We start from the raw sequence: 57671 nt of genomic DNA, 5'->3' as shown, positions 1-57671 counted from the left end.
TGAGCTTCTTTATCAGTTGCAACACTTACAGTGAGTCGACTCTTTGAAAATATCTTTTGAGCAAGTTCTTGAAGTTTGGTTGCCACTATAGAAGAATCCGTATCCCAATTTTCATAGTGTTTTGATAGTGTTTGGTAACCTTTTGAGTACTCGTGGAAAGCCATCGCACCAGAGCAGGTGAGTGAAGCTTGATTGTAGAGAACTGCGAGTTGATCACCTTCGCCATTGACTGAGTTTTCAAGATCTGTTAATTGCATCGCCATGACGTTTTCAAGTACCTCTGGATCTTGATAATCACTCTTTAAAAGAATATCTGTCATAAGTGGTAAGACATCTTTACCTTTATCATTTAAGAATTGAGTTCCCACGATAAAATAAGCCTTTGCATCCTTGGCATCACTAGGATTTTGAAGATAATTGACGCCATAACCTAAACCTGCAGTTTGAATATTGAGTTCTGTGTCAATCTGATCGCGATCCATTTGATCTGTATCAGTCATATCAAGTGATCTCACCAATAATGGGAGATAAGTGAAATCTTCTTCTGTTAAACCTTTTAAATCAAAATAGAGTTTTACGCCAGTAATGCCATGACTCTTTACGACATCGTTGATCACTTCAACATCCGAAACAGTGTCGACACTGCCATCATATGTTGGTTCAGTTAAATCCAAATCAGCAACAGTGAGCTTAGGTAACGATGCTAAATCGGATTCATTAAGTGGCATAGATTGATAAGCGTCATATGCTTTGATTTTATTGTCGATCACAGCTTTTTCTTCTGCTGTCATCGCTTGAGTAGATTTTGCTAATTTTGCATCTAATTCTTCTGACATTTGACCTGTCAAATTGGCATCTGGAATGAAAATGAGCTGTGATTGATGTGTATTATTCATGAGGTATTTCTCAATCAGTGCTTCAAAATACCCACCAGATTTTATTTTTGTTTCTATTGAAGACAGTACATCTAAACGATTTAATCCATAGAATGGGTCATTGTGTGTAATAAAACCGGATTCAATGGCACTTAATGCGTTCTCACCTCTATTTGCTAAGTTCAAACTTGATTTAAATGCTAGAGCATACTGATTCATAACACCTGAAATTCGTTCAGATTCAATGTGCTTTTCAATACCATCTTTTACGATTGCTTGCATTTGTTCTTCAATGAGTGACGTGAAAGCTGGCATACTTTGATCAGATGCGCCTTCAAGTAAAAGATTGAACATAGGCTGTTCGTAGGTTGTATCAACATAACCATACATTTCGTAACCGAGTCCAGAATCAATAGCAGCATCATATAAAGGCGTACCATAACCATCAGATAAAAGGCTCATCAAGAGTTCGAGTCCAATTGTATCTTCGAGTGTTGTTTCAGAGAGAGCAAGACTATAACTTAAAATACTGTCCATCTCAGCCGTTTCTCCTGGAGACGCAGGATAGGTGAGGGTTTCTTGTTGTACGGATGCAAAAGGCGTTTGCGTACCTTTCATCTCAGGGCGTCCAACTTTTGGAAATTCATTATAATAGTTTTCGTTGACATATGCGAGTTTTTCTTTGATATCTAAATTACCATAAAATACTAAGATTGCATTGGTAGGCGTATAGTTTCTGTGATATGTATCCTTGAGATTTTCATGTGTCAAATCAACAATGTTAAGTGGATTTCCGCCTGAGTTGTAACGATAATTTGTGTCGGGATACAGATATTTTGGGATGTTGGTATAGATCCAATCATAGCGATCCGATAATGCGCCGCGCATTTCATTAAATACAACGCCATTATAAGCAAGAGCACCCTCTACAGATTCATATCTCCAACCTTCTTGCATCAATAAATTTTCATTCTCTACTACTAAAGGCGAAAATACAGCATCTAGATAAACACGCATTAAATTATCAAAATCCTGATCATTTTCACTTGCTATGGGATAACTCGTTACATCAGAGCCCGTCATTGCATTCATAAATGTACTAACAGAACGTTTGCTCATTTCAGTGAAGGGTGATTTGACTGGGTATTTTTTTGAGCCTTCAAGAACGGTGTGTTCAATGATGTGGTTAACACCTGTGTCATCCGTTGCTGGTGTTTTGAAGATAGCTGAGAACCATTTGTTTTGATCGTCTGCAGCAATGTAGACAACCTGACCGCCATTCTTTGCATGTTCAAATAAGTAGACATCTGATTCGTAGTCGTTGGAATACTGAATGTCTTTTAAAGTAAATCCTTCAACGTTTACTCCAACCTTTAGAGAAGCGAGCGCCTCATTCGTCGGTTTTTCTTGTACAGTGCTTTCTTTTTTGCCACATCCGACTGTACTTATGCTCGATAAGATTAGTAAAATAGCGAGCAAAATTCCTGTCAATTTTCTTTTGTTCATGTCCTTTTCGGCGCACGATAGCGCCGTCTCCTTTCAAATTTAATTTCACCAATAAAAAACTTTCAATTGAATGAATTCGCTTAGAATCACATGGTGTCAACTCCAAGCATTCATTTATTGAAAGTTATTATGAGTGTTGTTTCATTAGTGTATCATTTTGAAAGCTAGATTTCAACAGACTTTAAGGGTTCCGAAATATGTTTATTTTTCAGATTTTCCATATCTTAACGGAATTGCGATTGTTCTGTTAAAAAATGCAATAATCGGTCCCATAAAAAAGGCGGTCACAACTGTTCCTATGCCAACTGTTGCACCTAGAAAATAGCCAACTGAGGTACAAATTAAATCTGTCCCAATCCTGCAGTATTGAAATTTGGCCACTTTTTTATCAGTTAAGATCAGTGCAACTGCATCGTAAGTAGAAACGCCAAGATTTCCAGTGAAGTAGAGCGCTGAACCAAAACTGATCATAACGACTCCAACCATTAAAGCGACACTTTGAAGCAACCATGTAGGTTCTGGTAAAATAGTTGCAAATAGCCACGAAGAAAACTCGACTACATATCCAAGTAAGAATATATTTATCATAGTTCCAAGTCCAATTTTGCTTTTATCCACAAAAAATACGGCTACTAACATTATTAAATTTACGATCATGTAAAATGTTCCGAATCCCATAGAAAGATGCTCCCAAATTCCATGTGCTAGAACTTGAAACGGATCCATACCAAATAGAGAATAGTTAAAGATGCCAACACTGAATCCAGAAGTGAGAACACCTACAATTGTCATGACGATGCGTCTTTGTTTTTCATTCATTTGAGACTCCTTAAGCGTTTTGTTTTATTATATGGGTTTATTTGTGTTTTGTTAAGTCTTTCGCTTGATAAAATGTAGGTTTTGACTCAATTTTGGGTAATTGCTGTATATATGATGTACTCGTATTGAAATGGATACTAAAAATAGTTTTTATTGTCCCACAAGGAGGATTTCATGATAACAAAAATTGCATTTGTAGATGATGAAGAAGCAATTTTACGTGCACTCAAAAGACTTTTTTTCGGTACAGAGTATGATTGTTATCTATTTAACAAACCGCAGCTTTTTTTAGACTTTTTAGAACAGGATAGTGTCGATATCCTATTTAGTGACATACGCATGCCAGAAATGAATGGCATTGAACTCATGAAAAAAGTGAAGGCAAAACGCCCTGAGATCATACGAGTTGCTTTAAGCGGATATACAGATAGCCGTCAAATTTTATCTGCTCTAGATTCTGGTCTTGCGAGACTCTATATTTACAAGCCTTGGGAAAATGATGAGCTTCTTAAACTCATTCGAACTTTGGTGGATATGTCTCAGAAACTACATCAGACACACCTGATGCAGGCAATAAATGATTTAGGCTCGCTACCGACATTTTCAAATTATTATCAGCGAATTGTTCATTTAATCGAGCAAGAGGCAAGTGCAAATGAAATAGCAGATGCAATTGAAAAGGATCCTGCAATTACTGCTAAACTTTTAAGAATCGCCAATACTGCGTTTTATGGTTCTCATACTGGTTCGGTACAGCATGCAATCATGTTACTTGGATTGACAAATGTGAGACAGATTATACTAACCAATTCTATTTTTGAATCTGCTGAAAAAGTGCCTTTCGGAAAGGCGCTATGGAAACATGCTGAACTCACGAATAAGGGGGTAGCATACCTGTATCAAAAATGCTACAAGAAAAATTTACCAATCCAAGTAGGCGTAGTTGGACTCATGCACACCATTGGACTGATTTTTATAGCGACATCACATACCGAACAATATGTAAAATTAATAAAACAGGTGGAACACCAAAAACAATCGGGTGAACCTATTTTTCTAGAAGATTTAGAACAAAACTATTTTGGAGCGACGCATACAGAAATCGGATCTTTTCTTCTCAATTGGTGGGAATTACCATTTGAAATAATTGAATCAACGTATTATTATCGTCACCCTTCAAAAGTGGTTGAAGGCAATAGGGAACTCATTGGCATGGTGCATTATGTCAGCTATTTGGTTTATGAAAAATTAAATTTAACTGAATTTCAGCATGTGCTAGATACAGATTTTTTAGGTTCAATCCGTTTAACACAAGATTTAAGAGATGACGTAGAGCGTTTTATTCAAGAACTTATTGATGAAAAAGAGGCATAGTATGGGGAGCGATCAATCAAAACTAGAACGTCGCCTTGCACTTGAACAAATTGTATCTCGTATGGCAAGGAACTTTGTTAAACTCAGTCATGCTGAGGAAGGCATTCAAATTGCATTACAAGAAATTGGACAATTCAGTGGTGCGAGCCGAGCGTATATTTTCGAGTTTCAATCTAATTTAATATTGATGGACAATACATTTGAATGGTGTCACGAAGATGTCAGCGCTGAGAAAGAAAACTTGCAAAATATTGAAGTGGCGATGTTTCCGTGGTGGATAGAAAAACTCAAATCAGGAAATATTTTAAATATTCATGATGTGTCAGAACTTGGAAGTGAAGCACAGATGGAAAAAGAAATATTGGAAATGCAAAATATCAAATCAGTGTTAGTCATGCCCATTATGAGTCGGGGAGAACTTAGTGGTTTTGTTGGATTTGATAATGTTCATACGGTTGGAACGTGGCAAGAAGACGACCAATCCGTCCTTTCACTAGCAGCTGAATTATTTAGCAATGTGTTCGAACGCCTTTTATCAGAAAAAGAATTGAACGATGCCAAAGATGAGCTTGAGGCTTCATTAAATTCACTGCAAACCTTACAATCACAGATGATTCAGCAAGAACATTTAGTTGCTATAGGTCAGCTTGCCGCTGGCGTGGCGCATGAAATCAATAACCCTCTTGGTTTTGTATTAAGTAACCAGAAAATGTTGAGACAGTACACTGAAAAATTAGTGCATTATGCAAAGCTGTGTCTCATTACAGAACATACTGTTTCGCTTACGGATAAAGAGGTTGACGAGATTACCTATATTAATGATGATTTAGAGGATTTGTTTGACGACGTAGATATGGGACTTTCGCGTGTTAAAAAAATCGTTGAAAGTCTGAGATTTTTCTCAAGAGTGGATAGTTTACAAATGTATGAACCCTATAATGTAAGAGAGGGCATCATGAATACACTTGTCATCATTCATAATAGAATCACAGAATCAGTCAACTTACAACTAGATGTACCAGATGATTTGCCTATTATAAGGGTGTTTGGAAGTAAAATGAATCAAGTCTTATTAAACTTAATTACAAATGCATTGGATGCAATTGTCGATCGTCATCCGTTGTCGGGTGGTGAACTGAAAATTTCAGCTCATGTTGTTTCTAATGAAGAGTTGAAATCTTTTATGAAAATTCAATTCATTGATAATGGTATTGGCATGACCGATGAAGTGAAACAAAAAATTTTCAATCCATTTTTTACAACAAAACCCGTTGGAAAAGGTACAGGCCTTGGCATGATCTTGGTGTACGATATCGTTAAAAATTTGCATAAAGGCGAAATTTTTATCGAAAGTGAAGTGAATCATGGATCAACAGTCACGATTTTGATTCCAATGGAAGCAATGGTATAAAAGTGAAAGCATGACGTCAACAAGGGACGTCATGCTTTTTAAATGATGTGAATGAGGATGCTTAAAATCAACATAAGTGAAATCAATCGATGAATTTGTAGCCACAATCCTCTTTTCTTCTTAGTTATAAAGGCGCCATAAATACCCAGTAAAAACTGAAGAATCATAACACTTCCAGCAGCAATTCCTGTGAAAACTAAACCATAAGTTGTAGCTTGTATTGTAAAATGAATGAGCAAGGTAATAATGGTTCCTGCACCAAACCATCTATGATATTTTACAAAAAACTTTAAAGCAAAAGTAAAGATTTTTTTAATTGTAGGATTTTTAGAGATCGTCTGCATATAATGCTTACTGAGGTATTTTAAAATAAAATTAAGAATTGTAGCAGCAAAAAAAAGATTGATCAGCCAGCCTGTAAGCTCACCGAGCTCATTAATGATATTGTTCATATAACATCTCCTTGTTAAGTTTTTCATATTTCGGATGACTTTTACCTAATTTGTTAAGTTTTGTCATTTAAATACAGATTAGTATACCACTTAAACAGAATTTAAAAAAGGGAAAAATCCCCAAAAAAATTCAAACTAAATATGAAAATTAATAAATATGAGAATATAAAATAATGTAGAGAAAATGAGAATCATTTTTATTTAAAACTATTGCAATTTCAAGTGATTATCGGTATCAATTAAAGTAGTTGACACGTCAAAAAAAATCATTTAAAGTAAATTTATCAATTAAAAACGTAAAAACTGAGCAGGCGATAAATCTTAAAGATTTGTGGGGCTGGGCCTTTTGGCAGCAGATAATATCTGTGGGACAGTAATTTGTCCCACAGTTTTTTTTTGCAATAATTTATGGAGGATGTTGTTGAAGATGGAAATGAAAATGAATGAACAAGAACGTGGTTATTTAGCGAAGAAAGTGACTATTGTCGGCTTTGTTGTCAATGCGATTTTGACAGCTTTTAAAATTCTTGCGGGAGTTTTGGGAAACAGCGCAGCCATGATTGCAGATGGAGCGCATTCGTTGTCAGATTTTTTTACAGATATTGTAGTACTCGTTGGATTTAAATTTATTGAAAAACCTGAAGATGAAGATCATAACTATGGGCACGGAAAATACGAAACATTTTCTACGCTAATCATAAGCTTTGCCTTATTTTTAGTGGGATATAAAATTTTTATCAATGGCTTTCATAACATCTATCATGTAATATTTGATGGATTAATTCTCGAAAAGCCAAAGTGGATTGCTTTAATTGCAGCAATTGTATCTATAATTTCTAAAGAACTTTTATATCGATACACAAAATTAGTAGGAGAAAAAATTAATTCTCCTGCAGTTATTGCAAATGGATGGCACCATAGATCCGATGCGTTTTCATCTATTGGAACTTTAATTGGTATAGGTGGGGCCATTCTTTTAGGCGACAAATGGACGATATTAGACCCCATTGCCTCTGTAATTGTGAGTGTATTTATATTTAAAGTAGCCTTTGATATTTTTGTTCCATCGATGAATGAATTGATGGAAAGTTCGTTAAGTCAAGGGGATATAAAAATGATTCAAGAAATTATAGCATCTTCATCGCAAGTAAAACAGTATCATCACTTGAGAACACGTAGAGTGGGGATTCGGGTGGCAATTGAAGTGCATTTAATATTTGAATCACAAATGAGCATTTACGAGGCACACGAATATGCAACGGAGATTGAAAATAATCTCAAATCTCATTTTGGTTCAGCTAGTTTGATAACAACCCATTTAGAACCCTCAAAATAACAGATTTTTAATAAATGACCTCAAATGGTTAGATGAAATCATCTAGCGAATTTGAGGTTTTTTTCGCCCAAAATTAGAAAGTTCAGTTAGAGAAATAGACAGAAAATTCACAAAATTCATTGCGTTTATTGTCTTGTTGTCATATAATGAATCTGATTCTACGTGGTATTACCACGAATACAGGAGGGATTATGAGATCAAAGTCAGCAGAAGCAATCGTCGAAGAACTTTTAACGATAAACATTTTAAATGGTGTCTATCAAGCTGGAGAGCGTTTAAAGCCAGAGCGAGAATTGGCTTTAGAGTTTGGATATAGTAGACCTGTGATTCATAAGGCAATTATTCGTTTAGAAGGTCGCGGACTCGTGACAATCATTCCTAGACAAGGTGTTATGGTCAATGATTACAGAACGTTTGGGAAGTTGTCTTTACTTGAAAGCATCTATGATCTCAATCACGCGAGAATTCAAATAGAGTTAAATCGATCAATGATTCAATTTATTGAACATACATTATTTACTATGATTGATCTGGTACAGTGCAGACAACCTGAAAGTCGGAAAGAATGTCATGACCTTCAGTCCCAAAACTCATATGAAAGACCCGAGGATATTTTTCTTTGGATGCAGACGTATGCCTTACAATGTGGCAATCCTATCTATCCAATGATTGTAAATGAATTTAGAAGTGGGATTTTAAATGTCGCAGATGCTGTTTTAAATAACGAATCTACTAGTCATTTTAAAGAGCTCATTCAAAAGATAAATGCACTTGTGATTGCAGAAAATGTATTTGTCTATAAACAAGCGGAGCCGAAGGCAATGATTCACACATTGTTTCAGTATATAGAAAAATATTGGTTAGTTTAGAGGAGGGGAGTATGAATAAAAATCCAGCTTTAAAGACGTTTTTAAGTGCAGCGATTATTTTACTTTTGATGTTAATCCTGACTGGTGCACTCACTTATGTAATTCCAAATGGTACCTTTGATGCTCAGACTCGGACTTTCACAGAGATGGAAAGCAGGGGCATTTCTTTGACCACTTGGATTGGAGCGCCAATTTTGGTGTTGTTTAGTGATTCTGGTGCGCTGGTAATTGCCATCATCATTTTTTTGTTAATTATTGGCGGCGCAATACATGTGCTGAAAGAAACTGGGCTTATTGAAGGGATCATTATAAGTATTGTCAACAAATTTAAGGATAGTGAAATTGGACTTTTATGTATGTTGACATTTGTATTTATGTCTTTAGGTGCTTTTATAGGCGTATTTGAAGAAGTCGTTCCACTGGTTCCACTGATGATTCTTTTAGCCCGTAGAATGGGTTGGGATGATTTAACTGGATTAGGTGTCAGTGTGCTAGCAACTGGATTGGGATTTGCAGCAGCTGTTACCAATCCATTTACAATCGGTGTTGCACAAGGTTTAGCGGATATTCCACTTTTTTCAGGCGCATTTTTTCGTATTTTTGTATTTATCTCAGTTTATGTAACGCTCACGACATTTCTGTATATTCGTCTAAAAACGAACAGAAGAATTAAGTCGACAGAAAGTGTCACACAGGGAAAAGTTGTTCCAAAACGTGCCACAGTATTTTTTTTGATGAACATGATGGTCATGTTTACAGTCGTGATCCTTTCCCCCTTTGTAGAACCTATTAGAGACTTAACATTACCCATCATTGGGTTGATTTTTTTAGTTTCAGGAATTGGTGTGGGGCTATTAGCTGGTGAAAATGGAGGCTGGGTAGCGAAGACATTTGGTAAAGGCGCACTTGAAATGTCTCCTGCAATCGTATTGATTCTACTTGCTACAGGAATTAAACACGTGATGCTTGAAGGCCATATTTTAGATTCGATTTTATATGCTGTGTCGGTACAAATCACACAAACTTCACCGATCATTGCGGTATTTGCTGTTTTTTTAATCGTAATGGCGATGAATTTTTTCATTGGTTCTGGTAGTGCGAAAGCATTTATTTTGATGCCTTTATTAGTACCAATGATGGATTTACTTGGAATCGGCAGACAATTAGGTATTTTAGCGTTTCAGTTTGGAGATGGTTTTTCAAATGTACTTTATCCAACTAATGCAGTCTTACTCATTTCGCTGGGACTTGTTCAAGTGAGTTATGGTAAGTGGTTAAAGTTTATTTTGCCATTACAAGGGATACTGATGGTACTTTCAATTGTTTGGCTAAGTATCGGTTATTTCGTCGGATATGGCTTATAAGGGGGATTTAAATGGAATTTAATTTAAACAGTGGATTTCTATTTTTCATCGCATCACTTGTGATTGTATTTGTGTTAGCACAATCAATTTATTTTCTGATTCGAGCAGTTCGACAAGCAAAGCTCATGAATGTTCAAACTGAAATCATCAGGCGTACTATTCGTTCAAGCGCAGTATTTACAATTGCGCCAGCAATTTCAATCTTGCTTGGCGTGATTTCGCTTTCTAAATTTTTAGGACTTCCATTACCGTGGATCAGATTATCTGTCTTAGGCGCAATCACGTACGAACTAACTGCGGCAGCTTCTGCAGCAGCTTCAGTGGGTGTATCGGTAACGGAACAAATCACAAGGCCTGAAGTCTATACGACCATCGCTTGGGTGATGACCATCGGCATTATTCCAAGTGTCATCTTGATTCCACTCTTTTTAAAGAAAATTCAAAAGGGAATCGGGCAGATGAAAAATAAAGACAAAGTGTGGGGAGAAATCTTTATTACAGCTATTTTTCTCGGAATGATTTCTGCGTTTCTAGGCGTGGTATTTGCTAAAATCAGAACGGGTATAGAAGGTTGGATTCCCGTATTTGTACTTGTATTTTCTGCCTTAATTATGGCCAGCTGTGGCGTATTAATAAAAAAATATCGCCTCAAGTGGCTTGAAGATTACGCACTGCCATTTAGTATATTAGGTGCGATGGCTTTTTCGATTTTTATAACGGGTATCGTAACTGGATAATAGGGAGGACAATATGACTCAGGCTAAAATAAAAATAATAAAACAAATGAAAGCTTATGATGAAGAAGTACATGTATTTGGACGCATTTGGATGCTTGCGGCATTTGTGATGATGCTGATGGTTCCTATTTCAGCATGCGTATACTACGATGCATGGCCAGGATTTACCCCGGTCCTAAAAGGGCTACTTGGGGTTGCGCCTATATTTTGGACAGTTGCAGTTATTGAGATCATTACGTACACACCGATGCTGGGATCAGGTGGCTCCTATCTAGGTTTTGTAACGGGAAATCTAACCAATTTAAAAGTGCCTTGTGCGCTGTATGCTATGGAAAATGCAAAAGTAAAACAAGGAACACTAGAAGGGGAGGTCATCTCGACGATTGCAATAGCCACATCTTCCATTGTAACAACACTTATTATTGCGCTAGGTGTTTTGATGTTGGCTCCATTGACGCCTATACTAAACTCTGAATTTCTCAAACCTGCATTTGATCATATTTTACCGGCTTTATTTGGTGGTCTAGCAGTGGTATATGTGAATAAAAACTGGAAAATCGCACTTGCGCCACTATTATTTATGATCACATTATTTATACTTGTGCCATCTTTATCGAGTTCCGTTTCTGTTCTAGTGCCAGTGGGATCACTCATTGCCATTATCGTTGCGAGAATTCTCTATAAAAAAGGATGGTTAACACATGCATAGGAGGTCATTATGCTTATTCCAATAATAATCGGATGTTTAGTCGCGCTACTTGCGCTCATTTTTGTTTTATTGATTCGTACCATGCTGTTCAAACCTACTGAAATTAAAGTTATAAAACTCGATCAAACAGGTGTAGAAAACGAAGTTTATGAAAAGGCCATTGCTAAACGCATGAGTCAAATGATCCAAAGGAAGACCATTTCTTATCAAGATCGCACTAAAATGGATTTAGAAGAATTTGAATCCTTCAAGAATCTACTCGTGGAGCTCTACCCAAATTTACATCAGACATGTTCACGAGAGTTCTTTGGAGATGCGGGAATTTTATATCACTGGAAAGGAAAACGTTCGGATGAGCCAACTGTTCTGATGTCACATTATGATGTCGTGCCTGTCAATGAAGAACTTTGGACAAAACCCGCTTTCGCTGGAATCATTGAAGATGGATGTATTTGGGGAAGGGGAACTTTAGATACAAAGGGAACACTTTGTGGTATTGTTGAAGCCGTGGAAAAACTCATTAGTGATGGATTTGTACCGGAAAATGATGTCTATTTGTCATTCGGTGGAGACGAAGAAATCAGTGGAAATTCTACACCGTCTATCGTGGAAGCTCTTAAAAAAAGGGGAATCCATCCAAAATTGGTTTTAGATGAAGGCGGCGCAATTGTTGAAAATGTCTTTCCAGGCGTGAGTCGACCAAATGCACTGATTGGAGTAGGTGAAAAAGGCTATTTAGATGTTGTACTTGAAATGACGGGTAATGGTGGACATGCGTCTGCTCCTCCTGCACATACTCTAGTGGGACGATTATCTCAAGCGGTTGTAAGGCTTGAAAAACATCCCTTTAAGGCGGAAATATCTCCAGCTGTTAAAGAGATGTTCGAAACTATGGGAAGACATTCGACATTTCTATATCGACTGATATTTGCAAATCTTTGGCTGTTTGCTCCATTGTTAAAATGGTTATTCACAAGACAAGGTGGAGAGATGAATGCACTGATTCGAACCACTGTAGCACCGACCATGATGGAAGGCAGTCAAGCGTTTAACGTAATGCCACCAAAAGCTATGATGGGGCTCAATCTTAGGTTAATGAAGACCGATACGGTTAAAACGGCTATTGAATATATCCAAAAAACCATCAAGGATCCACAGATACAAGTACGTTCAGTTGAAATGAGAAATGCCTCTCCAATCACCAGTACAGATTCTCTGGCGTGGAAAAAAGTGGTGCATGCCATTGAAGAAACTTGGAGCGAAACAATTGTAGCGCCTTATTTGATGCTAGCGGCGAGCGATTCGAGACATTACTGTGAAATTAGTGATTATGTGCTACGATTTTCTGCGATGACATTGTCAAAAGAAGAAAGAGGCATGATTCATGGAAATGATGAAAGAATTCAGATCAAGTCATTGATGGAAACAGTTGCGTTTTATATTCACCTAATCAAGAAAATTTAATAGTGTCATGTAGTAAAATAGACCTGTTTTACAGATGTTTGTTGAGACTGACGGGATTACATGTTAAAATATAGTAATAATTATTTAAGTGATGTAGATTTGTTCATAGATCCGATTGCTAAAGATAAATATTGACTAATAATTAGGGTGGGTGTTCCGCGTATGAGGAAAATGTCTGTCAAAATGATTATGGTAGTTCTAAGCATCGTAATTGCAGTAACTGGCGTAATTGGATACATTAATTATAAAGATGCAGAAAAAATCACACTCAGTATATTAAAGGATAATCACTATTCAGAGCTTAACAATATTAGAGAGTATTATTTTGATAAGCTCATCTCAGATATGGAGCACATTGTCAATACGTGGTCTGAATCGCCACAAATTAAAAGTTATCGCAAACCGGAGGGGAGTCCCAAAATTGTTGCATCACAACCTGAAGATTTTACTGAGATTTCTAATCAGTGGAAGGGATTAACGGCATCAATCCGCGATATTTCATGGATCTATTATGCACTTGAAAGTGATGGCTCTATCTATATTACACCTGTAGATCCAACGATGCCAGAGGATTATGACGCGAGAGAAAAGAGCTGGTATCAAGGAACGGTTAGTCGTCAAGGGGAGATTTTCTGGACAGAGCCTTATCTAGATGCAGGCGCTTCAAATAAAGTCCTCCAAACGGTTTCAAAAGCAGTCTACGATGGAGGGGTTTTGCAAGGCGTTGTCGGACTGGATATTGAACTCCAAAAATTTACTCAAATTATTGAAAATTTAAGTTTTTCGAAAAATGCGACATTGTTTCTTATTAACGATAACAATGCGATTTTAGCGCATAATTCCAGTGATTCAGATTTTTATAAAACACATTTTTTAGATACTTTAAACGCAGTTAGTGGGACTGAAATTCAAAGACTTGATAGCCGTGCGTTTGCTGTATCTTGGATGCCCGTCGAATTGAATAACTGGAAACTCGTTGCAATTACTGAAACCAATGTCTATCAAGAGTTGGCAGTTACACGACTGAAAATGGTAGGAACGATAACTTTAGCAAGCCTTGTAGGTGTTTTGCTTGCCTATATACTCGTGACGAGACTTTTAAGACCTCTCAATAGTTTAAAACAACTTACGACCGTTGTTGGAAGTGGAGATTTTAGTGTCCGTAGTCATGTGACTTCAAGGGACGAAGTTTCAGAACTATCTAATGGATTTAACCAAATGCTCGAAAAAATTGAAGATTTGATGTTGGATCAAGAAGATAATTATTTTAATACAGTCAAAGCATTGGCGAATGCCATTGAAGCATCAGACGAATACACGAGAGGCCACTGTGATCGAGTAGGGCGACTATCGCTTAAAATTGCAGAGTATTTAGGTCTATCGACAGAACGCATTCGCCATTTAGAATACGCATGTGTGTTGCATGACGTCGGAAAAATTGGCATTCGAGAATCTGTTTTAAACAAACCGGGGCGTTTGACTGAGATGGAGTACGAAGAAATAAAACAGCATCCGCGGATTGGATACGAGATTATCAAAGACATTCCATTTTTAAAAGACGCTGCCAATATTCTTCTTCAGCACCATGAACGCATAGATGGCAAAGGATATCCAAATCGTCTAAAGGGTTCAGAACTCTTACTAGAAGCTAAAATACTTGCTGCAGCAGATACTTATGACGCAATGACGAGTTTTAGAGTGTATCGAACGATTCCGCTGACAGATCAACAAGTAAAAGCTGAACTTGAACAGGCAAAGGGAACACAACTCGATGCACAAGTCATAGAAGCTTTGCTTGCCATCTTATAAATACCATTAAAATGAAGCCTCCAAGATCACTGTTAGGTGTGATTTTGGAGGCTTTTAATATAGAGTCATACTATCTACTTTGTATTTAAAAGTGCTTGTACCGATGCAAAATCTGTATTTTTGATAAACAATCGAATATATATGTCACCAGAATTGAGATCTAAAAGATATCCGCTTTTGATGAGTTCAATAAATTGGTATTTGCGCACGTCCTCATAAGCAAGTGCAACTCTATGATGCAAGAGGATATGTGTTGGCGTGAAGTAGTGCTTATTATATGGGCTTCTTAAAGCAATGATGAATAATGGAATGAACAAGATGAAACTGATTCCGCATAAGCTCCAAATTAAAAGTGTGGAATCAAACCACGTTTGATAGATTTGGTAGCAGATAAAAATCCAAATTGCTTCATAAACGATGCTCAGTAGAGCAATCAATGGATTAATAGCTGTAATACCTCCAAAATATTGCGTTGCCTCATATAAAATCTCATCATTTTGATGTTTGATTAAGAGTGCTTTCTTTTTTAGAGTTTGCTTTTTTGATATTTTCTTTGTAAATAAAATAACCAGCCAGATGCCTAATAAAACGCCTCCTGCAATGGCAATAGACTTAACATTAAATGAAAAATGATAAAAGTACGCGAGTACAAGCACTGCAAGGTTGAGTAGTATCCAGAATGCGATTTTTTTATGTGTGCTTTGTGTAAAAAGCGTTTTTTCTTGATAGGTCATGATAAATGCTCCTTAATGATTGCGTTGACTTGCTTATATTGATGATGATTAACACCAATCGTTTTTTTGTACGTATAATAATGTCTATTATGATTAGAGACATCATTTCTATAAACATGTTCAAGTACCAACACATGGTGATTGTTATTTGGAGAGCGATAATCTCGAGTCCAAGAAACTTTGTCAATTGAGCTCCAAGTGATGAGATTGTTTTTAATGACGATGCCCTCTTCAATAATCATGTACTTTGGAATTCTATATTTTTCACTATGAATGATTAAGCCTATCGACGTTATGATAGATCCTATAAATCCAATTGCGTATACAGGATTATTTCCTTCATATGCAAATAACAAGATAAACACAATGACAATAGGCGCAAAGAATATCGTTAATAAGAGATATTCCCATGGAAAAGTCTTTTTATATGGCCATAAAATCATTAGTGGTTCTTTTGAAATTTTAAGATGATTCATGGAAATCCCTGCCATACCAACCATGCTCTGAGATTTTATGTTCGTAAAAATCATCAAAGGGAAATAAACCGTATAAAATAAGCCGAGAAAATCAGGTGTGTATTCTCCTGAAGAATCACTTGATTGACTCACAGTTAAGCTACTCCAACCTCCTGATAGACCAATTAATATGAGGATTGTCCCGATAAATAATATGAGTGATGCTATTTTAAAGCCGATTCTTAGAAATTTACGGCGCTTCATTGCATCGTAATCTGTAAAGCTATAGCCAATCTCAGCGGGATCTCCCATTTGGACGAGGGCTTTGTTGATAGACATGTCATAGCTGTGCCCTGCAGCGAGATATTCTTCTACGAGACTTTGAATGTGATCAAGCATCTCATCTTGAATCGCCATTCCGTCGGTTTCTGTTAATAATTGATCTTGAACCTTTTGTATAAATCGATGGACACCTTCGTGTGCCATCAGTTGATTCGGTGACGTTAGTTCCATGGTATTCACTGATATTCTCCATTCATTTGTTTGATAAGTTACCTTGATGATTCACTATGAGAAATTAATATGAGCAATTACTCTAAGATGGATTTCATAGCAAATGAAAAAGCTTGCCATTCATCTTGTTTTTCGACGAGGCTCTTTTTTCCTTTGTCTGTAATGCGATAATACTTACGTTTTCGACCTTCATTCAAATCCCAGTAGGATTCAATGTGTTCTTTTTTTTCTAAAGCATGTAAAATGGGGTAAAGCGTTCCTTCTTTTAATGAAAACGCACCATTCGACATGATCTCAAAATTTTTAATCATTTCATAACCATAAGTAGGTTGACGATCGAGCATGCGTAAAATAAGCATTTCAGTTGTTCCTTTAATGAGTTCTTTATTCATTTGGTCTCTCCAATCTGTCTGGAATAAGTTGGATTCCTATGCATCGAAAATCTATGTATTGGATTCCTAGGTATTATCATACTCATTTTCTGATGAATTGGCAAGCCTTTTTTTGTCATTGACAAAGAATTTTATATATAAAAAGACAAGCATATTTCTGGAGAATAATGGTATAATTTAAGTAATTCATGCATTATGGAGGGGAAGATGATCAAAAAATCGAAAAAAATCATCATCATTTTGATGTTGTTCATGGTTTTCAGTCAAGCTAATGCCTTTGCAAGGTCTGACTCAAAGCAGACCATTATTACGGTAAAAAATGTTGAAGAATTAATGAAGACCGTTCAATCGACGAAAGCTGGAAATGTCACTGTACTTATTGAAGATGGAACGTACGAGTTGACAACAGGACTTTGGTTAACGGGTAAAAATATTACGTATAAGAGCAAATCCGGTCATAGAGATCAGGTTGTTTTAACCGGAAAATTTAAAGCGAGTCACATCTTTTGGATCACAAATGATGATGTCACCATACAAGATATTTCTGTTGGAGAGGTTAAAAATCACGCGATACAGATTCATTCAGAGTGCGATGCAGATCGAGCTAAGATTATCAATGTCCGATTCTTTGACACCAAAGAGCAAATGTTAAAAGGATCTGGATCTAAAAATAATTATTTCAGTGATGATTGTATTGTTGAGAATTGTCTTTTCGAATTTTCATCGGGTGAAGCTTATCAATACTATACAGGTGGAATTGATGTTCACAAGGGAAAAAATTGGATTGTTAAAAACAATACCTTTAAGAATATCACCTATCCAAAGGGGAAACTGACAGAAGGCGCAATCCATTTTTGGAATTATTCGGTGGGAACCCAGATTATTGACAATCTTGTACTAGGTTGTGATAGAGGCATTATGCTAGGGATGGATCAAAGTCCTCACGATGCAGGTTTAATTGAAAATAATCAAATACGCGTAACGCGAGACGTGGGTATCTACCTGTGTCAAGCAACCAACACAAAAGTGATTGGAAATACTGTGGTGATTGATTCTAATTATAAAAATGCCATTGAGTACCGTTTCAAAACTGGCGGCACAACGATTGAAAAAAACATTGTCAATCGCGCGATAACGAGTCGAAATTCAGGCACTGCAACATTAAAGGATAATACTATAGATCCAGATCTCCAGTTAGAAGTTGAAGTAGAGGAGATTGAAACGGATTATAAATAGAAAAATAAGTTTGATTCGAAAGTGAGGAAAAAAGATGAACTGGTTATATGAAAAAGGACGCATTTATAGCGTTGGGGAAAATAATGAATTACTAGCAGAAGCAACCTATGCACATGTGAGTGAGTGTTTAGTGAATGTCGACCACACGTATGTTAACCCAAAACTCAGAGGACAGGGAGTTGCAGGCAATATGATGGTGGTTGTGTCTGAGTATTTTAGAGAGAATCACTTAAAAGCAATTGCCACCTGTTCTTATGCCAATATGTGGTTTGTAAAAAATGCGGAACTCTATTCGGATGTTGTATCAAGCGGATTAGACCAAGATGGAATGGCTTGTAAAATTGGTGTAAAGTAATGAGTACACAGTATAAAATGGCAATCTGTCAGGATTTAGATACGACGTTTAAAACGTATTATGCACTGCATTGGCTAGTTAGAGAAAAGGGACTTCTCGCTTTAGAAAACGTTGTTTGCACACTGGATTCAACACCTATTTTATTTCGCATTGGCTCTGAGATGATTTGTTCTGGAATAGATTCTGATGAAATAGAACATTTGCTAAAGTCGTTGGTTGCACATTCAAATTTAACTGAAGTGGAACGAAAAATTGCAGATACGATGATTGCTGGTTTAATAACACTTCAACTGGGCACTGAACCGCAACTTGCCATGAAAAAAATGGCAAAGGGATATCATTTGCTGGACTATGCCAAGTATTCAAGGGTAAAAGCACTACAGAGTGATACAGAACTCATTCTATTTAACCAAAAGTTTAACTGGAAAAAAAGTTCACCCTATACTGCTGTAGAAAAGTTAAGGGGAACATTAAATCTATTTAGGACCGTTGAAATTGAAATGATTCAAAGTTTTTTGTTTTTAAACGATTGTGCAAGAAGAGAGGGACTCAAAGAGGTTTATGAATGGATTAAATGGAGTGGTAATCCGCCAAAACCACTGGAAACCATCTTGTCGAGAGCTTTAACCCCCGGTTTTAATATGCAAAAGCTTGATCAGGTCGTAGAAGAAACACTTCAAGAGTATCGAACAGATGATGCGGCTTTGGATGACCTTGTAAAATGCGGAACGAAATGTCTATTTCAAGGAATTAGCAATACTCGTATGTCGTATCATTTTGCATGTCGTTATGATATTTTAGATTTCGATTATTTCACCTCCATGCAGACGATTACGCGTAAATCAAACATTCGATTGTTTGGACGGGAAGTTGAATCTCCTTCTAATGACAAGGATTCGACAAAAGTGGCGGTAAGTGTTTCGACGGAAAAACAGAATCAGGCTGCACCTAATTTTACGAATTGTGGTGATTTGAGAAAATCATATGAAGCATCGATGAATTATCTCGAAGCAGCAGCAGTTGGGGAATTATTCTTACAGTATGAAGGTAAGGATTTGATTCTCATGAAGAGCGTACCAGTTGAAATCGTCGCAAGTGCAATTCACATATTGGATGAACTCTTTTTAGAAGATGTATTTCAGCATTATCACGAAAATAAAGCCTATCAAGAACTTAAGCTCAAATATCATGAAGACCAAAATCTCATGCAGACACACTTAAAACATGCCGCCTATTTAGCGGATTTGATGATGGGTGGAGATGGACGAGAATTTGAATGACGATTCAAAAACTGCCTTGATGCACTTTAACTATGCACTCAAGGCAGTTTTTTATTGGGAGATCATAGATGATTGGGGGGATCTATGATTATCGTGGAAAGTAATTTTAGATGGAGCGATTTATTATGGTTTAGCTGGGGGAGTTTCGCCATTTGGCATCTCTGGTCGTTCACCACTTGGCATCTCAGGTCGTTCACCATTTTGTTGAAAGCCATTTTGGCCTTTTCCCATATTTCCTAAATCGGTTAGATTGATGTTTTCACCTGAAATAAGGGTGTCTTTTGATTTTGATTGTTCTTCTGTTGTACTTGGAATTGTCCCGTCGAGTTGACCTGCAACACTTTTAGCACGAAGATTCCCAAGTTGAATAAATGTTGAAACTGCAGTCTTGTATTGTTCATAAGTGCAAAATGCTGTAGGGTCATTCTTGACATAATTTGAGATTAATGAATCTATTTCAGCTACTTTTTGTTCAAAATATCCATTTTCGAAATACTCCGCGACAATTGTTGAAAGAACCTCATGATAATCCTCTAATAGCTGACTATCGCTCAACAATTGACTAATGAGAGGTCGATCTGTCATTTCAACCTGACTTACGGGTGTATCAATTGGGAAATTGATGACAGAAGTACTATCGGAGCTTTCGAATCCACCCCATGATAAATTGTAGTCCCATGGCAGAACAGAAAGCACACCTTTACTTTCATATAAGTAGTAATTTTGAGCCATATTGGAAGAATAGCTATCGAGATTGACGACAAAGGTATGTGCAGCCAAATATTTAATAATGGCTTCTGTATCAAAATATTGGGAGATATTTTCGCCATTTGATAATGCTTTCAATGCTTGAATGACCTTTTGATAATCTTCTTCAGTTGTCTTTCCAACGCCATTTTCAAATATTGAAGCGTAACTTGTGGATTGATCATCTGTGTATTTTAAAGAGCCTCCAGAGTCTTTTTGATTCATCATTTTGGAGCTGTTATTCTGCTGGGGTGTATTTCGATCGGGCCTGTCTAAATTTGGTTCTCCACCCATTTCCATTTTGACATTATAGAGTTCTCCGGAGGTATCATTATACACTCGCTCTAAATAACTATCATTATAGGCTTCAATTGCAAGGTACAAGCCCCATGTCTCACCATTAACAGAAATATTGGCATAATCAAATAATGGCGTATCGACACCTGCAAAATTTAAAATATCGTAGGAAATATATTCCTTCATATAGGTATGATCTCCAAAAATGTTGTTTAAAACAAACGTATCTAATCCAAAACAAGTTTGACCTTCGACATACTCGTCGAATTTTAAGCGAAAACTATATCGGTCACTTTCGGTCTCTGAAACCTGTTTTAAGCTAGAATTGCCTTTAGTTCGCAAACCAACATCTTTAAAGGTCGTCCCATTGATCACCACATCCACTTTGATATAACTTTCAGATTCTGCTTGATTGAGCATTTCTTGCCAAGTCACTTCGTCAGCGAGTATCTCAATGTCTATCATGTCTGTTCCAAAAACTTCTGTGATGTATTCACTCGTTGCCTCATTTTCTGTGGACTCTTTAACGGGGGATGTTTGAGCGGTACACCCAGTAATAATAACTAAGGATAAAATAAGCATACCAGTTATTTGAATAAATCGTTTCATAATATCACCTTTCTGTACTGTACTAAACTCATCATAAAGTGATAAACTTAAATAAACCTTAAAGAAAAAGTGATCACAATATAAAAAAAGGAGTTTTGTCATGTTAGACGTAAATAAAAATCAAGAGATTGAATTATTTTTAGAAAATCGCCAATTGATTGGAGAAGGGAAGATGGCGAAGGTCTACCAGTGGAATGGATTTGCATACAAATGTTTTCATGCGTCTTATCCTAAGACGTGGTTAGATTATGAGATGGACATTCAACGAGTGATTGTAAATACCTATAAAAATGCGCCATTCGCAGTGGTTAATTATGAAATGGCAGAGTGGACTCATATGATAAAAATGGATTGGATTCGAGGAAAAACGCTGACTGATAAAATGAGACGTGAGCGCTATAAGGATGGCGTTGCTGATCTAATTGAATTATTTGATTTCATACACGAAAAGGAATCGAGAGATTTACCTTTACTTAAACCTTATCTTGAACAAACCATCCGTTCACTTGCGATTGACAGTGAAGTCATCTCAAAACTTTTGGAAATTTTAAATATCTTACCAGAGGGGAATGCAATCTGTCACTTAGATTTGCATCCTGACAACTTACTTGTCAATGAAACAGGATATACCGTCATCGATTGGGTCAATGCAAAATCGGGACATCCACTATATGATTATGCAAGAACCTATGTGATTTTATATGAGCATGCATTTCGTCTCTCAGCCAAGTATTTAACGGAGATAAAAAAGAAATTGAAACGTCAAAAATTAACTGATGAAAATCAATTGTATCATGCAATTGCAGTAATGACGGCTCATCGATTGACAGAAACGGATAGTGAAAAAGTAAAAATTCTACTAAAACAGACTTTAGAGCAATTGTGAATATAATTAGAACGGCTATTTCAATCTTTTATGACTGAAATAGCCGTTTTTTTATTCGTGATAAATTTCTAAATCACCTGAAATCGATCGATTGTAATAGGAAGTCAGATGTTGTTTAGCGCCATCTACATCCTTTTGACAAATGAGTTCATATAAAGTCTGCACAAACTGAAGTGTAAGCTGGATGCCATACAACCGGATGTGACGCTCAAAAAGGGTTCGATTTGACGTTCTAAATGAATTGTAAATCAAAGGCAATATCGTATTTTGACTACAAATGCTCATATAGCGAAAAAATTCATATGCAATTTCGCTGGCATCTGTTATTTTTGAGGCTTTAGATAATGCATCAATGTACTCTTTCATTTTACTTAGTTTCTCTGGAGTTAAATGAGGCATCATATGTTCAATTGCAAAGCTATCAAACAAGATTTTAAGTTCAATAGACGATCGAACTTCAGCTTTTCTGGGCATCCCACCATTGTAATTCATCATAGAAACTAAAATTTCTACAGATCCCTTTTGATTATAATCCGCGACAAAAGTGCCGATTCTTGGTCGTATTTCTAAAAAGCCTTTAGCAACCATTGCAGCAATACCACTATGTACAATATTTCGATTGATGCCCATCACTTCTGCGAGTTCACGTTCCGTTAATAATTGTTCACCAATTTCCAGTTCGCCTGAAAGAATCTTTGATTCGATTTCTTGGATGAAGAGATCCTTCAAAGAAGGGGCTTGTAATTTTTTAAATTCCATACTCAAACTCCTTTTGGTACGTGGTTAACCACGCCAGAATAATAAGTCGAAAAAATTATTCCGACAAATCGGAATATTTCGAAAAATGATATTGTTTAAATAAATGTAAAATGTTAAGATTATTATATCGCATTGTTAAAATAGTGTCAATCGGTAAAATCATTAAAAAACAAGGGAAAATGCACTTTGAAAATTTTAATATTTTATAAATCTGTGCATTGCCAAACTCATGATAGTATCTTTAAAATTGATGTAAAAAAAAGTCCAACTGAATTCTAAAAAAAATGTATTTTGGTTTGAAATATACAACCAGAATATTTTAAATCCAATAAAATCATTCGGTTTTAATGATATGATTGATAAACAAGATTTAATTACAAAGGGGGATACAAAATGTCAAACTTAAGACCCAAGATTGTTAAACTGGCAAAAGTTGTCGGAGGGGTATCGGGTTTAGTCAACAAAATTGACGAAAATGCACCGGAGTATTACAGTTTAGCAGCTATTTTATCAGATGAAGAAGCGGATGTTGCAATCGCTGCAGGACTGAGAAAAGAAAGAACAGTAGAGTATTTAGCGAAGAAAGTGGGAAGACCTATTCCAGAAGTCAAAGAAATCGCGGATACGCTCGGTTGGAAAGGCATCTTTAGAGTAAATACAGATCCGGACGATGGAAAAGATCGGTTTTTTATGCAGATTTTTGCTCCGGGTATCATGGAGATGATGGTAAACAACAAACAAATTCTTAATGCACATCCTGAAGTGGGGAGGGCATTTGAAGAATATACGCGCATCCGAATGGCGACGATGGCACCGATTATGCCAGATGGTTATGGACTCATGCGTGTCGTTCCTGTTGAAAGTTCGATTAAAGATGTTGCTGGAGTACACGAATACGAAAAATTAAGTTATTACCTTAATAAGTATGAGACATTTTCGGTTTCGCCTTGTTCGTGTCGTTCTTCAAGACGCGTTATTGAAGAAGGTTGTGGACATTTAGAAGAAGATATGTGTGTTCAGATGGGGAAAGGCGCTGAATATTATATTCGAACTGGACGTGCTCGACAAATTACTCGTGATGAAGCGTGGGAAATCATCAAACGTGCTGAAGCAAATGGTTTAATGCACAATATGCCCAATGTTGAAGAAGCTGGTGAAAGTGCGGCGATTTGCAATTGTTGTGCGTGCTCTTGCTTTGGACTCAGAGTGGGGATGCTCTACGGTGCACGTGACGTAATTCGTTCCAACTTTGTGGCAAAAGTTGATGAGACAAAATGCGTGGCTTGTGGTCAATGTGTAGAAACATGCCCTGGCAATGCATTAAAAATGGGTCAGAAATTGCACACGGTTAAACCATTGCCACTACCTGAAAAATATAAAAAAATGAGCAACTCAATTTGGCATGAATCGGATTGGAATGTCAATTATAGAGAGAATCAAGAAGATGTTGTAGCAACGGGGACTGCGCCATGTAAAACCGCTTGTCCAGCTCATATAGCCGTTCAAGGTTATTTGAGAATGGCAGCAGAAGGCGACTATAAAGGTGCATTGGCGCTCATTAAAAAGGAAAATCCATTTCCTGCAGTTTGCGGAAGAATCTGTAATCACCGTTGTGAAACAGAATGTACACGTGGACTGATTGATGAAGCGGTTGCGATTGACGAAGTAAAACGCTTTATTGCCGATCACGATTTACATGAATCCACTCGATATATCCCGCCGATGATCAATCAAATTGGAAAACCGTATGATCAAAAAATTGCGATTATCGGAGCGGGTCCAGCTGGAATGACCTGTGCTTTTTTCTTAGCTGAAAAAGGCTACCGTCCGACGGTGTTTGAAAAAGAAAGTCGCCCGGGAGGTATGTTAATGAACGGCATCCCTGCATTTAGACTTGAAAAAGACGTCGTTGAGGCAGAAATTGATATATTAAGAGAAATGGGCGTGGAGTTTAAATGCGGTATTGAAGTCGGAAAAGACGTCACAATTGATGAACTTAGACGACAAGGATACAAAGGATTCTATATTGCTATAGGCGCACAAGGTGGTAGAGGTCTTGGTCTTGAAGGTGAATCTGCAGAGGGGATTGAGTCCGGCATTTCATTTATTAGAGACGTAACATTAGGAAATGGTAAGACGTTATCTGGAAAGACTGTTGTCATCGGTGGCGGAAATGTTGCCATGGATGTGGCACGGACTGCAAGTCGCGTAGGTGCAACTCAAACGCAACTTTTCTGTTTAGAGTCTAGAGACAATATGCCAGCGGATCTTGATGAGATTAGAGAAGCGGAGCATGAAGGGATACAAATCAATCCATCTTGGGGTCCAAAAGAACTCATCATTGAAAATGGAAAGTTAAAAGGCATTGTCTTTAAAAAATGTCTATCCGTATTAGATGCATCCAAACGATTTGCGCCGAAATTCGATGAAAATGAAACTTTAACCGTTGAATGCGATCATCTATTGCTATCGGTAGGACAAAGCATCCAATGGGGTGAAATGTTAAAGGGAACACAAGTTGAACTAAATGCAAATGGTACAGTTAAAGCAGATGCTCTAACGTATCAAACAGCTGAAAAAGATATTTTTGTAGGTGGCGATGTCTATACGGGACCAAAATTTGCAATCGATGCCATCGCAGCTGGAAAAGAAGCTGCAATTTCGCTACACAGATGGGTTCAACCGGGACAAACATTAACATTAGGACGTGATAGAAAACACTATGTTGCACTGGATAAATCAAATGTTTTAGTAGATCAAGGCTACGACCATGCAAAAAGACAACAACCAGGCTATAACGAGGCAAAAGAAAGAAGTTTTGGCGATACGCGAGTGACGTTTACAGAACTTCAAGTGAAAGCGGAAACGGCAAGATGTCTATCTTGTGGTGCGACTAAAGTGGATGAATATTTGTGTGTAGGCTGTGGTCTTTGTACGACGCGATGTGAGTTTGATGCCATTCGCCTTGAGAAAATCAAAGATATTCACGCAGATACATTTGAGACGATGCCAATTAAAGTTGCAGCGCACGTTGTTAAAAAAGCGGGCAAAATAATTGCAAAACCATTTACAAGTTAATAGGTGAGACATGCATGAACTAGGATTAATGGATGCGATGATCAAAAAAGTCGACAAGATTATTCAAAAGGAAAATCTGACGACTGTAAGAAAAATTGTACTAGAAATAGGGGAATTGTCAGGTGTAGTGCCAAAATTTATCACAGATTGTTACGAAGCTGTGGTTGCGGATACGCCCTATCAAGAAACGGAACTTCAAATCGAGATTGTACCCGGTATTGCGAGATGCAATGACTGTCAAATCGAGTTCAGAATTAATATTGAAGAACTCAATTGCCCAAAATGTGCTGGCATCAATTTGACGCCATTAACTGGTCGCGATTTGACGATTAAAGAAATAGAGGCGTACTGATCATTTAGGGGGATTTATGCAAAATCACACGAAAATTATTGCAATGACAGGAAAGGGAGGGGTAGGAAAAACCTCTCTCTCTGCTGCAATGGTAAAATTACTTATTCAGGCATTTCCAAATCAACGGATACTAGCGATTGATGCAGATCCAGCCGTTGGACTATCCACTGCATTGGGAGTAGAAGTCAAATCAACTGTTGATGACATCCGGAAAGAGTTTATCCAAACTGCAGAGAGTGGTGCGACTGAAGATGCACTTTCGATGTTAGGGAATGCCAAATATAAAATTTTTGAAGCGTTGGTTGAGTTACCTGAGTTTTCATTCTTGGCCATTGGACGACCAGAATCGTCAGGCTGTTATTGTAAAGTTAATAGCTATTTAAAGGAAATCATCAAAATTATAGCAGATAATTATGATTATATTGTTATTGATGGCGAAGCGGGGATTGAACAAGTGAATCGAAGGGTGATGGAAAAAGTTACCCATCTTGTTTTGGTTTCAGATGCAAGTAAAAAAGGCCTTCAAGTAATTGATACAATCCACAGTGTTGCAAAAGACTTGATGACATACGAAACAGCTGGTGTGATTATCAATCGCATGCCTAGCGAATCGGTTCGCGAATGGATATCGATTCATCAAATTCCAGTATTTTCATATATTGCATCGGATGAAGCGCTGGCGACTTGCGACATGAAAGGCGAAACTGTATTATCGCTATCTGAAGAGGCGCTTATCATAAAAGGTGCGCGAGAAGCATTGGTCAAAATGAATATTTTGAAAGGTTAGGTACAATGGATGAAGGATCTAAAACATCTGATATATTTAGAAAATTTATTAGAAGATTCTCAGAATGATTTGGTGAGAAAGGGAAAAGACGCTGGAAATCTCGTCATTGGGAGTGTGTGTTATCAAATTCCCGAAGTGCTCTTAAATTTACCAGGTACATTTAGCGTGAGAATGCGTGCACCCAATACAACGTCTATGGAAATGGGCACCTATTATATGACAAGTTTGACCTGTGAGTATTGCCGAGCAATGCTGGAGCGTGCTTTAGAGGGGAATTATCAATTTATCAACTGCATATTTGAACCGGCATCGTGTTCTCAGCTTGCGGATTGTATGGAAAATATGGAAGAAATCGGCATAAATCATGACGATAAGTTTTTCATTCAACATGTTGACACGCCTATGAAAGACGATGACAATGCCATCTATCATATGACGAGAATGGCGAGAACGCGCGTGCTGGATAAACTGACGGAAGTTTTTGGAATAGATACATCGGAAGAAGCGCTATTAAAAGCAGTAGCGTTACACAATGAAGTGTGTGCCCTAATCACTGAGATTGGAGACTATCGAAAACTAGAACGTCCTGTCATTTCGGGATATGAGTTTGCTGTCATCACGTTGGCGAGTTATTGTTGTCCAAAAGATTTGATTTTACCTTACTTAAGGGATATTGCTGAAGCGTTAAAAACAAGAGAGCCTGATGAAAAATCACCTTATAGAACGCGCGTTGTTTTAGCAGGTTCAGAAATTGATGATCCGAGTTTTGTTAAGCTCATCGAAGAATCAGGGGCATACGTCGCTGCGGATCGTTTTTGTTTTGGTTCATTGCCTGGAAGACAACCGATTATTCTCAATGAACACGAAGATGTGTTGATGCAAATCTGTCGTCAAACGGTACAAGAATGTCAGTGTCCTAGATATATGAATACGTCTAAAATCAATGGACGTAAAGAATACTTGCATCAGCTTGCAACAGAGTATCGCGCAGAAGGTATTATTTTTCAGCAAATGAACTTTTGTAATTTTTGGGGGTATGAGCGCGCAGGTGCAACTCATATTCTAACGCAAATGTATCAATGGCCAGTTCTCAGCGTGGATAGACCGTATGTCGTTGGAAATTCTGGACAGTTAAAAACACGTGTACAGGCTTTTGTAGAACGAATTGAACTTAAAAAGCTTCAAGGGGGTATCCGCAATGGGGAAGGAAATTAACAGTGAACAATTGGGGAAATTTTACAAAGGTGGAAAGACGCGTAGACGCCGTAAATGGCGAGGTCTTAAAGATACATGGTACGATTACACCTGCTGGCTTGGAAACTGGAAACAGATGATCTTTTTACTTTTAAATATTCAGTGTCTAAAAGGCTTTTTTAGATATCGCTACATGCAAAATTATCTAGCAGTTCCAGATTTTCTCGATAGACATACCGAGGGTCTTCGTGGTCCACAATTGAGAGTGGCACATAAAGAGTTTGACTTTATCGTAGCGCATATGTGTCAGACGATGAAACTCATTTTTGAAGCCGATCAACGCATTGGTGGAGATCCTAAAAAGAGCAAAAAGATCGTTATTATTGATGAAAATATGATGAGTCAAGTTATGAATGGTTTTCCAAATCTACATGCGGTATGTATGCAAATTCCACCGATTTATACCGCTTCCACGATGCAACAAGAAGGTGTTGTGCATTATATCGATAAAGCTCAAGAATTTGGCATACCAGGGGATGTTTGTCCGATGCCTGCAGCTGAGCTTAGCGTAGCGCTTGAAGACGATTATCCGATTTGCGGGATTTGCGCCTTACAATGTAATACGACATGTGATGGTTCGCTTATGGGAAATGGTATTGAAGAGCGACGTTATAATCTGCCTACTTTCCAAATTGCAGTTCCAATTCGCTATACCGATCCTGAAACTCGCGATTATGCAGCAAACGAGATCAAAAATGCCATTAAGTTTATTGAAGAGCAGACAGGAGAAATATTTGATTGGGATTATTACTTTAAAACCATGAAAACGTTTAATAAAGAAACTGAATATTTTTGCGATTGGCTCGACATTAGCAAAACAAATTATCCTCAAGTCATTGGGAACAATGTTGCACTTTACCGAGATGCTTATTATCAAGTAGCTGGCGGAAGGGATGAGGCCTTTTTAAAGAATGAAAAGGAAATTTGCGACATTATGATGAAAGCTTATCACGACCAAACACAAGTTGTGTCAAAAGTGAGACATCGTGCGATTTTATGGGGCGTTCAGGCACAGTATTATTCTGCATTTCCACTTTGGCTTCAAAACTGTTGGGGGATAGTCCCTCTCATTGATATGCTGAGTTTGACTTCAACTGAGCAGTATAGCACAACAGATCAAGAACAAGCCTATTATGATTTAGCGGATTTGTATGCAAAAGAAAATATGAGAAATCGCTCTGAGGGCGGTTATCAAGTAGGTGTTGAAGATTTATGGCATTTCTGTCGTGAATTCGATGCAAATGTGGTCATTATGTATGAACATATAGGATGTAAATCTATGACGGGATATCACGGACTATTTGAGATTGAAGCACAAAAAAGAGGGATTCATCTCATTTGGGTGACACATGGACTGATGGATCCACGAAAGGCATCTAGACAGAGCATGCGTTCAGAAGTGAATCGCTATATGCGCACGATTTTAAACGAAGAACCACTTGATCCGTCTTTAGAAGAGTTTGATGACAGTAATGCTTGGTAAGTTGTGAACAAATCGTTGTAGAAGGAGAAGCATATGAAATACTTTGGTGGATGTGATGTAGGATCGACCTATACAAAGGCAGTTATATTAGATGAATCTGGGAAAATGGTGGCTGATACGACCATTCGAAGTAAAATCAATTCAGAACAGTCGGCGAGATTGGCAATGGGCGCTGTTTTAAACACAGTGGGGTTAAACAGTTCTGAAGAATTGAGTTATCTCATTGGAACGGGATATGGTAGAAATAAAGTGCAGTTTGCCGATGAAAATATATCAGAGATTTCTTGTCATGCCATGGGTGTATTTGTGACGGATCGTTCGGTTAAATCGATTATTGATATTGGAGGGCAAGATATCAAAGGCATTTCAATAGATTCGGACGGCACCGTTAAAAATTTTGCTATGAATGACAAGTGTGCTGCTGGGACGGGCCGTTTTTATGAAGCGATGGCAAGAAGTTTTGAGATGACACTTCAAGAATTTTCAAGGTTGTCATTAACGGCCAAAAATGTCATTCCCATAACGGCTCAATGCACTGTTTTTGCAGAATCGGAAGTCATTACTTTAGTGGGTGAAGACAAGCCAATGGATGAGATTGCAGCTGGCATTCAGATGGCGGTTGCAAAAAGATGTTTTGTTATGGCTAAGAAGGCAGGGGCAATCGATCGCATCACGCTAACAGGCGGTTGTGCTAAAAATGATGGCCTGAAAAAAGCCATTGAACAAGTCTTGAGGCTTAAAGTTGTCGATTTGGCTATTGATCCTCAATTGATGGGAGCGCTTGGTGCAGCTGAATATGCGCGCCAAAAAGGGTTAGCAAAGGAAGTGTAAGCAAACAATTGTAAGCAAACTAAGTGTTCTTAAGGGGGATTTACATGGAATTATTTTTAAGTATTATGAGTACGGTGTTGATCGTACTTGTGATTTTATTTTTACTCAGTTTACTCGTTTATTTTTTTAATATAGACATGAAACTTGCATCCAAAATGCAGCCACTTTTAAATAAGTGGTATGATCACCATAAACGTAGACCATTACCATGATAGAGAGGAAATTTGATGAAAATTTACGATGAATGTATTCGTCAAGTGATGTCGCTACTTTCGAGTCAACCAAAGAAAACATTGTTGTCAGATGAAGCATTTGATAACTTGGATTGGCCTGATGTGGGGAGGCAAAATATCGTGCTTAAAAATGATATGGCGTTTGAACTTGGAGGCGATCAACAGGCTGCAATTAGTTTTTTGGGGATTACGTCAAATTCAGAACTCATCATGAAGAGCGGTGCTTATTTGTATGGGAATGATTTGTCAGAGATTCATCAAAATCAGGACTATGCAAGAATCACGCTGCTTCAAATTGATGAAGATGAAAGCTTTTCAGGAGAAGCACTGTATGATTTGATGCATCGACTTCAAAATACGAAATACAAAGTCAATCCCAGTGGATTTATGAGTCGAATTTCAACCAGTCAGTACCATGAGCCTGTAAGAGTCAGTAAACGTGCAATTGAAGAGGGGTTAAGTTTTAAGCACATCGCTTACAGGATGATGAACGCTTATGACCAGCTCCCAGAAATTAAGGCAGTTCAAGTTTATTTTGTGACACTTGAGTCTTTTGAGTATCCAGTTTTACTGAATCTTGCAAAGAAAACGGATGAGGTCACACGGGCTCTGAATCATGTTCTCAAAAATTTTCAAATGGATTGCTCAAGTTGTCAACTACAGGCAATATGCAATGAAGTTGAAGGCATGAGAGATATGCATTTTAATGATAATCGATAAAAGGATATTTGATATATAGAATTTGATATATAGGTATTTGATAAATGGATTTTCGATTCACATTAGAGTGGATACTCTCTCGAATGGGCTATTACTAAATAACCTCTAACTAGAAAAGACCTGCAAGATCATTTCTGATCTGATGGAGGTCTTTTTTAATACAAATGTGAGTTTATTATGAGATAGTAATTTGATATAATATGAATAATTTATGATAGGAGGTAGTTATGGAGTATCTATTAGGACAAGTTCAGTTATTTGCATTTAATAAACCCATTCGAGATTGGGTGGTGTGTGATGGAAGAACTCTAAGCGTTATGAAGTATCAAGCGCTCTATTCGCTTATTGGAAACCATTTTGGTGGTGATCAAGTTTCATTTAAAGTTCCAGATTTAAGAGGATCAGAGCCTTTGCCTGGCATGGCGTATTACATATGTGTCAATGGACTCTATCCAGAACTGGATTGGTGATCATATGGATTTGATAAATCTGGCATTAAACAAAACAGTGTCGTGTAGTAGTTTTATAGCGCCGTATAATCCGTTATTTGCAGTGGATGCTTTGGCTGCAGCTAATCATCGATGGGTATGTAATAAACTTCCTTGCTGGTTAATGGTGGATTTAGGGACAATAACAGATATTAATCAGTGGAAATTGGTCCATATGGGGGGGCTTGGAGATGCCAACTGGCCAACGAGTCAATTTTGTTTAGAACAATTTCAACTTGAAGGTAGTAACGATGGAATTAACTGGAATGTACTTGATCGCATAAGCAAAAACACAGAAGGAATCAATAATCGAAGAATTGTCGATGTTAAGTATCGTTATTTTAGAGTATATATTGAGAAAGGGCATGCTGTAACAAATGCAGCATCTATTGTTCAGTTTGAGCTATACAATAATTCTGAAAAAGTACATCAAGCAGAAAGTGAAAGGTCAAATAAAATGAAAAATGTTATTATATATCAAGTTCCACTTCTAAATGGTCAACGAATTCATATCGATGACGCATTTTACCAAGATGCCATAACGGTTCAACTTGAAGATGGGATGATCAACAAAGTGAGTATCGTCAATGAAAACGGAGAAAAAGTGCAATATATACTCACTGTCGAAAAGATTGATTGGCCAGATGGAAATTTTTGATGCATGCAGTAAGTAAGTTGGAGGTCATTATGGAAAAGAGTCAAAACAAGAAGGTCAAATTTAAACTCAAATGGAAGTGGCGCTATATACCTGTTGGTCTCATTGTTATTTTGGCTCTTGCCATAGGTCTTTATCTCTCTAATGGTTATTCAGCAATGACAAGTGTTAAGGCATTTGAGCAGTCAAATGAAATTGTTCAGTATACTGACAAACCGTGGCTTGAATATACACCAGTAGACCCAAAATCTGAAGTGGGAATTATTTTTTACCCAGGAGGCAAAGTCGATCCCAAATCGTATCTACCGTTAATGTCTGGATTGGCCGAAGCAGGGTATCACACTATTATTGTTCCGATGCCTTTTAATCTTGCGATTTTTTCTCCAAATGCAGCAGATAAAATAATCGAAGCGTATCCGGATGTGGATCGTTGGATAATAGGTGGTCATTCTCTTGGTGGTGTAATGGGAGCAACCTATGCGTATAAACATCCTGATGTAATCGATGGATTATTTCTTTTAGCTTCATATCCACAAGAAAAATACAGTCTAGCAAATTCGAATCTCTCTGTACTTTCTATCTGTGGTACCAATGATGGGTTTGTAAATGAAGCAACCATTAATGATTCACTAAGTTCTCTTCCGGCATCCACTCAAGTGGCTTATATTGAAGGTGGAAACCATTCTCAGATGGGTTCGTATGGATTTCAAAAGGGAGATCAAAAAGCAACGATTTCAAGAGAAGAACAGCATAATCAAGTCATAAAATTGATCACTGAATGGATTGAAAAGAACCATCAGTAGGACTCTTAAATGAACGACTTGTTAATGAACGACTCGTTAATGAACTGATTTTAAGCGCAATAAGGTAGAGCGTGGCGCAGCCCTTAAGGTTTATTTGACAAATGTGTGCAAGAATTGTCGGACTTAGCTTATAAAAAATTGATATGATGTTCTTGTAGATGGAGGTAAGACGATGAAATGGATTGATGAAATATGTCAAGCAATTGAATATATTGAAGCACATCTTACAGATGAACTAACAGTCAATGAAATTGCGAAGAATGCATACCTTTCACCTTTTTATTTTCAAAAGGGATTTGCGATGCTCTGTGGCATGACGGTTAATGATTATGTAAAAATGAGGCGATTGTCACTAGCTGGAATTGAACTGATTTCATCCGAAGATCGAATCATCGATATTGCGATGAAATACGGATACGAATCTCCGGACAGCTTTACCAAGGCATTCTTGAGATTTCACGGAGTAACGCCATCTGCGGTGCGGAAAGAAGGTGCAATGATCAAATCTTTTGCACCACTTAAACTCAAATTTAGTTTGGAAGGTGGTTTTCTTATGGATTACAAAGTTGTTGAAAAAGAGTCATTTAAAATGGTTGGTGACGTAAAAACATTTCAGTATGAATCTGCATTTGCAGAGATTCCTAAGTTTTGGAATCAACATTTTAGCGAAGGAAACGGACAGTATATTTGTGGCATGTTTGGGATGAGTATGGATCAAGATATGAAATCGGATTGTTTTGAATATATGATTGCTGATCTTTACGATGAACATAAACAGTTACCGGATCGATTTGTCATTAAGGAGATTCCAGCGCGTACTTGGGCGATTTTCCCATGCGTGGGCGCGATGCCGCATGCACTTCAGGATGTGAATCACAAAATTTTTACAGAATGGCTCCCAAACTGTAAAGAATATGAAATCGCGGATGGACTTAATATTGAAATGTATTCAGACGCATCACAGTTTCCAAAAGGTACTCAAGATGAGGCGTATTACAGTGAAATCTGGATACCAGTGAAAAAGAAATAATCAAATCGGAAGAAACTAGACTAAAACCACTAAATCTCCTTAAATGAGGTGACTTTAGTGGTTTTTTATTGATTCATTCAGTTGTATAATAGACAAGTAGTAATAATTGATTCGGTTAGATGATTTGAATATAAGATGAAATGCTATGTAGGTGAAAAATGGAATGGATCTCAGCTAAAACCATTTTGTCGAGTTACACAGATAAGACAGATTGGTTTGGAATTAATTATAATATGAACATATATAAGGGTTGCCCTCATGGATGCATATATTGTGATAGTCGAAGCGAGTGCTATCATATCGATCGATTTGATGAAGTGAGAGCGAAAGAACACGCTATGGAGACGCTTGAAAAGGAGCTCAAATCCAAAAGAAAGACAGGCGTCATTGGAACCGGATCGATGAATGACCCTTATAGCGCATTTGAAAAGACATATGAGTTAACTCGAGGAGCTTTAAAATTAATCAACCGGTATCAATTTGGCGTAGCTATAGCGACAAAAAGCAATTTGATTGAAAGAGACATAGATCTTTTGTGTGAAATTGCTAAACATTCACCTGTTATTGTGACTATGACGATCACGACATTTGACGATGAACTATGTCGTAAAATTGAGCCAAATGTCTCAGTCACATCAGATCGACTGAAGACCATTAAACGACTTGCAGACGCGGGGATATATGTCGGTGTTCTTATGATGCCAATTCTACCGTATATCAATGATACCGAAAATAATATCCTCAGCATTGTCAGAGCTTCTAAAGAACACGGTGCAAAATTTATCTATCCTTCCTTTGGTGTAACACTTAGACAAAATCAACGAGATTATTATTATCAGCAATTAGATCGTTTGTTTCCGGGAATGAGCCAAAAATACAGACAAACTTTTGGAGATCAGTATAGTTGCCATTCTCCAGATGCAAAACAGTTGGCAAAGGTTTTCAAAGTGGCGTGTCAATCCGAGGGTATTCTCTACAAGATGAATGAGATCATCGAAGCATATAAAACAAAACTCGAGCCCTTTCAACTGTCCATGTTCTAACCTAATTTAAGTAAAAAGCTCACAACGAACTGTTCAAGTCCATTGTGAGCTTTGTTATTTATAATAACTTGAGTGTAGAAAGGGGAATAGGTCTGCCAAAATAATACCCTTGGTAAATGTCGATGGCATAACAATCGAGCAATTGGACTTGATCTAATGTTTCAACGCCTTCTACAACAATTCTTAAATTAAGTGTGTTAAAAAGTTCCACTGTTTTGTCAAAAACAATTTTGAGTTTCTCATCTTTTTCCATTTGTTGAATAAAAAATTTATCAAATTTAACTTCGTCAAAGTTTAATTTTGAAAATCTGTGAAGACTTGAATATCCAGTTCCAAAGTCGTCTAAAGAGATTTCAAAACCAAGCTGTTTAAGAATATAAATGCTTTCCTCGACTTTTTCGAGATCGTAAAGTAAAGCAGTTTCAGTAATCTCAAAGATAATATCAGAAGGTTTAATGGCGTATTGTTCAATTGCATTTAATAAAAATTGAATAAACCCAGATTCAACGAGTTGAATGGAAGATAAGTTGATACTGACTTTTTTTCCTTTATTCCAATTGTCTTGCATGAGCGTTGTGAAAATAGTTTCTAATATCAGGCGTGTTAAATTACTGATCAATCCAGTTGTTTCTGCTAAAGGAATAAAAATTTCAGGTGATATGAATTGACCTCCGTGCTGCCATCTTGCGAGTGCTTCGAACGAAATAATCTCTTTTGTTTTTGAGGAAACTTGTGGTTGATAAAAAACTTCTATATTTTTTTGCTCAATCGCTTCTCTTAAATGGTATTCAAGATTAAAAGTGGCTTTTTCACTCAAATAGGTCTTAAGAGGTAAAATGAAGATGTTGTCATCATGCTCTAGCGAACGCATACAAGCAATTTCTAACGCACTTAGCACATCGCTAAGAGAATCGGAGTGCCTTGAGTGGTAGTCAAATTGTGTCACTCCAATGCCAATCTCCAATCGAAAATTCATGATGGACTCATTATGATAGATGCTTTGAATTTTTCTAGCTGTTGCTAGGACACAATCAAGATTTTCAGTGTACATGGAAATGATAAATTTATCACTATATAGCTTGAATAGGCGATTTGGGAATTTACAAAAGCCGTCTAGCTGTTCTGCAATTTTTTGTAGCAATGCATTTCCCTGATTAAAACCGAGGATTTGATTGAACGATGAAAAGTTCCTTACATTGATCATCAGTAAACTTAAGTTGGTTTCAGTTGTTTCTAAATGATGCATAAAAGCAGATTCATTTGGCACTTTTGTTAAAGGGTCTTGATAGGCCATGACGCTTATTTTTTCATTGAGTACTTTGAGTTCGCTTACGTGCTCAACAACGCGATCGTAAGAGGTTTCTAGCGCTTCAACGTAGTATTGTGAGTAAAATAAGAAGAAAGCATAAATAATCAATGCATTGATAGCCATATCAACTGTGATGAGCATATTGAAAGGCAAAAAGTCGTAAATGATATTGATGTAAGTAAGTGCGAAAAAACTTGCGAATAAGAAATAGAGTCCAAGGTTGGCCCTTTTTTTCTTCAAAATAAAAATATTGAAGAAAAAGGAGATGTTGACGAGTGTATAACAAATAAATACGGCATAATAGAATTGCTTATTTGTAATTAAATCCATAATATAAGCAAACAATATAATGAAACTCGTTATAACACTATAGTCAAATATATGAACGGCTTTTTTGAGTTTTTTATTAAATAGATAAAGAACAAGTGTTGTCATCATAAAGAAAAACAAACAGACAATTAACAGAGTGGTGGTCATAGAGGCGTTAAAAATTTGAATGGTATCAAATACGAAGTGCTTAATCACGTAAAAAATGGCAATGAACATGATATATAGTGAGTAGAGTAAACACTTGTGTACAAAATTCTGGTGATTCATGGAATTTTCACGTATTTCTATGAGTGAGAAATGTAAGTATTGCGTATTAGATAGCAAAATCAACCCTGCTAGAAAATATTGAAAATCAATGATGTGACTGTTCATTTACGCCTCCAGAGATTAGTTTATTGACTTTAAATAATTATAACATTAAATGTTGAATAAACAATATAATAATTAAATAATATATAACGAAAACTATCGAAACAAACTTCATTGCCATTGGATGTATATGGAACTTATTAAACTAATCTTTTCTTGGTAAGTTAATTTCTCCCGCCTCACTGAGCTTTTGATAAATGTCAGTAATTGATTTAAGTGCATGTCGAATGGTTGAGGCTGGGGAATTTTTATAATAGACCATATCCTCCTTAATCATTTCGCACAGTCTAGATGACATATTGGCGAAAAATCTTTCTTGAACGCCTAACGATGAATTCTCTAAAAAAATAGCCAGTTCAATGGAATCCACTTCTCGCATGAGTCTTTGAATACTTTGATCATCGCTATTTTCAAACGTCCAATCGTCGATGATCAAGTGACGAATTTTTTTTGCATAATCAGGGTATTTGGATTCCAAATAATCCAGATATTGTTTTTGAAATGTACGATCAAGAATGCTATGATACATATTGAGAAGGACATCTTGTTTTTTCTGAATGGTTTGATGCGTATCTTGATTTTTTAGTTTTAAAACGAGTTCGTTATAAGCTTATAGAATTATATGCTCGTGATTTGGATTTGGAGTATCAATTAATTGTCCACTCAGTTCAATATAGTCTTCTAAATCAAACGTCGATAATAAACATTGAGTGAGTGCCTCAGTTGCTGACATGATAATTGCAAGCTGATGCTCAGAATTAAGGCTTGTAAAACAGCTTGAAATCGTTTCTTGAGAATATTCATTGATGGTTTCGTGATAACTCAAAATGCTCTGTTTTGAATCGTTATTTGTCATAAAATCTCCTAAATATTTATAAATTCTTTAATTATATGAATTCTTTAGTTATATGAATTTTTTAATTTGTTAATTTAGAAAATTGCATAATTCTTATTTGTGAGAATCTCAATTTTTGAAATGCCGTGATTGAGCCATTTTAAATTTATCACCACATGATTTTCACACTGAAAAGGTAATTATGCAACTTTCACAATTCTCTTGAATGTTCTTATATGCTATAAGTTTCATACAAAAAAAATTAAGGACAATGGTTGTTAATAAAATTTAATAAAATTATTACAATACATACTATAATTAAATCAAAAAGTCATGAAAATGACAAGTGATTCTATGAAAATAATTTTATTATAGACTCATTTTTTTACACGGAAAGGAAAATAATATGAAGACGCATGAAACTATCAAAATCATTTATTTTAGCGGAACTGGAGGCACATATAGAGTTGCGCAGCATTTTTATGAAGAATTCGCTAAAATGGGAAAATCTGTTACAATTTCCGAGTTGACCATGAGTTCAATATTAGATCAGCAACTTTCACAAATTGAAGAGTCTTTACTCATTCTCTTGTATCCTGTATATGCATTTAGTGCACCATTATCCATTCACGAGTGGTTAGATGGGCTCAAGACGCATTTGAATAAAGAAGTCGTAATCTGTTCTGTATCTGGTGGCGGTGAATTGTTTCCAAATACTGCGAGTCGAACTCTCGTGAAAAGACAATTAGAACGAAAAGGCTTTCGTGTTATTTATGAAAAAATGTTTGTCATGCCGGGAAATGTTGCTATACAGTATGATTTAGAATTGATGGCTTTATTGCTTCAAAAAGCACCGTTAATGGTAAAAAAAGTCATAAGAGAACTTGAGAAGGGGGTAGAAAGGCTCACGCGTCCTTTATTAATTGATCGCATTCTCGTTCGACTATTTATGTTTCAAAAAAAAGCAGGTAGAAAATTTAGCGATAAATTCACTGTTGACGATGGATGTAATGGATGTTCTTTGTGTGAATCTCAATGTCCACGAGCGAATATTCAGATGCAAAATGGAAAACCTACTTTCAATAGCAATTGCGTGATTTGTATGAAGTGTATTTACAATTGTCCAAAACACTCAATACATCCGAGATTTGAGAAAAAATTGGTATTGAAAAATGGATATGATCTAGATCAAATTGATGACATGATCAAACGTTCAGAAGCTGTTAATCCGGCGTATGTACCGCCTAAAGGGGTTCTATTTAAAGGTGTGGTCAAATACCTTGAAGAATCAACCGAATCATAAGCCATTCAAATTACCAATTAGTCAAATCATAAGCCATTCAAATTACCAATTAGTCAAATTATCAATCAGTCAAATTATCAATCAGTATACTAGCATGTTACTCAATCCTTTAACGATATGGGTCATAAGATGGGAATTAAATGAGTATAAAAAAGCCACAGTTTATTTAGATCACATAAGTGATGAATAAACTGTGGCTTAATTTTTTATTATATTGTTTTATACTATTCTTCAACAGTAAGCTGATACACTGCTTCCATTGCTCCAAAAACATTTTTAATGATGGCGATATCATCACCCGCATAAAAATCGGTATTTATAAGATGGTCTTGAGTTGAGCCATCATTCATCGTTAAACGAACTGTCAGATTACCTGTATTTTGTACGAAGGCTTTAAAGAGATCAATTGAGATTGTATTTTGCCCATCTGTTGAAAATTTTGTGTAGACAGCGTAATAAGTTTCGCCAATCCATTCCGCAGTAAATAGTTGATTTGTATCGTACTCAGTACCGTTAATAATGAAAGATACATTAGAAATTTGATCTGTGTTGATTGAATCAAGTGACTCAAAATCTATCTCGAATAAATATTCAGAACCAAAATAATAATCATCTAAAAAACGGACAGTCACTGAATTTGCATAACCAAATAAATATGCATTATAAGCGCCATCACTGTCAACCTCAGTGTACTCATATGTCTTAAGTGGATCAAGCTGTGCTTTTATTGCATTACCTGCTTCGATATACTTTTTGTATTTTTCTTCTGCTTTTGTATTAACTGAGTCTAGAATTGCTTGATAAGATTCAGACTCAAAAAGACCATCGAAAGAAGACGTAAAACGAGTACCTTCATATGAGGTTTTAAAAAATTCAAATCCAAATGTATAAGCACTTACTTCTAAATCTTCCATGATATATTCTGTAAAGGCTTCTTCAAGTTCTACTTGATTTTCACTGAAAAAAGTTTCGAGTATGTCTAGGCAAATTTCATCTGGAACTATTTGATTAACGGTCTCACTTAAATATGTGAAATCATTCACACTATAATAATCAGCCTGAATATTACTTAAAGTCGTATTAAGTGAAGAGTTAATTTCATCGTACTCATCGATTTTAGTTTGAATCTCGGTGTAGATTTCATCATATCTTGTAGCGTTTTTCGGAACATTGAATTCTGCATCGCCATATTTGTCCTGAAATTCTTCATATAATTCAACTTTTTCTTCATAGGTTGTTGCTTCATCAAAGGCTGTTTTAAGTGTTTCAATTTTTTCAATGTTTTTTCTTTCTTTGGTTAGTTTACCACTTGAACTACTTTCATCGCTACCACAACCAGCCAAAAGTGTGATGGATGTCATCAGAATCACAACCAAGACTAAATAACTGATTTGCTTGAAACGTGAAGATGAATGCTTAAGGTGTTTAAACTTCATATTTATCCCCCATAAATAAAATTTGCTGACAAAATCTAGTGAAACATAAATTTCACGGGGTCAGACACAAATAAATTTTATGATACCGATATATAGGTGTCAAGGAAAATATAGAAATTTATGCAGAGTTATAGCAAGAGAAAAAAATGAAATCTTAAATGATGAAAATTCAAATAATTAAACAAAAAAGATGATAAAAATTATTGACACTAAATTAAATTAGTGTTATTCTCAAAATGTAATCAATACAAATATAAAATCATTACACCTTAAACCGCAGACAAAACAAAAACATAAGTAGAGATTCTTAGTTTAAGGGTTTATCAATTGAACAAAATAGAACATGAAAAGGAGCGTATTTATTATGGAAAACAAATTACCTTTATTAGGAGATGCATTTCCTTCAATGGAAGTAAAAACAACACATGGTATGTTGAAATTGCCAGAAGATTATAGTGGAAAATGGGGTGTGTTATTTAGTCACCCAGGAGATTTTACACCAGTTTGTACGACTGAGTTCGTTGCATTTGCAAAGAGAAACGAAGAGTTTAAAAAGCTCAATGCAGAGTTAATTGGACTTTCTGTCGATCAAGTATTTTCTCATATTAAATGGGTGGAGTGGATCAATGAAAATACAGATGTAACCATTCCATTTCCAGTAATTGCAGATGAACTAGGTCGTGTTGCGACGACACTTGGTATGCTTCACCCTGGTAAAGGAACGAATACAGTCAGAGCAGTCTTTATCATCGATCCAAAAGGCGTTTTAAGACTTATGATGTATTACCCACAAGAAATTGGAAGAAGTGTCAATGAAATCTTAAGAGCGCTGAATGCACTCCAAGTAGCAGATGCAAATGGCGTTGCAATGCCTGAAAATTATCCGAACAATGAGTGGTTAGGTTCAGATGTCATCATTCCGCCAGCTGGAACTGAGAAACTTAAAGAAGAAAGATTAGCAGATGCAAAAGCAGGTAAAATTCAATGTAAAGATTGGTGGTTATGTCATAAATCACTCTAAGGATCTAATATCCGGATGAGTATTAGCTTATAATGATCCACTAATGATGTATTATATAGTAATCCAAATGATTGAAATCAGTGTTTATATTATGAAATTATTAAGTAGGAGGCAGTTGAAATCTAATGACTTAGATTTACAACCGCCTCTTTTTTTGCAATTGTTTTTATTTCAGAAACGCTTTGTGCTATACTTGTTGTAATTAAACGCATCAAAAAACGTAAGTTGAGGTGGCTTTGTGAATAAAAAGGATGAGTTATTAACATGGCTTATTGAGGAAATGAATAATAATGATAGGGGATTTACTGCCGATGAAGTGGCAGAAAAAGCTCATTTAAGTCGTTCCGTGATTAGTCGATATTTTAATCAACTTGTCGTGGAAAAAAAGTTAGAAAAAAAAGACGGCAGGCCCGTACGATTTAAACTAGTCAATCAAAGTATAACTGAGTCTGAAAAAGTCGCATTTGATCTCATTGGTTCAAATGGAAGTCTAAAAAAAGCAGTGAAGCAAGCTCAAGCGGCTGTTCTATATCCTCCTAGCGGTCTTCATACTTTAATATATGGAGAAACAGGTGTTGGAAAATCGTATTTTGCCAGAGAAATGTACCAATACGCACTCAGTAGTGGAAGAATCTCTTCAACATCGCCATTTGTCGTGCTGAACTGTGCAGATTATGCAGATAACCCTCAGCTGTTAATGGGCGAAATATTTGGTGTAAAAAAAGGTGCTTACACGGGTGCGGATAAAGATCGCGAGGGCCTTCTTCAAAAGGCAAATGGAGGGATGCTATTTTTAGATGAAGTTCATCGATTACCGCCACAAGGACAAGAGATGCTGTTTACATTTATGGATTACGGACATTTTAGGTCGCTTGGAAGTAACCAAGATATTACTGGCGTAACGGTACAGATCATCGCTGCCACAACGGAAAATCCTGAATCTGTGTTACTTTCTACATTTAAACGCAGAATTCCGATATTTATCGAATTGCCTTCACTCTCACAAAGAACTATTGAAGAACGCAAACTATTGATTCAAATGTTCTTGAAACAAGAAGCACTTCGTATTCATAAACCCATTGCAATTAGCAGACATGCATTTATATCGTTGTTACTTTATGAGTGTAAAAACAACATTGGACAACTGCGCACGGATATTCAACAAGCTTGTGCCAAAGCATTTTTACATTACGTTTCACATGATGAGGTGTATCTAAAAGTAAGAAGCATTGATCTGACACCTGAGGTAAAAGCTGGTTATAATCTATATAAAGGAAAAAGGCAGATCGTGGATCAACTTTTACCACCATCAGAAGAGACGCTTTTAACCGATCAAGAGATGCAAAAGAGCGAGAAAAGATTAGAACCATCTGATTCTGAAAATTTTTATAGCGATATCGAAGAAAAAGTACTGGAATTAAAGAGGCAAGGTGCAGATGAAGAGACGGTTCGTCAGGTCATTAGTGCGGATATCGATCTTCGATTTTCAAAATACCTTCAGTCGATGAAAGGGAAAAGCACCGATAGCCTCATTGAAAAAGTGGTCGATCCAGTTTTAATCGAACTTTCTCATAAGCTAATGAACATTGAAAGCGAACGATTAAAGAGAGAGATTTCACCTTCGTTAAAAGCAGCATTTACGCTTCACATGGCAAGTGCGATTGAACGCATTCAAAATCACCAACCGATTTTCAATCCAAAACTCAATCAAATTCGAGTAACACACATGGAGGAATTTATCATTGCGATGGATTTAGCAAGGGAGATAGAACTTGCTCTTGGCATGATTCTTCCAATTGATGAAATTGGATTTATTACGATGTTTTTATTAGATCACGAGTCGGAAGAGCAAAATCCTCAATTAGATTCAGTGTCACTTTTTGTGCTGATGCATGGTAAATCCACTGCCTCAAGTATGGCAGAGGTGGTAAATGAACTCATAGGGGATTCGCAAGTGATTGCATTTGACATGCCGCTTTCCATGCCTGTTGAAGAGATGTACCGAAAAGTTTCCGATTATATTGAGGCGCACAATATCAAACAAGTGCTCTTAATGGTGGACATGGGGTCGCTCAGCAATTTTGGCGAGATGCTCTATGAGGATTTTGGAATTGCCACTCGAACTTTGACACAATGCAGCACGCCGTTGGTACTTGAAGTTGCGCGAAAAGTGACGACTGGGATGACCTTAGAAGAAATTTACCGAAGTCTTGATAAAGGCTATATGCCCTCTCGATCCATGGTGCGACATGAGATTGGAACAGACAAACTCCTTATATTAACAGCTTGTTTTACAGGCGAAGGGACAGCGGAGCGCATGAAGCGCATACTAGAAAAACGCCTTTCTAAGTATCCAACTGTTCAAATCGTAAGTATTGACTTAGCTGATCGAAGCAAATATCTTGCGACCATTGACTACTATAAAAGTCATTATCGCTTAATCGCGATTACCAGCACGCTCAACATACCAATTGAACAAGTTCCTGTTTTTTCGGCATATGACTTACTTCATGAAGAGAGTTTAAAGCAAATGGAGCATATTGTCGAAGAAGCGTTATTATTAGAAGATATTTCAAAGTCCATACAGGAAACAGTTGAGTATCCAAGTTACGAACTTGTAAAAGTTGCAAGTGAGTTTATTGAATCCGTAGAGAAAAGTCTTGGAAAAGTCCTTCAAGCAGATGCGCGAGTGGGTTTTTTACTACACGTCGTATTTTATATTGATAATAAACTTAAGGGAAAGATACTGAAACCCTTTGAAGCGTACCGGACGTTTTTACTTGATCATGGACCTGTGTATGATAAACTTACAGCGTCATTTCAACTGTTAGAAAGTGCATTTGCCATAGAAATTCCCGTGGAACAACGTGCTTTTTTATGTAAAGTGATATTATCTAACCTAGATCAATAGAGATATTGTGCAACAGTGTGCAAAAATATCTTGTGTGCAAACAGTGTGCAAATTTATTGTGCACTGTTTTTTTAACTAAATAATGGACGAAAGTGTTCAAAATACATAATATTAAAAAAATAAGACTCTTTTTAAAAGTTGGCACGCAACTTGCGTATATATAAGTGCAGACATAAAGGAGTAAGTCATGGAGCAAATTTTTATAGGCATCGATGGCGGTGGTACAAAGACGCACGTCATCGCAGAAAATTCAAAAGGCGAGAAATTTGAAGCAATATATGGAGGATCCAATTATCATGTGATAGGTGTTGAAACCTTTTCAAAGATGTATGAAGAGATTCTCTCTCAAGTTTCAGCACATTATGGCGTAAAAAAAGATCAACTAAGTGTGGTATTCGGCGGCGCAGGTGTCGATACAGAACAAGACAAAAATACGTTGCTGGGTGTTTCTAGAGCACTTGGCGTTCAAACACATTTTGTCAATGATTCAGTCATTGCACTCGTTGCAAATGTTGGTTCGCTAGATGGTGGCGTCTTGATTAGTGGTACGGGTTCAATTGCACTTGCTTGCGTAAATGAAAATTTTACAAGAGTGGGTGGATGGGGACCACGAATTGGCGATGAAGGGAGTGGCTATGCACTTGGAAGAGACCTTTTGACCTTGTGTGCTCATATGATTGATGGGCGTGCAGAAAGAACAGAAGTACTCGAAAGTGTATTCAAACACATTGGAACCGATGAAAATAACTTATCCGATTATGTCAATGTTGAACATGTCACAAAAGATCAGATTGCAGCATTGGTACCGATTGTATTTCAGTATCAAAACGATACAGAAGTTCAAAAGATCATCCAAAGGGCGACTTTAGATCTCTATCGACATGTAAAAGTTCTCGATAGCATCATGCCAGATGCATTTCCTATCATTCTAATAGGCGGTGTTTTAACCAATACGCCAATTGGACAAGGATTGATCGATTTTGCTAAAGAGAAAGCCATAACACGACCGATCGTTATCGGTACTGTACCACCGAGTTGTGGCGCGCTGTGGCTAGCAAAAAGAGGAGGAATAAAATGAAAATTGTATTAGTATGTTCTGCCGGAATGTCTACTAGTATGCTCGTAAAACGCATGCAAGAAGCTGCAAGTGAAGAGCAGTTTGATGTAGAGATCGTTGCAGTCGCAGAAGCCGAAGTGAGTAAAATCGAAGAAATCGATGTACTCATGTTAGGACCACAAGTCAGATATTTAAAATCAAAGTTTAGTGCCCTTGAAGCAAGCGGAACGCCCGTTACGGTAATCGACACTGTTAAATACGGCACGATGAATGGCAAAGCTGTTTTAAGCGATGCCAAAGCACTTTTGAAATTATAATTTATTAAGGGGGAATTATTTTGAACGCTTTTATCAATTACATTGAAAATAAGTTTGTTCCGGTTTTCGCGAAAATTGGATCACAAAGACATCTAGCAGCTGTTAAAGATGGTTTTATCTCATTGGTACCACTTGCAATTGCAGGATCTTTTGCGACATTAATCAATCAATTGCCAATTGAACCATATAAGAACTTCATGGCGAAAACATTTGGCGAGTCATGGACTTCATTTGGCGGAAACATCTGGTGGGGAACATTTGCCATTATATCGATTTTCTTAGCATTTACAGTTTCATATTTCTTAGCTAAAAGCTACAATGCAGACGGATTATCTTCAGGTCTTATCTCACTTGCGACATTCTTTATCTTGATGCCACAAGTCAATCCAGATGGCGCATGGGGCAACATCCATTGGGGTTACACCAACTCGATGGGAATGTTCGTCGCAATTATCGTCGGTTTAGTCAGTACAGAACTCTTTGTTCGTCTTTCAAGAGCTAAGTTTTTAGTGATTAAAATGCCTGAAGGCGTACCACCGGCAGTATCAAAATCATTTGCTGCTTTAATTCCAGGCATGATCGTACTTGCTATTGCTTCATTTACAATGATTGCATTTACAGTTGCAGGTACAAACTTCTTTAGTGTCGTAGTGAAATATGTTGCGACACCACTTACAAATGTAGCGGATTCTCTTGGCTCAGCGATACTCATCGTATTTATGACGCACTTCCTTTGGTTCTTTGGCTTACATGGATCAAACATCATCGGCGGTGTTATCGAGCCAGTATTGTTACCATTATTAACTAAAAATACTGAACTTGTTAAAGAAGGCGTTTCTCAGTTTTCAGATAAACTTCACATCGTGACAAAACCATTTTTAGACGGATTTGTTTACCTTGGCGGAGCTGGAACGACACTTGCACTTCTCTTCGCAATCTTGCTCGTAAGTAAAAGAAAACAATATAGAGAAATTGGTAAACTTGGAGTAGGACCAGGACTCTTTAATATCAACGAACCTGTAATTTTCGGTATGCCACTTGTTTTAAATCCAATTCTCTTCGTACCATTTATATTTACACCGGTTATTTTAACCATCATTAGTTATACGGCTATTGCAGTAAAACTCGTACCACATACAATTGCCATTATTCCTTGGACAACGCCGCCAATTATCGGTGGTGCAATTGCAACTGGAAGCTGGCAAGGTGGTGTATTAGCAGGCATTAACTTATTAATTGCAATTGCAATTTATATCCCTTTTGTTTTGATCGCTGATAGAGCTGAGATCAAAAAAGAACAAGCTTAAGTCCCTTAATATCCCAATTCCAGCATGTGTAGGAGGAAACTCCTGCACTGCCACCAGCTTCTAATAGTGCATTTATTAGGAGTTGATGACAGTGCTTCTGGAGAAGGACAATTAGAAAATCATTAAATATAAGAGGTGAATAACGTGGAGAGTATCATTTTTTCTTTAATATCACATAGTGGCGAAGCGAGAAGCTTATGTATGGAAGCCATGGCAAAAGCGCGAAATGGAGAATTCACTCAAGCTGACGAACATTTAAAATCTGCAGAAGAGTGTTTAATAAAAGCACATGCCGCTCAAACCGAACTGATTCAAAAAGAAGCGGGTGGTGAAAAAACAGAGATATCATTGCTTTTAATACATGCACAAGATCATCTCATGAATGCCATTACAATCAAAGAATTGGCTTATGAAATAATCGCATTATCAAAAGCTATTTCAAGTAAATAGTGGAGGCTGTATGAGACAAATTGGTTTATCAATTTATCCGGAGTATGCGGATGTTGAAAGCATTCAAGCTTATATCAAACGCGCTTCAGAACTTGGATATTCTCGCATTTTTACGTGCTTGATATCAGGTGGTGGTTCTCGCGAATCTGTAAAAGAAACATTTGGCGTATGGACGCGATATGCCAATTCACTTGGATTTGAAGTAATTGCAGATGTATCGCCCGATGTGTTCAAAGCGCTTGAACTAGATGCATTAGATCTCGGTTTTTTTCATGAACTTGGATTGAAGGGCATTCGACTAGATCTTGGTTTTTCAGGACAAGAGGAAAGTCAAATGAGTTTTAATCCATATGGAATTTCTATTGAACTCAATGTGTCCAATGGTACACGTTATGTGGACAATATTTTATCGTATCAGCCGAATCAGCGAAAAATTATCGGTTGCCACAATTTTTACCCACATCGATATACGGGTCTAAGTCGCGAACATTTTATTAAGACGTCTAAGCAGTTCAAAGATCTTGGCTTTAGAACGGCTGCATTTGTCAGTGCGAAAAGTGCAATCTATGGACCTTGGAAAGTTTCTGAGGGCTTGTGTACTTTAGAATCTCATCGTGATCTTCCTGTTGAAACTCAGGCGAAAGATCTCTTTAATACGGGGTTAATTGATGATGTCATCATAGCCAATATGTTTGCGTCGGACGAAGAACTCATCGCACTTTCTAAAGTCAATCGTGAGCTTTTAACATTGAAAATTGAACCAGTAGTGGCTTTAAATGAAGTTGAAGAAAAAATTCTCTTTCATGAACCCCATTTTAATCGAGGCGACGTTTCAGAATATATGATTCGTTCGACACAAAGTAGAGTAAAATATAAGCAAGAGACATTTGAATTAAAAAATCCATCGGATATGATCTGTGGCGATATCATCATAGAATCAAGTCTATATACGAGATATGCAGGAGAGTGTCAAATTGCTCTAAAAGAAATGAAAAATAGCGGTAAATCAAGTGTCGTAGCAAGAGTTGCTGAACACGAACGGTATTTATTGGCTGAAATAAAACCATGGCAACATTTTGCTTTTGAGAAATAGGAGGAAACATGATTCAAATAGAGTATATGATTGAAAATGCATCGGGTTTGCATGCAAGACCTGCAAGTATGCTTGTGAAGGAAGCAACGGGCTATCAATCGGAAATTAGTCTCGTTAAGAATGATAAAAAGATCAACTGCAAGTCGATCATGAGCGTATTATCCGCTGGTGTTAAGCAAGGTGAAACCGTCACTTTTGTCTTTGATGGTGCAGACGAAGAAATCGCATCAGAGAAATTTAAAGATTTCTTAAATGAGTCTTTTAAGGCAGTATAAAAAATAATGACGTTAAGTATCTGTGGAATAGGATACTTAACGTCATTTTTTATTTTGTGTAAACTCGATTAAATTTTAGCTGGAAGTGATGCGACTCATGATAGGTTGCATGGCTTGATAATCCTCAGTGCTGTAGAATTGTCTCGATTTAAGATAATTTGGAATATACTGCTGAACCCCATTGATGGTAATGAGTGCATGATTTTTAGCAATCTCAAGAGAGTAAATATTTTTGTCATATGACAAATTGCCGATACAATTGAGTTTGAGCTTCAAAGAATGGTCGAGATTAGGAATATCCATGAGCGTCAACATCTTTTTACAGCGTCCTTTAAATGCCCGTTCTGGATCTAGGTTGTCGATTTCTTCATTATCAAAGAGGAAATTGATCACAAACCAATCATCTTCTATTTCAATGCCCGTTTTGCAGAATTCATTGATAAATTCTCTATTTTGGTTTGCTCGACTGATTCTAGAAAACTCTTCAATCTCATCGACAAATGCCAAAAATTCATCAGGATTTTGTAATCGCGTAATTCGAAATCCTTCGAGGGTATGGTTGCTGATGCTACTGAAAAGATCCTGCATCGTTAGAAATTTAGACGTGGTGCGGCTTCCCATTTTTAGTTCATTTCCACCGGATTTCATAAGCGGAATGGATTTAAACACGTTGAGATTTCTCATGAGTAAATACGCACTCATAATCCCGTGCTGATAGGATTCGAGATCTAATGAAAATTGAACAAATAACGAATCATTCGTTATGAGGCTAATCTCAAAAGCGTGTTCCTCCATAAATGACTTGATTTCATCCTTATTGGATTTCCAGTAGGGCTTGTTGATACTTTTGATGCTGCCATCATCACGAGCGACAAATATTTTTTTTACCATTTCAAGTGTAATGCTTTGTTGATTTCTTGGATTGATATTGAAAGTATAGCTCATCATTTGAGTCAATTTTTCAATAAAAGGCATCTGAATAGGTTGATATTTAAAATCAAATTCTTCGAAGTGATCGATACCAAAATACGGTAAAATGCGCTTTACAGAACTATTGATTTTTTTGATTTTCTTTAAGGGGTATCCGAGATCGTGTGTTAATGCACACAGACATCTGAGTGAATCGGCATCGGGAATACTATGGTAGACCGTTTTCAAATCATCGAGTAAATCGCCTTCGATTCCAATTTCTTCACAAATTTCGATCATATCGCCAAGCATGGTTTTTTCTTCGTACATCGGGTGAATGATAGACTTAAAAGCTTTTTCACGAGCGAGATATTCACCTAAGAAATATACCCATAGGCAGTGTAACGTGTGATCCCTGTAAAATGAATCAGATGCGAAGATGAGTTCTTCAAACTGAACGTACTCATCAAAGTATTCAAACAGTTTGTCATACCCACCTTTATCTGGATCAATATGGCTCATGGAAGCTTCGAAAAGAATTTTCCAAAGTGACTTTGCCGAGGTGATTTGATCGTGCATGCTATCGTGTCTAATTAAGTCTTGGATCAGCCGTGTGATTTCCTTTTTAAAAAATTCATGTCCTGAAAGAAATGTCACTTGGTCTGTTTCAATCAGCTTTAGATAATACTTCAAGACGTCTTTTTCTGATATAAAATTCATGGGAGTTCCTTTCGTATGTAGTGGATTAGATGTAAAACACATTCTACAAATATAATTATTTTACACTAAATCAAGGCTATTTACAATCTATAAATAACCATGAATCAATAAATGCATCCGTTAATTGATTGAAAAATAAAATCCCAAGTACCTATTGATGAATAAGATACTTGGGATTTAGCATCGTGTTAACGATGGAATCATTGACTCAACTTATAAGCTTTAAGCGCCATGATAATGGCTTGTTCTCGTGTTGCCATGCCGTATTTCTCTGCGAGCTGTTTCGAAGTGATGCCTTTTGGCATGAATTCTCCAGCAGCATTTCCAACGATGATGCCATTTTTCGCCATGTATTTGACTTGAGCGAGTGCCCAACTGGAGATGTATTTTTGATCTGGAAAATCTTTTACGCCAGTCACTTCAAAACTTGCAGTTGGTGTAATGGCTTTAAGTGTGCTGACGAGCATAACAGCACATTGTTCTCTTGTAATGAGCATTCTTGGTTCAAATTTACCTTTTCCCATACCTGACGTAATACCGAGTCTAAATGCTTTTAAAATTTGACCATTATTGGTATCGTTAAATGGATTTGGAGAGGTGGATTCTGCGGCTTTTCCCGTCACTTTTTCATATAAAACAACTCCAAGTTCTGCAAATTCTTCTCTTGTGATAGGCTGAGTTAAATCTGCGCCATTTAAAATACTAGGAATAAGTCCGAGCGCTTGAGCTTCGATTAAAAGTGGTTCTGCCCATGTATTTGCATCGCTCCATCCAGTCATCCCCTTTGAGACAACACTTGAATAAGGGCCAAAGATTTTTCCAGTCTTGCCACTAAGTGCATAATTTACTTGATCAAATGCATATCTCAGTTTGATCTGATACACAGCAGCGGAATAATCCTTTTGGCTACCAAAGAAGTCTACAGCATCAACAGTGATCATTTCGCCATATGCACTGTCATCTCCCTGAACCCAATTGCTATCTCCAACTTTGATCCATGTTTCTATAAGGACTGTATTGGCAGAGATGGAACTGAGCTTATCCAAATCGGTGTGATGCTTTTCCGTCTGAATGGCAAGATAAGGTTCTCCAGAAGGATATGTTTTCATCTCGATGGATTTGATCACTGGTGCGTGGTTGATGAGTTTTTCTGGATCTTCAACGCTTGAATTTGTGTAAGCAACGGTGTTTGACCAAGTTGAAAACGTATGAACTGCGCCATTGGGTCCTTGATAGCTGACGACATAACGTGCTCTAAAAGTCCATGTATGTGTATCAAAATAGCTCTTATTTTGTGGGATTCCAACACTTGAAAAATGAACATCAAAAAATTCATCTTTGAAATATGTCAATGCAGTCGTAAAGACATTATTTCCCACAGGGCACTGAAAAGAGAACGATTGATCGTTGGCTTTCGTTTCACTGTCCCAATCGCTTGCATATTGCCAATTTCCGTTATCCACTTTAAAATCTAACTGCATTTTGACATATAAGTTGTAGTAACCACTTTGGTTAAACTCTGAATTTGGGTTTTCGGAGTTTTGAATAAACTGTCTTAAATCTGCTGGAACTGTTGAAGTGACGTAAAATCCTTTAAACGCACCACTGTTGTCAGCTGCGTGAAAAGTCACGCCAAGTGTTTCTGGCGCTGAGAAGGTTGTTGGAGGGGTATAAGCGTATAGTGGTTGAGGCACTCCGCTAAACATAAATACCGTGATGATCAAAAGAACAAAAATTTTAGTTTTCATACAAGTTTTCATAAAACACTCCTTATACATTTGATTTGGATGAATCCACATCGCCGCACGATAAATCGTCGTCATTTCATACCGCATGCAAATAACGACGGCATAAAATACAGGTTACTTATACCCTTTTAAGCAAAAAAATGACAAAGAAATCAGGTGGATGTCAATGACAAAAAAAGCAAGAAATGTCCTGTTTTATGCTTATAGATGATTTATAATAAGTGTATGACCGGTCGACAAAGTACGTGATGGAGGAATGAAACTTGATAGAATATCTTCAAAAAACAGTTGATTATGTAGAAATGCATATAGATGAAAATCTCAGTTTAGATCAAATCGCAAACTATCTTGGATTTTCGAAATTTTATCTCAATCATATGTTTAGCATCTACACAGGATTATCAGTGATGGCATATGTGCGAAAAAAGAAATTGGAGTATGCACTGGATTTGCTGAAAACGGAGAAGCGAATCGTCGATATTGCATTTGAAGTTGGATACGCGTCTGAGCGCGCATTTTCGAGGGCAATTGTCAATGAATATGGTCAATCTCCAAGTTATTTTAGAACACATGATGTGATTAAAACGAGGAATCTCGTTATCTACAATCTGGGGCTTGATGCAGATGAAGAACGCATTTTATCAGGATTTCCTAAATCGTTTGAACGTATTAAAACAAAGATAGAGGAAAAAGGAGTCGAGCGTATGAAAAGTTATTTGAGTGATGTGCGATATGAAGTGATTGATAAAATGACAGTTTTAAGTGGAACGGCAGTTGGAAATGAACCAGAAGAGGAGATTATTCAGCGAATGCATCGACTTGGTGACATCTATCATTTAAATGTTTTAAGGACATTTGGATTTGATTCTCCTGTAGAAAACTCTGCAGATGTGATGCAATTAAGAGGGTATGAATATTGGCTTTCAGTGGAGGAATCAGAACTTGCACAGGTGCCATCTCTAAGTGGATTTGATTTTGAAGAGTCGCATATTTGTATCAAGCAAATTCCAGCGTATCGATATGCAACTTTGCGTATCACAGATCCGTTTGCAGATCCTTTTGAAAGAATCGGAACTGGCTGGCGTTATCTAGTGAGTTGGCTTGAGGATCGTGATTTTAAAGAACATGATTTTCATCCTAACCCTGCCCTAAACTGCTTGGAAGAAGTAAAGGAAGTAGAGGGTGTGACGGTTATGGATATCTACATCCCAATTGATATCAAGTAGAGAAAAGATTAGAAAAAAGATTAGAAAAAAGATTAGAAAAAAAGCGATTGACATAATATAGGTCAATCGCTTTCGTTATGATGCAGCATTTATGCACTTCAGCCTTTATGCTTTTACAATACAAGATAATAAAAATGATTCTCTCATTTTGCCATATCCAAGTTTTTTTGCCCACTTAGTATCGAGCTTAATTAAATCGCGATTGCTGAGCACTTGAGTTTTTTTAATCTCGATTCCAAATGGTCGATATAGGTTCTGAAGCGTCTCTTTGACATAGGACGGAGTCAATGCAGGCAGCTCGCGTTTTATCATCATGGATTCTTCAATATCGCTTGAATAGGTAATACAGATGTCAATTGTAGCCCCTAATCTTGCGATTTTGCGGATATTGCTTAAAAGGACGGGACACCCTTTTACAAGACCATCTCTTAAACTTCCCCATGGCAGATGAATCGTGATTTTATCAGCGATGCCTGTTAATTCTTCTGGTAATGCTTCTGCAGTCGCTACGACATATACCAAATTGCGTATAGACTGTTTTTTTGCTCGTTTCTCAGATTTTATCGCATACTCAGACATGACTTCCTGGCATGCATCAATTCCAACATATAAAACATCTGAGTTTTTTTGAGATTGTCTAAAGGCGTATTCACCTTCACCAGTTCCCAGATCCACATAGATTTGTCGATAGTTTTTACAAAGATCCATCCATTCAGATGGGGTCATATTTCTACATTCTTTTTTCATCATGGTTTTCATAAAGTCTCTCCTCCGAATTTTTAAAATAAAACATTTTAAAAAAATCGGTGGAGGTCCTCGGATGCGAAAACTGTTCTTATACAGTAATCGAGAACATCCAAGTACTTTGCCAGATGAAATAATTACTCGTTATTATCTAAATCTGTATCGGTATCTCATATGAAATCACCTTCTCAACGATGGATTATAGCACGGTTATTAGATGACATTCAGCCTCTGTGCTATTATTCATAATATAATTATTTTTTTCCATAAAATCAATGAATGAAATTCAAAGAAATTGTAAACAAATTTAAATACCAAAAACATATTCAAAAAATTTTCAAAAACATATTGACCTTCGCCTTTGGCGAAGGTTTAGAATTATGTTATCATAGATTAGAGGAGAACAATATGTATACAATTAAAGAAGTAGCAAAATTATTAGGACTCAATGCAAATGCCATTCGCTTTTATGAAAAAAAGGAATTGATCAAGCCGCAAAGACATGAAAACAACTATCGTGCATATTCAATTGAGGATATCGGTAGACTTCAAACCATCATGCTCTATCGCAAGATGGGATTTTCTATTGAATCTATAGAAGAAATATTAAATGAAACAAATCTACTCGAAGTCTTTACTGCACAATATAGGCTTTTAAATGAACATATTCATGCGATGACACATATACGTGAGACCATGAGTCACTGTGTTGAGACGATGATTAATGAAACGAGTATCAATGAAAGCGTATTGAATGAAATGTCGAAAACAGCTGACTGGATAGTCGCATCCAATCAATGGAAAGACAAATGGCATTTTGATAATTGGGCAAATCGTTATGACGAGGAAATCAGGGTGTATACTGGAGGACTTGATTTTTATGCTCACTACGATCAAGTACTTAACAAAGTTTGTGAGCATACGCATGATTATTTAGGTCATTCTAATAAATCATCTCATAAAGAAAAAGGCGTTGTTGTTGAAATAGGCATTGGAACAGGGAATCTAGCGCGACGTATAATTGATAGCTGCCAGAATGACACTCAATATATCGGAGTGGATCAATCGCTCAATATGCTCAAACTTGCAAAAAGTAAATGCCCAGAGAGTGAAGTGAGAATGGGCACATTTCTACAATTGCCACTTAACCAGCAAACTGCAGATGTGATCGTGACATCGTATGCTTTTCATCATTGCAATGATGTAGAGAGAAGACTTGCAATCCAAGAAATGAATCGTATTTTAAAAAGACAAGGAAGAATTGTCATTTCGGATTTAATGTTTAAAGATCAAGCTTCGAGAGAAGCATTTGAAAATACTTGTACAAGTGAAGAAAAGTATGAACTTGAGGATGAGTTTTTTGCAAATGTGGATGAAGTTGTATCCATTTTTAATGATTTTGGTTTTTCCGTGGAAATTGAGCAGATAGACGCACTAATTTGGAATGTCATCGCAACAAAGTAGAAAAAAGGATCAAAGGTGGCAATATGGATCAAGAATTAACTTATTTCAGTAGAGGAAGCTACGAAGGTGAGATTTACGAGATCCCATTAGTTGTTATGGAGGATTTTACAAAAGCAATTGAAAAGCGATATCGATTGATATTGGTGAAAGAGGGAACTGGAATTGTAAAATTAAACGGTGTGAAACAGCACTTTATAGCACCTTGTGTGTTTTGTCTGCCATGTGGCATATCAGAATATCAGATGATTTCTGAACATGCAGTGCATACGAGAGAAATTGTTTTTCACCCACTATTTTTGAATCCAAACTATGAAGAGGTTGACCCTGAAATTTTATGGATATTGGCATTTCAGTTTCGATCTGAATTTTATCAAGGCGTGCTACAAGTGGATTTGCTCACGTGCCAGCGGATTGAACAGCTCATGAAATCTCTTGATGAAGTTTTACAGACAAGTGTTGATGCTCTATGGGTATGCCGTGCGCGATCTTATCTTATTGAAGCTTTGGTAGTCGTAGATCGGCATTATCTGAGAACCATTGAAATCGTTCAAAAACAAAAATCTCACCAAGTAGCCATGATGATACCAGAGTATTCAACTCTCTTAAATGATCTGTTGAATTATCTGCACACACATTATAATGAATCCATCTCAATTGAAGGGTTATGCCAGATTTTCTTACTGAATCGCACCACATTAAATCAGCTTTTTAAAGAGAGTATTGGCGTGACCATCACTCAATATTTGATTCAACTAAGACTCTATCTCGCTAAAACGATGCTGTGTCACACGCTTCTTAGTATAAGCGAAATTATGGAGCGCGTTGGATATTTTGATATGACGCACTTTAATCGGGCATTTAAGCAACATGTGGGCATGACACCGAGTCAATATCGAAAACAAAATAAAGAGATTTAGGTGAATAGGCAACAAGCAATTGGCAATAGGCAACAAACAGTTGGCAATATGTAATAAGCAATTGGCAATAAGCAACAAGTAACAAGCAATAGACAATAGAAATCAGAAATCAGAATACAATTAAATTGCTAAAAAGCCCATTTTATAAGCAAAAACGCGCTAGGTTCTCCATTTGAAATTTTGTA

Annotated in this window: 53 protein-coding genes and 1 riboswitch (1 of these 54 only partly in view); of the genes, 38 read left to right on the top strand and 15 right to left on the bottom strand. The window is 36.8% G+C overall.

The genetic code is table 11. The features are described from left to right. Both ACZ41W_RS04880 and ACZ41W_RS04875 read right to left on the bottom strand, forming a co-directional pair. Window positions 1-2381, bottom strand: partial view of an insulinase family protein gene (locus ACZ41W_RS04880; RefSeq protein WP_464313765.1) — the 5' portion only. 676 nt of this gene lie to the left of the window's left edge; the window shows 2381 of its 3057 coding nt (coding positions 1-2381); its start codon is at window positions 2379-2381; its stop codon lies off the left edge, out of view. A gap of 201 nt (window positions 2382-2582) precedes the next feature. Beyond that, window positions 2583-3200 (bottom strand): YczE/YyaS/YitT family protein, encoded by a 618-nt coding sequence (locus tag ACZ41W_RS04875; protein WP_464313764.1) that lies wholly within the window; start codon window positions 3198-3200, stop codon window positions 2583-2585. Between the two features lie 174 nt (window positions 3201-3374). Between ACZ41W_RS04875 and ACZ41W_RS04870 the strand changes: the two genes are divergently transcribed. Both ACZ41W_RS04870 and ACZ41W_RS04865 read left to right on the top strand, forming a co-directional pair. Beyond that, window positions 3375-4574 carry an HDOD domain-containing protein gene (locus ACZ41W_RS04870; RefSeq protein ID WP_464313763.1) on the top strand — a complete coding sequence of 400 codons (1200 nt, stop codon included), beginning with the start codon at window positions 3375-3377 and terminating at the stop codon, window positions 4572-4574. Between the two features lies 1 nt (window position 4575). Beyond that, window positions 4576-5985, top strand: coding sequence for a sensor histidine kinase (locus tag ACZ41W_RS04865; RefSeq protein WP_464313762.1), 1410 nt, complete (start codon window positions 4576-4578; stop codon window positions 5983-5985). Window positions 5986-6023: 38 nt separating this feature from the next. On the opposite strand, the gene ACZ41W_RS04860 is transcribed toward ACZ41W_RS04865, so the two are convergent. Next, the gene (locus tag ACZ41W_RS04860; RefSeq protein WP_464313761.1) at window positions 6024-6437 is read right to left on the bottom strand and encodes a hypothetical protein; all 414 of its coding nucleotides are present in this window, start codon (window positions 6435-6437) and stop codon (window positions 6024-6026) included. Window positions 6438-6730: 293 nt separating this feature from the next. Beyond that, a riboswitch (NiCo riboswitch) is annotated at window positions 6731-6813 on the top strand. A gap of 51 nt (window positions 6814-6864) precedes the next feature. Here ACZ41W_RS04860 and ACZ41W_RS04855 point away from each other — a divergent pair. The 7 genes from ACZ41W_RS04855 (at window position 6865) to ACZ41W_RS04825 (ending at window position 14725) form a co-directional block, all read left to right on the top strand. Continuing rightward, window positions 6865-7773, top strand: coding sequence for a cation diffusion facilitator family transporter (locus tag ACZ41W_RS04855; RefSeq protein ID WP_464313760.1), 909 nt, complete (start codon window positions 6865-6867; stop codon window positions 7771-7773). A 191-nt stretch (window positions 7774-7964) separates the two neighbouring features. Next, the gene (locus ACZ41W_RS04850; protein ID WP_464313759.1) at window positions 7965-8642 is read left to right on the top strand and encodes a FadR/GntR family transcriptional regulator; all 678 of its coding nucleotides are present in this window, start codon (window positions 7965-7967) and stop codon (window positions 8640-8642) included. 11 nt (window positions 8643-8653) lie between these two features. Then, a complete protein-coding gene (locus ACZ41W_RS04845) occupies window positions 8654-10006 on the top strand; it encodes an AbgT family transporter (protein ID WP_464313758.1) in 1353 nt (450 codons plus the stop codon). 11 nt (window positions 10007-10017) lie between these two features. Further along, entirely contained in the window at window positions 10018-10743 is a 726-nt protein-coding gene (locus ACZ41W_RS04840; protein WP_464313757.1) for a DUF5058 family protein, read from the top strand. Window positions 10744-10756: 13 nt separating this feature from the next. Then, complete coding sequence (locus ACZ41W_RS04835) at window positions 10757-11452, top strand: hypothetical protein (protein WP_464313756.1); 696 nt, start codon at window positions 10757-10759, stop codon at window positions 11450-11452. A 9-nt stretch (window positions 11453-11461) separates the two neighbouring features. Beyond that, complete coding sequence (locus ACZ41W_RS04830; RefSeq protein WP_464313755.1) at window positions 11462-12916, top strand: M20 family peptidase; 1455 nt, start codon at window positions 11462-11464, stop codon at window positions 12914-12916. Window positions 12917-13087: 171 nt separating this feature from the next. Next, a complete protein-coding gene (locus ACZ41W_RS04825; RefSeq protein ID WP_464313754.1) occupies window positions 13088-14725 on the top strand; it encodes an HD domain-containing phosphohydrolase in 1638 nt (545 codons plus the stop codon). A 74-nt stretch (window positions 14726-14799) separates the two neighbouring features. Here the strand turns inward: ACZ41W_RS04825 and ACZ41W_RS04820 are convergent, their stop codons facing one another. From ACZ41W_RS04820 to ACZ41W_RS04810, 3 genes are all read right to left on the bottom strand, one after another. Beyond that, a complete protein-coding gene (locus tag ACZ41W_RS04820; RefSeq protein ID WP_464313753.1) occupies window positions 14800-15459 on the bottom strand; it encodes a hypothetical protein in 660 nt (219 codons plus the stop codon). Further along, window positions 15456-16427, bottom strand: coding sequence for a permease prefix domain 1-containing protein (locus ACZ41W_RS04815; RefSeq protein ID WP_464314270.1), 972 nt, complete (start codon window positions 16425-16427; stop codon window positions 15456-15458). Before ACZ41W_RS04815 ends, ACZ41W_RS04820 begins: the two co-directional genes overlap by 4 nt. A gap of 77 nt (window positions 16428-16504) precedes the next feature. After that, on the bottom strand, window positions 16505-16819 hold the full coding sequence (locus ACZ41W_RS04810) for a PadR family transcriptional regulator (RefSeq protein ID WP_464313752.1): 315 nt from the start codon (window positions 16817-16819) through the stop codon (window positions 16505-16507). A gap of 207 nt (window positions 16820-17026) precedes the next feature. Between ACZ41W_RS04810 and ACZ41W_RS04805 the strand changes: the two genes are divergently transcribed. From ACZ41W_RS04805 to ACZ41W_RS04795, 3 genes are read left to right on the top strand one after another with little or no spacing between them, the layout of a single operon-like run. Continuing rightward, window positions 17027-18055: a right-handed parallel beta-helix repeat-containing protein gene (locus ACZ41W_RS04805; RefSeq protein WP_464313751.1), complete on the top strand. Its 1029-nt coding sequence runs from the start codon at window positions 17027-17029 to the stop codon at window positions 18053-18055. A 34-nt stretch (window positions 18056-18089) separates the two neighbouring features. Further along, window positions 18090-18410, top strand: coding sequence for a GNAT family N-acetyltransferase (locus ACZ41W_RS04800; protein ID WP_464313750.1), 321 nt, complete (start codon window positions 18090-18092; stop codon window positions 18408-18410). After that, the gene (locus tag ACZ41W_RS04795; protein ID WP_464313749.1) at window positions 18410-19690 is read left to right on the top strand and encodes a hypothetical protein; all 1281 of its coding nucleotides are present in this window, start codon (window positions 18410-18412) and stop codon (window positions 19688-19690) included. Before ACZ41W_RS04800 ends, ACZ41W_RS04795 begins: the two co-directional genes overlap by 1 nt. A gap of 123 nt (window positions 19691-19813) precedes the next feature. On the opposite strand, the gene ACZ41W_RS04790 is transcribed toward ACZ41W_RS04795, so the two are convergent. After that, a complete protein-coding gene (locus ACZ41W_RS04790) occupies window positions 19814-21343 on the bottom strand; it encodes a CotH kinase family protein (protein WP_464313748.1) in 1530 nt (509 codons plus the stop codon). A gap of 100 nt (window positions 21344-21443) precedes the next feature. On the opposite strand from ACZ41W_RS04790, the gene ACZ41W_RS04785 reads away from it, so the two are divergent. Further along, window positions 21444-22229: an aminoglycoside phosphotransferase family protein gene (locus ACZ41W_RS04785; RefSeq protein ID WP_464313747.1), complete on the top strand. Its 786-nt coding sequence runs from the start codon at window positions 21444-21446 to the stop codon at window positions 22227-22229. A 51-nt stretch (window positions 22230-22280) separates the two neighbouring features. On the opposite strand, the gene ACZ41W_RS04780 is transcribed toward ACZ41W_RS04785, so the two are convergent. After that, window positions 22281-22988 carry a FadR/GntR family transcriptional regulator gene (locus ACZ41W_RS04780; RefSeq protein WP_464313746.1) on the bottom strand — a complete coding sequence of 236 codons (708 nt, stop codon included), beginning with the start codon at window positions 22986-22988 and terminating at the stop codon, window positions 22281-22283. Between the two features lie 393 nt (window positions 22989-23381). Between ACZ41W_RS04780 and ACZ41W_RS04775 the strand changes: the two genes are divergently transcribed. The 13 genes from ACZ41W_RS04775 (at window position 23382) to ACZ41W_RS04715 (ending at window position 35745) form a co-directional block, all read left to right on the top strand. Continuing rightward, window positions 23382-26066, top strand: a complete 2685-nt coding sequence (locus ACZ41W_RS04775; RefSeq protein WP_464313745.1) for an FAD-dependent oxidoreductase — start codon at window positions 23382-23384, stop codon at window positions 26064-26066. A gap of 10 nt (window positions 26067-26076) precedes the next feature. Next, window positions 26077-26418, top strand: a complete 342-nt coding sequence (locus tag ACZ41W_RS04770; protein WP_464313744.1) for a hydrogenase maturation nickel metallochaperone HypA — start codon at window positions 26077-26079, stop codon at window positions 26416-26418. A 16-nt stretch (window positions 26419-26434) separates the two neighbouring features. Then, the gene (locus tag ACZ41W_RS04765; RefSeq protein ID WP_464313743.1) at window positions 26435-27205 is read left to right on the top strand and encodes an ATP-binding protein; all 771 of its coding nucleotides are present in this window, start codon (window positions 26435-26437) and stop codon (window positions 27203-27205) included. 9 nt (window positions 27206-27214) lie between these two features. Next, window positions 27215-28420, top strand: coding sequence for a 2-hydroxyacyl-CoA dehydratase family protein (locus ACZ41W_RS04760; RefSeq protein WP_464313742.1), 1206 nt, complete (start codon window positions 27215-27217; stop codon window positions 28418-28420). Continuing rightward, window positions 28404-29942: a 2-hydroxyacyl-CoA dehydratase family protein gene (locus tag ACZ41W_RS04755; protein ID WP_464313741.1), complete on the top strand. Its 1539-nt coding sequence runs from the start codon at window positions 28404-28406 to the stop codon at window positions 29940-29942. The genes ACZ41W_RS04760 and ACZ41W_RS04755 overlap by 17 nt, the downstream gene beginning before the upstream one ends. 33 nt (window positions 29943-29975) lie before the next feature. Then, on the top strand, window positions 29976-30773 hold the full coding sequence (locus tag ACZ41W_RS04750; RefSeq protein WP_464313740.1) for an acyl-CoA dehydratase activase: 798 nt from the start codon (window positions 29976-29978) through the stop codon (window positions 30771-30773). A 44-nt stretch (window positions 30774-30817) separates the two neighbouring features. Then, window positions 30818-30985, top strand: a complete 168-nt coding sequence (locus ACZ41W_RS04745; RefSeq protein WP_464313739.1) for a hypothetical protein — start codon at window positions 30818-30820, stop codon at window positions 30983-30985. 15 nt (window positions 30986-31000) lie between these two features. Further along, window positions 31001-31726 carry a hypothetical protein gene (locus ACZ41W_RS04740; RefSeq protein ID WP_464313738.1) on the top strand — a complete coding sequence of 242 codons (726 nt, stop codon included), beginning with the start codon at window positions 31001-31003 and terminating at the stop codon, window positions 31724-31726. A 227-nt stretch (window positions 31727-31953) separates the two neighbouring features. Then, the gene (locus ACZ41W_RS04735; protein ID WP_464313737.1) at window positions 31954-32196 is read left to right on the top strand and encodes a phage tail protein; all 243 of its coding nucleotides are present in this window, start codon (window positions 31954-31956) and stop codon (window positions 32194-32196) included. 4 nt (window positions 32197-32200) lie between these two features. After that, window positions 32201-32872 (top strand): discoidin domain-containing protein, encoded by a 672-nt coding sequence (locus ACZ41W_RS04730; RefSeq protein ID WP_464313736.1) that lies wholly within the window; start codon window positions 32201-32203, stop codon window positions 32870-32872. Between the two features lie 29 nt (window positions 32873-32901). Beyond that, complete coding sequence (locus tag ACZ41W_RS04725) at window positions 32902-33672, top strand: alpha/beta fold hydrolase (RefSeq protein ID WP_464313735.1); 771 nt, start codon at window positions 32902-32904, stop codon at window positions 33670-33672. 172 nt (window positions 33673-33844) lie between these two features. Further along, a complete protein-coding gene (locus tag ACZ41W_RS04720; RefSeq protein WP_464313734.1) occupies window positions 33845-34702 on the top strand; it encodes an AraC family transcriptional regulator in 858 nt (285 codons plus the stop codon). A gap of 158 nt (window positions 34703-34860) precedes the next feature. Continuing rightward, complete coding sequence (locus ACZ41W_RS04715; protein ID WP_464313733.1) at window positions 34861-35745, top strand: SPL family radical SAM protein; 885 nt, start codon at window positions 34861-34863, stop codon at window positions 35743-35745. Between the two features lie 58 nt (window positions 35746-35803). On the opposite strand, the gene ACZ41W_RS04710 is transcribed toward ACZ41W_RS04715, so the two are convergent. From ACZ41W_RS04710 to ACZ41W_RS04700, 3 genes are all read right to left on the bottom strand, one after another. Next, window positions 35804-37756 (bottom strand): putative bifunctional diguanylate cyclase/phosphodiesterase, encoded by a 1953-nt coding sequence (locus ACZ41W_RS04710; RefSeq protein ID WP_464313732.1) that lies wholly within the window; start codon window positions 37754-37756, stop codon window positions 35804-35806. 142 nt (window positions 37757-37898) lie between these two features. Further along, on the bottom strand, window positions 37899-38282 hold the full coding sequence (locus ACZ41W_RS04705) for a FliG C-terminal domain-containing protein (RefSeq protein ID WP_464313731.1): 384 nt from the start codon (window positions 38280-38282) through the stop codon (window positions 37899-37901). An 81-nt stretch (window positions 38283-38363) separates the two neighbouring features. Next, entirely contained in the window at window positions 38364-38609 is a 246-nt protein-coding gene (locus ACZ41W_RS04700) for a hypothetical protein (protein WP_464313730.1), read from the bottom strand. A gap of 385 nt (window positions 38610-38994) precedes the next feature. Between ACZ41W_RS04700 and ACZ41W_RS04695 the strand changes: the two genes are divergently transcribed. After that, window positions 38995-39891, top strand: a complete 897-nt coding sequence (locus ACZ41W_RS04695) for an EFR1 family ferrodoxin (RefSeq protein ID WP_464313729.1) — start codon at window positions 38995-38997, stop codon at window positions 39889-39891. 224 nt (window positions 39892-40115) lie between these two features. Here the strand turns inward: ACZ41W_RS04695 and ACZ41W_RS04690 are convergent, their stop codons facing one another. Beyond that, complete coding sequence (locus tag ACZ41W_RS04690; protein ID WP_464313728.1) at window positions 40116-41327, bottom strand: hypothetical protein; 1212 nt, start codon at window positions 41325-41327, stop codon at window positions 40116-40118. A gap of 364 nt (window positions 41328-41691) precedes the next feature. Between ACZ41W_RS04690 and ACZ41W_RS04685 the strand changes: the two genes are divergently transcribed. The 8 genes from ACZ41W_RS04685 (at window position 41692) to ACZ41W_RS04650 (ending at window position 49758) form a co-directional block, all read left to right on the top strand. Further along, the gene (locus ACZ41W_RS04685) at window positions 41692-42348 is read left to right on the top strand and encodes a peroxiredoxin (RefSeq protein ID WP_464313727.1); all 657 of its coding nucleotides are present in this window, start codon (window positions 41692-41694) and stop codon (window positions 42346-42348) included. 238 nt (window positions 42349-42586) lie between these two features. Continuing rightward, entirely contained in the window at window positions 42587-45259 is a 2673-nt protein-coding gene (locus ACZ41W_RS04680; protein ID WP_464313726.1) for a sigma-54-dependent transcriptional regulator, read from the top strand. Window positions 45260-45446: 187 nt separating this feature from the next. Beyond that, window positions 45447-46337, top strand: coding sequence for an N-acetylglucosamine kinase (locus ACZ41W_RS04675; protein ID WP_464313725.1), 891 nt, complete (start codon window positions 45447-45449; stop codon window positions 46335-46337). Then, complete coding sequence (locus ACZ41W_RS04670; protein ID WP_464313724.1) at window positions 46334-46633, top strand: PTS sugar transporter subunit IIB; 300 nt, start codon at window positions 46334-46336, stop codon at window positions 46631-46633. The genes ACZ41W_RS04675 and ACZ41W_RS04670 overlap by 4 nt, the downstream gene beginning before the upstream one ends. 20 nt (window positions 46634-46653) lie before the next feature. Next, window positions 46654-47940, top strand: coding sequence for a PTS sugar transporter subunit IIC (locus ACZ41W_RS04665; RefSeq protein ID WP_464313723.1), 1287 nt, complete (start codon window positions 46654-46656; stop codon window positions 47938-47940). A gap of 144 nt (window positions 47941-48084) precedes the next feature. Continuing rightward, window positions 48085-48390 carry a PTS lactose/cellobiose transporter subunit IIA gene (locus tag ACZ41W_RS04660; RefSeq protein WP_464313722.1) on the top strand — a complete coding sequence of 102 codons (306 nt, stop codon included), beginning with the start codon at window positions 48085-48087 and terminating at the stop codon, window positions 48388-48390. Window positions 48391-48400: 10 nt separating this feature from the next. Then, window positions 48401-49483 carry a DUF871 domain-containing protein gene (locus ACZ41W_RS04655; RefSeq protein ID WP_464313721.1) on the top strand — a complete coding sequence of 361 codons (1083 nt, stop codon included), beginning with the start codon at window positions 48401-48403 and terminating at the stop codon, window positions 49481-49483. A gap of 8 nt (window positions 49484-49491) precedes the next feature. After that, window positions 49492-49758 (top strand): HPr family phosphocarrier protein, encoded by a 267-nt coding sequence (locus ACZ41W_RS04650; protein ID WP_464313720.1) that lies wholly within the window; start codon window positions 49492-49494, stop codon window positions 49756-49758. A gap of 75 nt (window positions 49759-49833) precedes the next feature. On the opposite strand, the gene ACZ41W_RS04645 is transcribed toward ACZ41W_RS04650, so the two are convergent. Together ACZ41W_RS04645 and ACZ41W_RS04640 are read right to left on the bottom strand one after the other, a co-directional pair. Beyond that, window positions 49834-51387: a hypothetical protein gene (locus tag ACZ41W_RS04645; protein WP_464313719.1), complete on the bottom strand. Its 1554-nt coding sequence runs from the start codon at window positions 51385-51387 to the stop codon at window positions 49834-49836. A 200-nt stretch (window positions 51388-51587) separates the two neighbouring features. Then, on the bottom strand, window positions 51588-53147 hold the full coding sequence (locus ACZ41W_RS04640; RefSeq protein ID WP_464313718.1) for an S-layer homology domain-containing protein: 1560 nt from the start codon (window positions 53145-53147) through the stop codon (window positions 51588-51590). Window positions 53148-53398: 251 nt separating this feature from the next. Between ACZ41W_RS04640 and ACZ41W_RS04635 the strand changes: the two genes are divergently transcribed. Next, window positions 53399-54361, top strand: a complete 963-nt coding sequence (locus ACZ41W_RS04635; protein WP_464313717.1) for a helix-turn-helix domain-containing protein — start codon at window positions 53399-53401, stop codon at window positions 54359-54361. Between the two features lie 105 nt (window positions 54362-54466). Here the strand turns inward: ACZ41W_RS04635 and ACZ41W_RS04630 are convergent, their stop codons facing one another. Continuing rightward, the gene (locus ACZ41W_RS04630; RefSeq protein ID WP_464313716.1) at window positions 54467-55120 is read right to left on the bottom strand and encodes a class I SAM-dependent methyltransferase; all 654 of its coding nucleotides are present in this window, start codon (window positions 55118-55120) and stop codon (window positions 54467-54469) included. Between the two features lie 393 nt (window positions 55121-55513). Here ACZ41W_RS04630 and ACZ41W_RS04625 point away from each other — a divergent pair, with 393 nt between their 5' ends. Together ACZ41W_RS04625 and ACZ41W_RS04620 are read left to right on the top strand one after the other, a co-directional pair. Then, entirely contained in the window at window positions 55514-56569 is a 1056-nt protein-coding gene (locus ACZ41W_RS04625) for a MerR family transcriptional regulator (protein WP_464313715.1), read from the top strand. A 23-nt stretch (window positions 56570-56592) separates the two neighbouring features. Continuing rightward, window positions 56593-57486 carry a helix-turn-helix domain-containing protein gene (locus ACZ41W_RS04620; RefSeq protein WP_464313714.1) on the top strand — a complete coding sequence of 298 codons (894 nt, stop codon included), beginning with the start codon at window positions 56593-56595 and terminating at the stop codon, window positions 57484-57486. Window positions 57487-57671 lie beyond the last annotated feature (185 nt).

It is taken from the genome of Fusibacter fontis, assembly GCF_055378735.1.
The sequence above is the reverse complement of the archived record's forward strand: the minus strand, read 5'-3'. Positions and strand labels throughout refer to the sequence as shown.

What these genes read in the sequence shown, in the direction of transcription:
- ACZ41W_RS04875 (WP_464313764.1), bottom strand. Translation starts at nt 3,200, where the DNA reads ATGAATGAAAAACAAAGACGCATCGTCATGACAATTGTAGGTGTTCTC.
- ACZ41W_RS04870 (WP_464313763.1), top strand. Translation starts at nt 3,375, where the DNA reads ATGATAACAAAAATTGCATTTGTAGATGATGAAGAAGCAATTTTACGT.
- ACZ41W_RS04865 (WP_464313762.1), top strand. Translation starts at nt 4,576, where the DNA reads ATGGGGAGCGATCAATCAAAACTAGAACGTCGCCTTGCACTTGAACAA.
- ACZ41W_RS04860 (WP_464313761.1), bottom strand. Translation starts at nt 6,437, where the DNA reads ATGAACAATATCATTAATGAGCTCGGTGAGCTTACAGGCTGGCTGATC.
- ACZ41W_RS04855 (WP_464313760.1), top strand. Translation starts at nt 6,865, where the DNA reads ATGGAAATGAAAATGAATGAACAAGAACGTGGTTATTTAGCGAAGAAA.
- ACZ41W_RS04850 (WP_464313759.1), top strand. Translation starts at nt 7,965, where the DNA reads ATGAGATCAAAGTCAGCAGAAGCAATCGTCGAAGAACTTTTAACGATA.
- ACZ41W_RS04845 (WP_464313758.1), top strand. Translation starts at nt 8,654, where the DNA reads ATGAATAAAAATCCAGCTTTAAAGACGTTTTTAAGTGCAGCGATTATT.
- ACZ41W_RS04840 (WP_464313757.1), top strand. Translation starts at nt 10,018, where the DNA reads ATGGAATTTAATTTAAACAGTGGATTTCTATTTTTCATCGCATCACTT.
- ACZ41W_RS04835 (WP_464313756.1), top strand. Translation starts at nt 10,757, where the DNA reads ATGACTCAGGCTAAAATAAAAATAATAAAACAAATGAAAGCTTATGAT.
- ACZ41W_RS04830 (WP_464313755.1), top strand. Translation starts at nt 11,462, where the DNA reads ATGCTTATTCCAATAATAATCGGATGTTTAGTCGCGCTACTTGCGCTC.
- ACZ41W_RS04825 (WP_464313754.1), top strand. Translation starts at nt 13,088, where the DNA reads ATGTCTGTCAAAATGATTATGGTAGTTCTAAGCATCGTAATTGCAGTA.
- ACZ41W_RS04820 (WP_464313753.1), bottom strand. Translation starts at nt 15,459, where the DNA reads ATGACCTATCAAGAAAAAACGCTTTTTACACAAAGCACACATAAAAAA.
- ACZ41W_RS04815 (WP_464314270.1), bottom strand. Translation starts at nt 16,427, where the DNA reads ATGGAACTAACGTCACCGAATCAACTGATGGCACACGAAGGTGTCCAT.
- ACZ41W_RS04810 (WP_464313752.1), bottom strand. Translation starts at nt 16,819, where the DNA reads ATGAATAAAGAACTCATTAAAGGAACAACTGAAATGCTTATTTTACGC.
- ACZ41W_RS04805 (WP_464313751.1), top strand. Translation starts at nt 17,027, where the DNA reads ATGATCAAAAAATCGAAAAAAATCATCATCATTTTGATGTTGTTCATG.
- ACZ41W_RS04800 (WP_464313750.1), top strand. Translation starts at nt 18,090, where the DNA reads ATGAACTGGTTATATGAAAAAGGACGCATTTATAGCGTTGGGGAAAAT.
- ACZ41W_RS04795 (WP_464313749.1), top strand. Translation starts at nt 18,410, where the DNA reads ATGAGTACACAGTATAAAATGGCAATCTGTCAGGATTTAGATACGACG.
- ACZ41W_RS04790 (WP_464313748.1), bottom strand. Translation starts at nt 21,343, where the DNA reads ATGAAACGATTTATTCAAATAACTGGTATGCTTATTTTATCCTTAGTT.
- ACZ41W_RS04785 (WP_464313747.1), top strand. Translation starts at nt 21,444, where the DNA reads ATGTTAGACGTAAATAAAAATCAAGAGATTGAATTATTTTTAGAAAAT.
- ACZ41W_RS04780 (WP_464313746.1), bottom strand. Translation starts at nt 22,988, where the DNA reads ATGGAATTTAAAAAATTACAAGCCCCTTCTTTGAAGGATCTCTTCATC.
- ACZ41W_RS04775 (WP_464313745.1), top strand. Translation starts at nt 23,382, where the DNA reads ATGTCAAACTTAAGACCCAAGATTGTTAAACTGGCAAAAGTTGTCGGA.
- ACZ41W_RS04770 (WP_464313744.1), top strand. Translation starts at nt 26,077, where the DNA reads ATGCATGAACTAGGATTAATGGATGCGATGATCAAAAAAGTCGACAAG.
- ACZ41W_RS04765 (WP_464313743.1), top strand. Translation starts at nt 26,435, where the DNA reads ATGCAAAATCACACGAAAATTATTGCAATGACAGGAAAGGGAGGGGTA.
- ACZ41W_RS04760 (WP_464313742.1), top strand. Translation starts at nt 27,215, where the DNA reads ATGAAGGATCTAAAACATCTGATATATTTAGAAAATTTATTAGAAGAT.
- ACZ41W_RS04755 (WP_464313741.1), top strand. Translation starts at nt 28,404, where the DNA reads ATGGGGAAGGAAATTAACAGTGAACAATTGGGGAAATTTTACAAAGGT.
- ACZ41W_RS04750 (WP_464313740.1), top strand. Translation starts at nt 29,976, where the DNA reads ATGAAATACTTTGGTGGATGTGATGTAGGATCGACCTATACAAAGGCA.
- ACZ41W_RS04745 (WP_464313739.1), top strand. Translation starts at nt 30,818, where the DNA reads ATGGAATTATTTTTAAGTATTATGAGTACGGTGTTGATCGTACTTGTG.
- ACZ41W_RS04740 (WP_464313738.1), top strand. Translation starts at nt 31,001, where the DNA reads ATGAAAATTTACGATGAATGTATTCGTCAAGTGATGTCGCTACTTTCG.
- ACZ41W_RS04735 (WP_464313737.1), top strand. Translation starts at nt 31,954, where the DNA reads ATGGAGTATCTATTAGGACAAGTTCAGTTATTTGCATTTAATAAACCC.
- ACZ41W_RS04730 (WP_464313736.1), top strand. Translation starts at nt 32,201, where the DNA reads ATGGATTTGATAAATCTGGCATTAAACAAAACAGTGTCGTGTAGTAGT.
- ACZ41W_RS04725 (WP_464313735.1), top strand. Translation starts at nt 32,902, where the DNA reads ATGGAAAAGAGTCAAAACAAGAAGGTCAAATTTAAACTCAAATGGAAG.
- ACZ41W_RS04720 (WP_464313734.1), top strand. Translation starts at nt 33,845, where the DNA reads ATGAAATGGATTGATGAAATATGTCAAGCAATTGAATATATTGAAGCA.
- ACZ41W_RS04715 (WP_464313733.1), top strand. Translation starts at nt 34,861, where the DNA reads ATGGAATGGATCTCAGCTAAAACCATTTTGTCGAGTTACACAGATAAG.
- ACZ41W_RS04710 (WP_464313732.1), bottom strand. Translation starts at nt 37,756, where the DNA reads ATGAACAGTCACATCATTGATTTTCAATATTTTCTAGCAGGGTTGATT.
- ACZ41W_RS04705 (WP_464313731.1), bottom strand. Translation starts at nt 38,282, where the DNA reads ATGTATCATAGCATTCTTGATCGTACATTTCAAAAACAATATCTGGAT.
- ACZ41W_RS04700 (WP_464313730.1), bottom strand. Translation starts at nt 38,609, where the DNA reads ATGACAAATAACGATTCAAAACAGAGCATTTTGAGTTATCACGAAACC.
- ACZ41W_RS04695 (WP_464313729.1), top strand. Translation starts at nt 38,995, where the DNA reads ATGAAGACGCATGAAACTATCAAAATCATTTATTTTAGCGGAACTGGA.
- ACZ41W_RS04690 (WP_464313728.1), bottom strand. Translation starts at nt 41,327, where the DNA reads ATGAAGTTTAAACACCTTAAGCATTCATCTTCACGTTTCAAGCAAATC.
- ACZ41W_RS04685 (WP_464313727.1), top strand. Translation starts at nt 41,692, where the DNA reads ATGGAAAACAAATTACCTTTATTAGGAGATGCATTTCCTTCAATGGAA.
- ACZ41W_RS04675 (WP_464313725.1), top strand. Translation starts at nt 45,447, where the DNA reads ATGGAGCAAATTTTTATAGGCATCGATGGCGGTGGTACAAAGACGCAC.
- ACZ41W_RS04670 (WP_464313724.1), top strand. Translation starts at nt 46,334, where the DNA reads ATGAAAATTGTATTAGTATGTTCTGCCGGAATGTCTACTAGTATGCTC.
- ACZ41W_RS04655 (WP_464313721.1), top strand. Translation starts at nt 48,401, where the DNA reads ATGAGACAAATTGGTTTATCAATTTATCCGGAGTATGCGGATGTTGAA.
- ACZ41W_RS04650 (WP_464313720.1), top strand. Translation starts at nt 49,492, where the DNA reads ATGATTCAAATAGAGTATATGATTGAAAATGCATCGGGTTTGCATGCA.
- ACZ41W_RS04645 (WP_464313719.1), bottom strand. Translation starts at nt 51,387, where the DNA reads ATGAATTTTATATCAGAAAAAGACGTCTTGAAGTATTATCTAAAGCTG.
- ACZ41W_RS04640 (WP_464313718.1), bottom strand. Translation starts at nt 53,147, where the DNA reads ATGAAAACTTGTATGAAAACTAAAATTTTTGTTCTTTTGATCATCACG.
- ACZ41W_RS04630 (WP_464313716.1), bottom strand. Translation starts at nt 55,120, where the DNA reads ATGAAAACCATGATGAAAAAAGAATGTAGAAATATGACCCCATCTGAA.
- ACZ41W_RS04625 (WP_464313715.1), top strand. Translation starts at nt 55,514, where the DNA reads ATGTATACAATTAAAGAAGTAGCAAAATTATTAGGACTCAATGCAAAT.
- ACZ41W_RS04620 (WP_464313714.1), top strand. Translation starts at nt 56,593, where the DNA reads ATGGATCAAGAATTAACTTATTTCAGTAGAGGAAGCTACGAAGGTGAG.